This is a genomic window from Sphingobium sp. WR1, from assembly GCF_059693745.1.
On the sequence record NZ_JCATID010000027.1, the window covers coordinates 1 to 56259 of the forward strand.

Here is a 56259-nt window from a genome sequence, read left to right on the forward strand (position 1 = left end):
GTCAAGGCTAAAAACTGACGGATATCCGACAGAAAATGCTTCACAGGACAGTTGACACATGACCTAACCACTCCACCCTGCCGACCAGTTCGAGCGCTTCCACGAACTGTCCTGCGAGCGCGGCTGGGGCGCCGAAGAGATCGGTGCGCGGTTCGGCGTCTCCCCCGATACCGTCAAGCGGCGGTTGAAGCTGGGCGCGGTCAGCCCGAAGCTGATCGACATCTATCGGCAGGACGGGCTCACCCTCGACCAGCTGGGCGCGTTCGCCATCACCGGCGATCATGCCCGGCAGGAGCAGGTGTTCGAGCGGCTGGCGCAGAACAAGGAGCCGTGGTTCATCCGGCGCGAACTGACGGTCGACAAGGTGCCCGCGACCGACCGGCGCGCGGTATTCGTCGGCGCGGATGCCTATCAGGAAGCGGGCGGCGTGATCCTGCGCGACCTGTTCACCCCCGATGGCGGCGGCTATTTTGAGGATGCGGGCTTGCTCGATACGTTGGTGATCGAACGGCTGCGCGAGATTGCCGGCGACGTGCTGACCGAGGGCTGGAAATGGGCCGAGGCGAGCATCGACTTTCCCCACGACCATGGGTTGCGGCGTTATTATCCGCAGTCGGTCGATCTGTCCGACGAGGATGCGGCGCGGCTGGAAGCGGCCTCCACCGAGCATGACGCGCTGATCGAGGGCTATTCGGCCTATGACGAAATGCCCGAGGACGTGGCGGCGAAGGCCGAGGCATTGAGTGACGAGGTGGACGCCATCTCCGCCAAGCGATCGGCGTTCGACCCGGCGGTGATCGCGCGTGGCGGCGCGTTCGTCACGCTGTCCCATGGCGGCGATGTCCAGATTGTGCGTGGCTATGTCCGCGCCGAGGATGAGCCCAAGGTCGAGCCGGAGCCTGACGAGGAAGGCGAAACCGTCGAGCCGCTGGCGGACGGCGAGCAGGACGAGGATGGCGACGGTGAGCCCGAGGATGGGGAGCCCGAAGACGGCGACCCCGGCAAGCCGATTTCGGACGTGCTGGTCCGCGACCTGACCGCGCACCGGACGCTCGGGCTTCGCCTTGCGGTGGACGCTAATACCGGGATGGCCCTTGTCGTGCTGGCCCATGCGATGGCTGCCCAGCTTTTCTATCGGAGCTATGATGCGTCCTGCCTCGAACTCCATGTGAAGAGTCCAGACCTGCGCAACGACGCGGACGGGATCGCCAATACGGCTCCGGCCGAGACGTTCGCCGAGCGCGAGGATGGTTGGGCGCAGCGTCTCCCGTCCGATGTCGCCGACCTCTGGGTGTTCGTCGCGGCGCTCGACACCGACAGCCTGTTGGACCTCTTGGGCCATTGCACCGCGCAGACCGTCAATGCGGTCAAGGTGCCTTGGGAGCGCAAGACCCGGCAGCTTGCGGCGGCCGAGACGCTGGCGAGCGCGATGGACCTCGACATGACGGCGCACTGGACGGCAACGCGACGGACCTATTTCGGGCGCGTCACCAAGGCGCATATGGCGGCGGCGGTTCGCGAGGCGGTCAGCCTCGAGGCGGCCGAGCGGATCACGCCGTTGAAGAAGGTCGATATGGCGGATGCCGCCGAGCAGCTTGTCGCGGGCACCGGCTGGCTTCCCGCCTTGTTGCGCACCCGGACGCCCGAGGCGGACCCGATACAGCAGTCGGAGAAGGAGACGCCGGTCGCGGCCGAGAACGGCGAACCGGCAATAGCCGATCCCATCGAAGTGGTGGTGGGAGCGCAGGCCCCGGAGCCGCAGGCCGATGACGCCGGGATGGAGTATGCGATCGCAGCCGAATAGTCGCCGGGCCGGGGCCGCTGTCGCGGCCCCGGCCTTCTCCCGCCATAAAAAATTGCGCCGCGCGCCTTCGGTCGCGCGGCGCTTTTGCCAGTAAGAAGGGGCTGCTCTGCTGGAGAACGCGGGCGACAAGCGCCAGCGCCCCGAGGGGCGCTGGCGCTTGTACTCAGACCTTGGCGGGCTTCATCCTGTCGATCAACTTCACAGACATGTCGATGCGGTTCAGCAAGCTGCGGAGTGGCGCGCAATCCGGATAGACCGCCTGCAACTTCTGCTTCAGGTCTCCGAGGATTGAGATCAGGCCATCACGCGATGCCGCTCGGTTCCAGAGTGGATTTCCGTCTTCGAGGTCATGATAATAGACGTCGAAGAATTCCGGGCCTTCCATCTGGCCACGCCCAATTTCGTTTCCCATCCAGTCTTCGAGGGTCGAGCGCACAGAATTCATCCGGCGATAAACCGAAAAAGGCCGCTCCTGCGACGAGAGCACGGCCTTGATCATGCGACCCGCCTCAATGTGCCCCTCGATGCCCATCTCACCCTTGGGACGACGTCGGGAAGAGCCCATGTTATAGCTGAAGGGCACCGTGGTCGCGCTATCCGTCGGGTAGATCGTTCCGCGGCAACGGGCGCGCCGGATATCCTGCGGTGTCTTCGCCATCGGGCTAATGAAAGTCTCCCAGGACGAGACAGACTCTCCCGCCCAATTCTCCGCGATAAGAGGTGGTGGCATCGCATTGATAGTCGCTACCAGCGCGTCCAAATCGTACCCGGTAATCCCGTCGGTCGCGACATAGAGATCACAACTATAGGGATAGTACATGCCGGGCCAAGCCGTCTTGGCGAGGCGCCAATCGTGGCGCGTTGCCCACGCCGAACGCCTATCCTCGTCAGGAACTCCGCTATAGGGCTCATCGACAACGATCACCTGTCCCGTTGCCGCATCGACCCAATCGGTCGAGTGGTCCGCATCAGGTAATTTGTTCTCCTGTGACCCATTCGGGTAGCCCTTGCGATAGTCTCGCGACGGACGCAGACCAGTCCGCTCCATGAAGCGCAGCGACCGTTCGGCAGTCGAGAGCCGATTGCGGGCATAGTCCTGCGTTGGGGCAATGGAATCGCAGATGAAGTGATCGTCGGCGACCATCCGGAGGTTGCCAAAGCCACGGACCTCCTTGAGCAAGGACTTGCTGCAGGTCTCAAGGATCGGCCGCGTCAGTTCGATCCGTAGCGTCTCGCGACCGGCCTCATAGCGTTTGTCCTTGTCGCACCAATAGATGGTCAGAAGGACATAAGGCCGTTCAAGGGCTGAGCCGCGAACTGGGAGCATCTTCTGGGCATTGCGGAAGTTCGTGCAGTTTGCGGCACGGGCCGCGATATCGAGCGCATTGGAATGCTTGATACCCTGCTCTTTGCGGAGCTGTGCGGCGAGAGACTTAACACCATCGAGCGTCGTGGGACGCACGTTACCAATCAACATAGCCATTCTCCTGGCCTGGATAAGCAAGCGTCACTCGCCAACCGCCTTTCCAGACCTGAATGTCTGTCGAAAGGGTCGTGATGGTTTCAGGGCAGCGCTGCCAGCAGCTTCGGAACGGCGAGTGCCATGCTCATGCCAAGAGCGCGTTTTACATAGATGAGGGCCTCGGGGCTTTCAATGGCCCCGAATGCGATCCCTGTTGATTGCTTCGATTTCTTGTGACCTGAGCGCTCCTGCTCCCCGTTTGCCCCCGACAGGCAGGGCGAGAGAGTGCCTTTGGTGGGCGCCGCGGGCGCGGCGCGAATGCTTGGGGCGCTGCCCCTGGCGCCCTTCGGATCGTCTTCCGCCCAGCTTCCTTCGCCTGCGGCTCCGTGCAGCCGGTTCCCCGCGAAGCCGCCCCTCCGGTTGCACCCCCGGTCTCGCCGACGGGCAGGGTTTCAGCGCGGCGCTCCCGCTGCGCGGAAACCCAGCACGGAAGGGAAGACATGTACCACCAGCTCGCCACCCGGTTCGGCCGCAATGCCCATCAGATCAGCGGCCGGGAGCCGCTCGATAACGAGGCACTCTATCGCCACGTCCCGTCCATCTTTGCCCGCGAGGCGCATGACAGCCGGTCGGATCGCTATGTCTATGTGCCGACCATCGACATCGTGGAGGGGCTGCGCCGCGAGGGATGGTGCCCGTTTTTCGCGGTCCAGTCGGTCCCGCGTGATGGATCGCGCCACGGCCATGCCAAGCATATGCTGCGGCTGCGCCGGGACGACGGCATCGGCAAGGCAGAGGCGGCCGAGGTTATCATCGTCAACAGCCATGACGGGACGAGCGCCTATCAGATGTTCGCGGGAATGCTGCGGTTCGTCTGCACCAATAGCATGATCGCGGGCGAGCGGTTCGAGGAGGTCCGCGTGCCGCACAAGGGCAACATTCAGGACGACATCATCGAGGGCGTGTTTACCGTGGCCGAGGATTTCCCGCGCCTGATCGACGCATCCGAGCAGATGAAGGCGACCCGTCTATCCGACGCCGAGCAGCGCCTGCTGGGCGAAGTCAGCTTGGTGGCCCGGTACGGCGAGGACGAAAGCCCGCTGCGGCCCGAGCAGATCATCGAGCCGCGCCGCCGCGAGGACATGGACCCGAGCCTGTGGACCACCTTCAACGTCATTCAGGAGAATGTCGTGCGGGGCGGATTGCAGGGTCGTCGCCGCAATGCCGAGGGGCGTATCCGCCGCGCGCAGACCCGCGCCATCAACGGCATCGATCAGAACGTCACGCTCAATCGGGCGCTCTGGACGCTGGCCGAGGGAATGCAGCGCCTCAAGACAGGCTGATCCGCGTGGCCGCAGGGCCGGTTCGCCGGTTCTGCGGCCCCCTCTTGCGAGCCGGTATCTCAGCGGCGGCCGCGCAGCCACGAGGGCCGCGCGGCCGCGAATGTGCGGCTCGCCGGGCTTCCGCCCGGCTCGCGACGGGGAGCGGCCTGTGCTATGGTGATTTCGCAGTCGCGCTGCGGTGGTGGTGGAGAGCGCGTCCCCAAAGGAGGACGCTCGTGCCCATCATTCTCGTGCTTGGCCTGTTCGCGGGCCTTTACCTGCTCTGCCTTCTGTTCCGGCTCGCAGTTCATGCGCTCCCCGTCTACGTCGCCTTGGCCCTTGGCCTCGTCCTGCGCGCGCATGGCAGCGGCATCGCCGTCGCAATCCTGGTTGGTGTCGTGTCGGGGTTCGCGACCCTCGCAATTGGCCGGACGGCATTCGATCATTCGCGCACACCGAGCTTCCGTATCCTGATCGCATCGGCCTTCGCCGTGCCAGCCGGGATCGCCGGCTATCAGGCAACCCACAGCATCGGCGGGCTCGCTCTAGACTCGGGCTTTATGCTCGACAGCCTCAGTCTGGTCGGCGCCTGCATAATCGCGGCGACGGCTTGGGCACAGTTCGGATCAGGAGCCGGGAACGGAGATCGGTTTCAGAGCGGCAGCGCCAATTGATTCCGATCCGGCGGCGGTGGAGATTCGCCGAGTGCATCGAGGATCGAGCTGGCGATCGTGTCGGCGGCGCGTTCACGGGTGCGCTCGTCACGAAGAGTCAGCCCGACCCGAGCCCAGCCAGGTGCAGACAGAATGGCGGCAGCGATCGATTCGTGGGTCATGCGGACATGAGAACAAATATAGAACAATCTGGCAAGGCCGTTAAGGAATCTCGCCCAGGTGCCCGCCGACGTGCAGGTGCTCGATCCCTATAATGCCGGGAGCCTGCCCGATCCCGAACCGCGCCATTGCGGTCTCTCGATAAGTGCATTTGGCAGCAGGCCGCTACGCTCGGCCGTCTTGCTGCAACGGCGTCGGACGAACTTTCTTCCCCCGGCGTGCCGCCGTTCCTCGCCAAACAAGAAAGCCCGCCGCCGCCGTCCGGCGCTGGCGCTAGGGCCTTCGGCTGCAGCGCCGCCCGCCCGCAGCCTTCCCATGCACATCGAGACCGCAACGGCGCGGCTCGAGAGCAGAAAGGACAGCATCATGAGCAAGATCGGCAGCTTCACCAAGGTCGCGGGCGAATATCGCGGCGAGATCATCACTCTCTCAGTCCAGGCCAAGGAGGTTCGCATCGTTCCGACCGACGCCACGAACGACAATGCCCCCAGCCATCGCGTCTTCATTGGTAACGCCGAGGTCGGGGCCGGCTGGTCCAAGCGCACCAGCGACGATCGCGCCTATCTCTCGGTCAAGCTCGACGACCCGAGCTTCGTCGCGCCGATCTTCACCCAGCTCTTCGAAAACGCCGATGGCGGTTTCGATCTGGTCTGGACCCGGCCCTCTCGCCGCAAGGAGGATTGAGCGCCACCCGATCCGCCCGGCATTCTGCCGGGCGGACCTTCCCACTTCCGGGGACCAGCCTCACGGCATGTTGGAATGTTCGGCTCGCCATCGGCGATTCACCCAAGCCCTCCACCTGGAGGGGCGGCGATGTCAGGCAGACGGACAAGCGCGAACCTACCGCGCGATCTGGACTTTGCGGGGTTCGCACAGGAGTTCCTGCGCCGCAACCCGGCTTATCGCAGCGACTATCAGGCGACGTTGCGCGCCGTCTCGGCAAGCGCACGAATCGTCGCGCAGGAGGTGATGGCCCGGCGATGGGGGCTCTGCTTTTCCATGCTCGCCGGACGCCATCCCCACCACTGAGCCTGCGGTCTGGTTGCCGTCGGCGTTCCCGGCAACGGTGATCCTCGACGCCGCGCCGCCGGACTATGAAGGCGTCGCGCCGTTGGCCATCGAGACCTGGCCGATAATCCTCGCCGATCGCACCTTGCCTGACGGCCGGCATGTCGTTCTCGGCGACCGGGATGGCCCGCATCATCTCTGGCTTCGGGCGACATCCAAGGATCAGCCCCTTGCCTATGTCATCGTGCGTGACGCCGCGATCGAGCTGCGCCGGCGCCTGGCCTGGCGGCTCGACCGGCGGCTTGCGGGCGCGCCGCCATCGCGGGTGCATGCCGCGTTCCGGCCGACCCCGTTCCAGCGGCGCCGGCTCAACCTGCTGCTCGATATCCTCGACCTTTCGCTGACGGTCCCCAAGCCGCCGACCTCGCACGAGATTGCCCGGCGGCTGGTCTATCCCGGCATGACCATCGGGCGCGGCATGGACTGGAAATCGTCGACCGAACGCCGCCGCACCCAGCGCCTGATCGGCGAGGCCTTCGCACTGATGCAGGGCGGCTATCGCCGGCTCCTGCTCGGCCAGGCGGGGGCGACAAAAGCGGAGAGGCGAAAATAGCCGCTCCGGGGCGCCGGCCCTGCTTCTCCATGGTCCGCCTTGCCGATCCGCAGCTGCCCATGGCGGCCGGACGATCCAAGGAGACCGACCATGCAGCCTGACCTATCCGCGTCAGCGCCACGCTATCTGCGCACACCCGATGCCGCGACCCATCTCGGCCTGTCCCCACGCACCCTCGAAAAGCATCGCTGCTACGGCACTGGCCCGGTCTACCGCCGGCTCGGCGGGCGCGTCGTCTATGCGATCGACGACCTCGAAGCCTGGGCGAACCTCGGCACGCGACGGTCGACCTCGGACGCCGGCCATGGCACCGTCTATCCCGCCAAGCGCCGCCCGGCCCAGGCGTGACAGCCATGGTGCGCCGTGCATCCCTGCAGGCCGCCGAGCGCGCCCAGCTCGATCTTTTCCGATCGATGCCGGGTGCCATCGCGCCGCGCGATGCGCAGGATCTGATGACCTGGCCGTTCTTCAGCCTCGCCAAATCGAAGCGGGTGACACCGATCGATTTTCGGATGGGCGATACCTGGATCTCGGTCGAGGCGGTCCCCGAGCACGGCATGGCCACGATCTGGGATGCCGACATTCTGATCTGGGCGGCGAGCCAGCTCGTCGAGGCGCGCGACGCCGGGCGGCCGACCTCCCGACTCATGGCGACCACGCCCCACGAAATCTTGCACTATGTCGGTCGCGGCACGGGCGGCGATCATTACGATCGACTGAGGGCCGCGCTGGATCGGCTCCAGTCGACCACCGTCGCGACTTCGATCCGGCAACAGCATCAGCGCCGTCGGCACCGCTTCTCCTGGATCAACGAATGGCAGGAGCGATTGGACGAGACCGGCCGACCGCTCGGTATCGAGCTGGTCCTGCCCGACTGGTTTTATGCCGGCGTGCTCGACCGCGGGCTCGTGCTGACCATCGACCGGGCCTATTTCGATCTGACCGGCGGCCTCGAACGCTGGCTCTACCGTGTCGTGCGCAAGCATGGCGGCCGGCAGGCGGGCGGCTGGAGCTTCGATGTCGCTCATCTCCATCTCAAATCCGGCGCGCTCTCGCCGCTGAAGCGCTTCGCTTTCGAACTGCGCGAGATCGTCCGGCGCCAACCGCTGCCCGGCTACACGCTCGCGATCGAGCAAGCCCTGGGCCGCGAGCGCCTGCTGTTCACGCCGCTGCCCGTCGATCCGATGGATCGGGCGCTGCGGCGTCTCAAGCTCGCCACTGTGGATAAGTGGTGATGGGACTCGGCCTATCAGGAACCGGGGCGTTCGGCCGATCGGGAACCGCAGACTCGGCCGATCGGGAACCGGGAGCCCCCGCAAACCCCCAGAAAACCGCGCGAAATCGACCCCCTTCTAACCGTGCTAATAGAGAAGAATCCTACCGGATTCTTGCTAACGGCCGACACGCCTGTGGACGATGGCCGATTGCCGGCTCGTCGCGCGCCTCCGCTCCGGCCGACGCCGCCCCCTTCCGGAGATCCCGAATGAGCCGATTGCCGTTCACCGCGCGCGAGCCATCGCGCGGCGGGTTGCCGTCACGCGAGACCATGACCGATGTCGAATTGATCTGGATCGAGAAGCGGCTGGAGCACTGGCTGCGCTTCGGCCGCATCGTCGGAGAGCGCATCGTCACTCGCAAGACGCGCGTCCTGTCGTTCCGTCCCAATGCGATCCTGGCATTCGTGCGATGGTCGGCCAACGACTTCGGCACGGTCCATTCGCGCATCGACATTCTGCGCACGGTCAGTACCGGCGAGCCCTATACGACGGTGCCGTTCGTGCGACCCGGCGGCGACATCCTGCTGTCGCTTCGGAGCTGGCCGAAGGTTCAGGCAGTGCTCGAAGCGATCGACGCGGTCGAAGCGGCCGGTGTCGATCCCTGCGACGCCGCACCCGACCATTGGCGTCACGTCCACAATCGGCTGAGCGCGGGTGAACCGACGCGCGCCTACACCGCCGAGCGGCACGCCGCCTGGCTCAAGCGCAAGGCGATCGAAGGATGACCCGGCGCGGCTATCTTGTCGCGACCGCGTCCGCTGCCCTGTTGTCGGCGATCGGTTTCGGTGCAGTGGCGCTGCTCGCTCCCCATCCGCGACTGCTCTGGAACGCAACCGCGAGCGCACCGACCGGCCTCTATCGCGTGACGCCCGATGTTCAGCCGACGAAGCGCGCGCTGGTCGCCGTGATGCCGCCGGCATCGCTCGCCAGCTTCATGGCCTCGCGCCACTATCTGCCGCTTCGCGTGCCGCTGCTGAAGCATGTCGCAGCGACGCCCGGCGCGCGCATCTGTCGGCACGGGAGTCGCGTGACCGTCGACGGGCAACTCGTGGCCATCGCCCGGCAGCGCGATAGCCATGGTCGCGCGTTGCCGGTCTGGCACGGTTGCCAGCGGCTGGGCGCGCATCGGCTGTTCCTGCTCAACGCCACCCCAGACAGCATGGATGGCCGGTATTTCGGGCCGATTCCTGACACCGGCTTGCTCGGTCGCGCGACGCCGATCCTCACCCGCGATGCACCGGACGCGCCGCTTCGCTGGTACGGATTCGGCGCCGCGATGGTGGTCGATCGTCGCGCGCGGAGGATCTGAGCCATGGCCTCGTTCCCGCGTTCCGGCCACTATGTCAGCGCCGCGATAGCGCTGCTGATCCCGCTTGCGTTCGGCCCCGTACCAGCACGGGCGGCAGGTTCGACCACACCGGCAAATGCTGCACCGGCCGCGATCTATGCACCCTACGTTGCGGAGGCGGCACAGCGATTCAATCTGCCGGAGGGATGGATTTGGGCGGTGATGCGGGCGGAGAGCCGTGGCAATCCGCGCGCCGTTTCACCGGCTGGCGCGCTTGGACTGATGCAGATCATGCCCGCAACCTGGGCCGGGCTCACTGCACGCTATGCGCTGGGACGCGACCCATTCGATCCTCGCGCGAACGTCCTCGCTGGTGCCGCTTATCTGCGCGAGATGTTCGATCGCTACGGTGATCTGAGCGCCGCGCTCGCCGCCTATAATGCCGGGCCGGGGCGCATCGACGATTGGCGGGCTGGTGCTCGCCCTTTGCCGAAGGTGACGCTCGCCTATGTCTCCGGCATCACGTCGGAGGTGGGCGCATCGACCGGCTTGGCGTCCGCTACCGCTGCCATCGCGCCGCCGGATTGGCGTCGCGCGGGTTTGTTCATTGAGCGCGAAACCGGGGCGCCGGTCGCCTCGACCGTGGCAGCGACGACGCAGCCGGTCATGCCGATCGCCACGGTTTCCGCGACATCCGGCGCGCCTGCGGAGACCCTGTTCATCCCCCTTGCGCCACGGATCGCACGATGAGCGCCGTTGGGTCGCCTCTGCGCAGGCTGGCGATCGGTGGGGACCGGTCTCGCAGAGATTGGACCGGGGAAAATACGAAGCAGAAGGGATGGCAAGATAAAAGGCGCGTCGGACGACAGCGCTATTGTGGTTGTGGCGCGGGGCTTTGCGTGTCGGACATCGCGACCGCGCGTCCGACGATGAACCGCCGATTTCGCAGTTTTCCAAGCTTTAGGTGTCGGACGCCCGGTCCAGGGGCCGTCCGATGAGCCAGGACGACGAGAATTTCCGGGTTCGGCCTGGACGCACCGGCGATCGGGGCCAAGGCACCAGCCGCAAGGCCAAGAGCCTGGCCGCGCAGGTCCGCCGGGCCTCCGCGCGCGCAGGGCGGACGCGCTCTCTGCCAAGTGCCGGGCGACGATCCGGAAAGGTCGGAGCGCGGGGACGCGGCCGCAACGCGCTGCTCAGGATCAGCCGCCCGGCCAATGCCCGCCGCGTGATCGTCGTGGGGCGCCCGGTACGCCATAGGGGAACGCGATTTCGCGCAGCGCCGCTTGGCCGCCACATCGCCTATCTCCAGCGCGACGGCGTCACCCGTGACGGTCGCGACGCCGGCCTATTCGACGCCCGATCCGATCAGGCCGACGGTAACGCGTTTGCCGAGCGCTGCCACGACGATCGGCACCATTTCCGCTTCATCATCTCCCCCGAAGATGCCGGCGAGATGGCGGACCTGCGAGCCTTCACGCGCGAGCTGATGGACGATGTCGCGCGCGATCTCGAAACCCGTTTGGACTGGGTCGCGGTCGATCATTGGAACACCGACAATCCGCATATCCATGTGTTGGTGCGCGGCCGCACCGATGCCGGCACGGATCTGGTTATCGACGGCCGCTATCTGCAGGATGGCGTGCGCGGCCGGGCCGACGAGCGCGTCACCCTTGAGCTGGGACCGCGCACCGAGCGCGACATCCGCGCCGGTCTCGAACGCGAAGTGGAGGCGGATCGCTGGACCAGCCTCGACCAGCGGCTGAAGGACCGCGCGGACGAACTGACCGGCACCATCGACCTGCGTCCCGGCGATCGGGACGACGACAGCCGCCGCCTGCTGTGCGGCCGGGCCGACAAGCTCGAAAGACTGGGCCTCGCCACGGAAACCGCGCCCGGTCTCTGGACCATCCGCCCCGATGCCGAGCGGACGCTGCGCGACCTCGCCATCCGCGGCGACATCATCCGCACCATGCACCGCGCGATGCAGGCCGAGGGGCTATCCGCCGATCCGGCCGGCTTCGCGCTCCATGATGGTGCGCCGGCCGATCCGATCGTTGGGCGCCTGGTTGACCGCGGCCTCCATGATGAGATGGCGGGCACCGCCTATGCCGTGATCGACGGCGCTGACGGGCGCACCCACCATGTTCGCTTCGACGATCTGGATATGACGGGTGATGCACGGCCGGGCGCCATCGTCGAGTTGCGCTCTTGGGCGGATGCCAAGGGCGAGACGCGGCTGTCGCTTGCCACGCGGTCAGACTTCCCCCTCGATCAGCAGGTTCGGGCAGCCGGCGCAACCTGGCTCGACCGGCAGCTCGTGGCACGGGAACCCGTGGCGACGGGGGCCGGGTTCGGGGCCGAGATCCGCGACGCGATGGCGGCGCGCGGGGAAGAATTGGAGCGTCAGGGCCTCGCGCGCCGACAGGGTGACGGCTTCCGCTTCGACCGCAATCTGATCGAGACACTGCGGACCCGCGAACTGGGAGAGGCTGCAGCCGCGATCACGCAGCGCACCGGTCTCACGCATCGCCCGTCCGCCGAGGGCGATCATGTTGCCGGCCTTTACCGCGAGCGGGTCAATTTAGCGTCGGGCCGCTTCGCGATGATCGACGACGGCATGGGCTTCCAGCTCGTGCCCTGGCGGCCCGCACTCGATCGCCATCTCGACCAGCACATCACCGGCACGGTTGCACCGGGCGGCAGCGTCGATTGGTCGCTCGGCCGCGCGCGAGGGCTCGGCCTGTGAACCTCTCAATATCATCATGGAGTCCGTTGCCATGAACGCCACCAAGATCCTCTGGGGACAGGTCATCACCGTCCTCGCCATCGTCCTCGCTGCAATCTGGGCGGCGACGCAGTGGACCGCGCATGCGCTCGCCTATCAGCCTGAACTCGGCAAGCCGTGGTTCTGGCTGGCGGGCTATCCGGTCTATCCGCCGCCGGCCTTCTTCTGGTGGTACTTCGGGTTCGACGCTTATGCGCCCGACATCTTCCTGACCGGCGCGTACATCGCGGCGTCCGGTGGCATCCTGTCGGTGATCGTGGCGATCAGCATGTCGGTGTGGCGGGCGCGCGAAGCCAAGAAGGCCGAGACGTTCGGCTCGGCACGCTGGGCGAGCGCTCAGGAGATCGAGAAGGCCGGACTGCTTGGTGACGATGGCGTCGTGCTCGGCCGCCACGGCGCGCGCTATATTCGTCATGACGGGCCGGAGCATGTACTGTGTTTCGCGCCGACCCGGTCAGGCAAAGGCGTCGGCCTGGTGGTGCCGACGCTGCTCACTTGGCCCGGCTCGGTGATCGTTCACGACATCAAAGGCGAGAATTGGCAGCTCACCGCCGGCTTCCGGGCGAAGCATGGTCGCGTGCTGCTGTTCGACCCGACTAATCCCCAATCTGCCGCCTACAATCCGCTGCTCGAAGTGCGGAAGGGCGAATGGGAGGTGCGCGACGTGCAGAACGTCGCCGACGTGCTGGTCGACCCGGAAGGCTCACTTGAGAAGCGTAACCACTGGGAGAAAACCAGCCACGCGCTGCTGGTGGGCGCGATCCTCCATGTCCTCTATGCTGAGGCGGACAAGACGCTGGCGGGTGTCGCCGCGTTTCTCTCCGATCCCCGCCGACCGATCGAAACCACGCTGCGCATGATGATGACGACGCCGCATCTGGGTGAGGCCGGCGTGCATCCTGTGGTCGCCTCGGCCGCGCGCGAGCTGCTCAACAAATCGGAGAACGAGCGATCCGGCGTGCTGTCCACCGCCATGTCGTTCCTCGGTCTCTACCGTGATCCGGTTGTCGCGCGGGTGACGCGCGCATGCGACTGGCGGATCGGCGATCTGGTCGATGGGCCGGCGCCGGTATCGCTCTATCTGGTGGTGCCGCCATCGGACATCAGCCGCACGAAGCCGCTCATCCGGTTGCTGCTCAACCAGATCGGGCGGCGGCTGACCGAAGAGCTGAACGCGCAGGCTCGGCCGCATCGGCTGCTGCTCATGCTCGACGAGTTTCCTGCACTGGGAAGGCTCGACTTCTTCGAATCCGCGCTCGCGTTCATGGCGGGCTACGGCATCAAGGGCTTCCTGATCGCGCAGTCGCTCAACCAGATCGAGAAGGCCTATGGCCTCAACAACGCGATCCTCGACAACTGCCATGTGCGCGTCGCCTTCGCGACCAACGACGAGCGCACCGCCAAGCGGATTTCGGACGCGCTCGGCACGGCGACCGAGCTGCGCGCGATGAAGAACTATGCCGGCCATCGACTCTCGCCCTGGCTCGGCCATATGATGGTTTCGCGCAGCGAAGCCGCGCGGCCGCTGCTTACGCCCGGCGAGATCATGCAGCTTTCGCCCGACGACGAAATCGTGATGGTGGCGGCGACTCCGCCGATCCGCGGCAAGAAAGCGCGCTATTATGCTGACGCCCGATTGTCGGCGCGGTTGCTGTCGGCGCCGCAATCTGCGGCGCTCGATCCACGGCATCGTCCGCACGACGATTGGACCGGGAATGCGCCAATCACCGCGTCCGCCACGTCGCCAACGGCCGATGACGCCGCGCCATCGAAGGACGAGGCCGATGCCGCCAACTCCGGGATTAGGCGCGAGCCTGAGTTAGGCGAGCATGAGGAAATCGTATCTTCGCCGCGCCAGATGGTGGCAGAGTTCGAGTTCGACCAGGATGATGCTGAGCGCGACGCGACACAGAGCCGCACCCAGGCCGATCGCCTTATGGCACGCAACGCGCGTACCGCGTCGCTCGACCCCAATGACGGTCTTGATCTGTGACGCCGTCCCGCGAGAAGAGCAGCTTTCGCCTACCGCCCGAGCTGGTGCGGCAGCTCGATGCGGCGGCGCGAAACAATCGTGTGTCGCGCACCGCAGTCGTTGAGGCAGCGCTTGCTTCCTACCTGACTGCAGACAGCGCAGAGCGGCTGGAGGCCGCGATCAGCCGGCGTCTCGACCGTATTACCCGCCAGCTCGATCGGCTGGAATGGCATGTCGATCTGTCGAACGAGACGTTAGCGCTGTTTATCCGCTTCTGGCTGACGACCACGGTCCCACTGCCGGATACGGCTATGAAGGCCGCGCAGGCGATGGGGAAGGAGCGATGGGAACGCTTCGTTGAAAGCCTTGCCCGGCGAATGGAAGCAGGCCCGCGGCTCAAGAACGAGATTTCAGTCGAGATTGAGCGTTCGCCATGAAGGATTCCTCCGATCGAGAATTTTGGAACCTTCATCATTCTCTTCTTCATAGTCATGAGGTTTGCGCGGGCCTACCCGAAGCGCATGTCCCAGCCTTTCATCAAGACTTCGATCGAAACTCGTAACTCGGCAAAGCTGTCACCCCATTTCGCAGCCTCGGCCATTCCGATTTGGAACGTCTGCACGAATAGAGCGAGGATGCGGACGTCCGTCGATGGAGGCAGTTCACCGACCATCACGGCTTGGCTGAACCGCTCCTCAAGTCGATCGATCTTCACGACTTGGCCGAACAAGTCGCAACGGCCGCGGCCGGTCCCCCGGGCACTCCTATCAAGGCGTGACGGGTCAGCATAATGCTCGGCGAATACGGATGCCGACGCGATAAGGAGGTCGTTTACGACGTCGCGCACGTGCCGGCTGTCAGGCAAATCTGCAGGCGAAGGTTTGGAACGCGTAAGGCGTAGCGGCGGCATGAGTTCGGCAACAGGTGTCAAAGCCAGCCTAAGCCGACCGCTGCCTAGCGGAGTTACGTAGGATACTTTCGGCTGCAGCGGCAGCGAGCGCGCTCGGGTCACAGGCATGGAAACTTCCTCCGACTATTTTCGCGTGTCGCCCCGACGCGGCATGCGTTCGAAGTCTTTCGACTCGCTGACGGAAAATATATAACTGATCGATCGCTTATATCAACATGCTGTGATGTTTCGGGGCGATCCGATGGAATCTCGCGTCACTCCATGTTCACGCAATCTTGGCCTGCTTTCCTTGGGTCTTGGCCCGCTCATGGCGCTGCATGGGCCGGAAAGCCCAAACAATCACGCACTTCGGTGCCACAACGTCCAGCAGGAGAATAACAGTATGTCGCAACAATCTTTCGGCTTATGTCGACGTTCCCCGTTCGCGGTATGTCTCACGGCGCTGCTCGGCCTTAGCCTGTCGGCGTGCATGACCGGCGCAGAACGACGGCATGTGAATCTTCAAGTAGATGCGGACACCTGCGCTAGCTTTGGATCTGATCCCGGCTCCCGCGCCTACAGCGACTGCATGCTCGTTCAGCAGCGCCGGCGCGACGCCAAGCAGATGGAGTCGCTTGAACGGACGCGCCTGACCGCGCAGATCGCTCGGGATGCCCAGATCATGGCCGATCGGGCACGCAGGGAGCGCTGTGACCGCAATCCGGATCGGCGCGAGTGCAAGAGGTGAAGACAATGCCTTGGGAATATCTGATAATCGAAACGACGCTCGGTTCCGACGAGCTGGGTGACCTAGGCGCACAAGGTTGGGAGCTGGTCGCAGTCGTCTCCCCTGCGCATTTCGTGCTGCATTACTTCTTCAAGCGCCCGCTCGCGGAGAATTGAGGATACTTAGTGGGGGGCGAAATCGACCCGCACGATTGTGCCGCTCCCGGCTGCGCCGAGGATCGATACTCGCCCTCCATGCCGCTCGACGACCTGTTGCACCAGGCTGAGACCGAGGCCGCTTCCCGTCGAGTGTCGGCGCAGACGATGAAATGGCTCGAACACGCGCTCGCGCTCCTCAGGTGGAATGCCTGGGCCGTCATCCTCAATTTCGAAAGCTGACCCGATGACTCGCACGGTGACATGACGTCCCCCATGCTCGATCGCGTTCTGAATGAGATTGGTCACCACGCGTTCCAGAGCGGACACATCGCCGCGGCACAGCTGCCTGGCCTCGATCTCGACCTCGATGGTGCGATCCGAGGCGATCAGCAGCGGCGCCAAGTCTCCGACCACCCGCCGCACCAGCGCGGCTAGGTCCAATTCCTCGTCCTTCCTGTCGGTATCGAGCCTCTGCAGGTCGAGCAGCTGCTCCGCCAAGGTGGCAAGCCGCTGCACGTCGCTGTCGAGTCTGCGCGTGGCCGATTCCTCCGCTGCCTCCACCTTGGCACGCAGCACGGCGATCGGCGTGCGCAGCTCATGCGCGGCGGAGGCGATGAACCGGCGCTGGCGCTCATAGCCCTCGTCGAGCCGCATCAGCGCGTCGTTCACCGCGCGGACAAGCGGCGCGATCTCTATCGGCACATGCTTCTCGCTTAGCCGCCGACCACGCCGGTCCGTGTCGATCTGCTCCGCCTCGTGCGCGATACGAGAGACGCCGGCAAGCGACCGCCGCACGATCCATGGCGTGATGATGAGCGAAGTGAGCGCCAGTAGGAAAAAGATCGGGAGGATGACAATGTTGGAAGCCATCAGGACGATGAAGCTCAACTCAGTGAGCTTGCCATGTGCGAGGATCGTCAGCGTCCCGACCGGCGCAACCTCCCGCCGGATCACCGCAGCCAGATCATATGGCGCCTGGCGATCCCGCAGCTGCGCATAGGAAAGGTCGTGCAGGCCGCCGACGAGCGATGCGTAGCGCCGGGGCACTTGCCCGAACGCGACGCTTCGGCCGGCATCATCCTCCGCCACGAACCAGAAGTCGTGGCTCTTCGTGCGCAGTTCCGCCAGTTCGGGGGTCATGCGGATGGCGAGGCGTCCGCCATCGTAACGGTATATAGCCCGCGCGATCACCGGCGTGATCTGCTCATCGGCGTAGGGGCCGCCGCTGTCCATGCGGATCGCTACGGCGAGGAGGATCGTGAACGAGATCAGTAACGTCGCGAGGTGAAAAGCCAGCGGGAAGACGATCAACGGCCGCTTGAGCGAGGGATGCTTACTCACGACGCCTCGCGTAGCAGATAGCCGACGCCCCTGATCGCGTGGATCTCTATCCCGGCATCCGCCTCAGCCAGCTTACGACGAAGCCGCGAGACATGGGAATCCAGCGTGTTCGATTGCACCTCGTCATCAAAGCCGTAGACCGCCTGTTCGAGCGCCTCGCGCAGCACCGTCCGTCCGCGGCGCTTCAAAAGTGCGGCCAGCACGCGGAGTTCGCGGCGAGCCAGCTCCAGCCGCTCGCCCCCCACCGCTACTTCCTCGTTCGACAAGTCGAAGACGAGGGCGCCCGCACGGATCGCCTCGCCCGCCAACTCGGCAGGACGCCGCCGGATCGCACGGATGCGGGCCAGCATCTCGTCGAGTGCAAACGGCTTGATAAGATAGTCGTCGGCCCCCTCGTCAAGGCCGGCGACGCGGTCGGACACCTCCCCGCGCGCGCTCAGCACGATGATAGGAAGACCAGGATTGGCTGCCCGCAGCGCCGGGACGAGCGACAGCCCGTCACCGTCTGGCAAGGTGCGGTCCAGCAGAACCAGGTCGAAAGGGGCCAGCATTGCTGCCTCCCGCGCCAACTCCATCCGATCGGCAATATCGACAACGAAGCGCTCCCGCTCCAGCGCGGCGCGCAACGTCTCGGCCAGTTGCGGCTCGTCCTCCACCAACAAGATTCTCACATATTACCTCATGTCGGCAGCCGCACGCAGCCGTCGGCCTGTCGCGACGGGGCCGGGACAGCCGCAAACGCTCGGCATGCCCACGGCCCATTGCGCCAACATTGCGGAGAACCGGTGTTGGCCTCCTTCTGGAATTGTATTGAGGAGGCTAACCTGCCTTCCCTCTTGGAACATCGATACAAAGGCGCCCCGCCGGATAGTCAAAGGTGATGACGCCCTGCTGCCAAAACGGAACACCCAGCGATCCATCGATGATGCCAGCCTCGAAGGCTGCAACGCCGGAGGTGATCGCCACCTCAAGGTCCGGGGTCCGCAGAGCGCCCATCTCCAGCTCCGCCACGTGCGCGATCGTGCCCTGTACCTCGCCGCCTATCCCGTGCCCGACCCGCCGGGGCGTACCCGAGCGGATCAGCGCCTTCCCGGCCTCGCTGCGCAGGAACGGACCGCCGATCATCACCGCATTGTGGCGCGTTCCCAGATCCACCACCAGCTTGAGGAGTATCGGCTCGGCACCGGACGTGGGCCTGAGACGCACCTCCACCACGGGGGTATCATGCATGAGCATCAACGGGATCGGGGCCGCGCACACCGGAGCACTACCGCTAGGTCCAAAGGTGACGCGCTTTCGGCGATAATCGACCGTCACTGCGCCATATTTGAATGCCGGGGCACCGATGATGAGATTGATTGGGAACCCAGCAGACGACGATAGCTGCTCTAGGCTCATCGAGTAACCTCCGAGGTCCTTGAAGCGTAGCGGCCCGACGCTCAGCTTCGGCAGGGTGACCGGGCGTAGCTGTTGCGCCAATTCACCCGCTCCTGCCGCCAGTCCGGCGACTTGCCCCTCATCGGCTGCAATCCTTTGCGCGACGGTCCTATCCAGGATCAGCGCGCCGGCGCCACTATCGAGAAGCGCGCGCTGGCGACTGCCGTTCACGATCGCATCGATAACGACGAGGTTGTCTGACAGCTCGAAAGCCATGCTGACCGGTCTGATCGGCGTTCGCACGGGTCGATCATCGACATTGTCGGGCTCAGCCCGTTGGGGCTCTGCCCACGCTGCCTGTTGTGTCAGCGCGGTCGCGACGAGCAGAGCCCCCATCCAGAATCTTGTCATCGAATATGCGCCGTTCTACGCCCGTCCGCGGGCGAGCTGGCGTTGGACCTCCAGCACGTCGATGGCGTAATTCTGCTCGTAGAATTTGCCGTCGCGGACCTTGTGAAAGGCGAACTCTCCATATTCAACCGTGGCGCCGGTGGGTTCGAGTCCGAGCCATTTCTTGGCCGGCGTGCCAATGTTGTATAGGCGCGCGGCCACGGTATCGCCCTCGATCGCCATATCCACGACCCGCCACTTAAAGTCGGGCACAGCATCGACATGTCCTTTCAACGACGCGATGACGTCGTTGCGGGTGATGGTCTTGCCGTGCTGCGTAAGCTCGGCGTGGACGAACTCGGTCATCCGGTCCATTTGATGCGTATTGAGCGCGGCGATGTAGCGCATGAAGAATGCTGCGAGCTCGTCTCTCGACATGGTGGTGTTTCCCTTGTTCTGAGTGGATCCAGTTGGATTTGCGAAAGCCAAGGCCGGGGCCAAAGAAACTCCGGTGAGGCCCATGGCGGCTCCTAGGAAGTCGCGGCGTTCAATAAGTCTTGCCATGCGTTCTACCTTTCTGTTTCAAGCCGAGCAGTGACTGGCGTCAGTCGCTCACCGCATCCGAGTGGGCGGCGCCGCGTAGATGCCTGGCACTGTTGGCCTATGCTCATGATCGCGCACGACCGGTCGATCGGCACGACAGCGATCATCAGCGGTTCCGGCGCTGCGGGTCGTTCGATTTGAGGAAGGGAAGCATCAAGGCCGTGACCTTCTCAGGCGCCTCTTCCGCGATGTAGTGGCCGCTTTCCGCGATATGGACGAGCTGCGGATTGTTGATCCGCGCGTTCATGAACTCGACGAGAAGCGGATTGCCAAGACCGCCGATGCCCAAGGAGGGTGCGCCGATCTTCGCCGGATAGGTCGCGTTGTCCTTCAGGTCCTGGGGAAATGCCTTGTACCAGCCATTGCCGCCGCGAATGCCGTCGGGCGTGTTATAGGCATTGGCATAGACAGCCCGATCGCGAGCGTTGAGGGCATCCTGCTTGTAGAGCAGGCTCTTCCAGAACCAGTCGAGATAGATATGGGCGCGGCCTTCGAGAAGCTGGTCGGGCAACTGGTCGATCTGGTGAAAGGCAAACCACCAGATGTAGAAGTCATTTGTGAACGGCCCCGCGAGTTTCCTCTCAGGAACAAGCTTCAGATCCGCGACCGATGCCGGCAGCGCCGAAACGTCCAGGTAGACGGTCGAAAGTGTCGCCTCTGGAAATTGAGCGGCATAGGAATAGGCGATATGAGAGCCGATATCGTGCCCGACGATATGGGCTTTTTCATACCCCAAGCTTTTCACGAGCTCGTGGATATCGACCGCCATATTCTTCTTCTCGTAGCCGCTGGCGGGCTTGTCCGAGCTGCCCATGCCGCGCAGGTCGACCGCGATGACGCGATGGTTCTTCGCTAGCGCCGGCATGATCTTGTGAAAGGCCCACCAGGTCTGCGGCCAGCCAGGCATCAGGATGACCGGAGTGCCCTTGCCGCCTTCGACATAGTGCAACCGGGTACCGTTGACTTGGGCGTAGCTGTTCTTGAAGCCGTTCAGCTCCCGCACGAGCGCCTCGTCGGAAACATCGATCGATGCGTAGGGATTGCCCTTGTCGGTGATTTGCGCGGAGGCCGCGCCCGAGAAAACCAAGCCCAGGCCGACGAAAGCGGCAACCATGCCGTTTCGGGTCGCGATGCGAATATTAGCCGGCCATTTCAATGTGTGCTTCATGTCCATTCCCCTTGAATTGTCAGTTCCGGTCCGACGGAGCTGTCGGGCGCCCGCGCGCCACACGAAGGCAACTACGTCGGTGTCATTTAGATAAACGATCGATCATTTATGTCAAGACGGTCTCGATTTTTTTGGCAGTCCCTATGCGGCGTCTGCTGGCGAAGCCCCGCACGCGATCGGCGAGTCGTTCTGGAGTGATCGATACATATATAGGGCGTGCCAGTGGGACAAGTGAATCGGAGGCGCAGCAAAGAACTGAGAGTTATAGCCGTGCGGAAGGACGCACCGCTGGGACTGCAAGACGCGCAGTCGCTCGCAACCCGCGGCGAACACGCAGGCTATTTGAACACTGACGAAACAAATGCCGGTCGTGGCCGACGGGACGAGCCAGGCTCAGCCCAGAGTGCCGCGCGAAGCTCCGGCGCCAGAGGCGAGGCAAGCCAGAAGTGGCGATGCCGGGCAATCCTTGCAGAGCAATTCGTAGGCGCGCTCCGATTAGGAGCCTCAGCCGTCGGGGTAGATCGCCCGCTCGATCTGCGCGGCGAGGCGGTCGAGCAAGCGCTCGCCGTCCTCAGGCGAAAATACATACAAGCGCATCACGCCTTCGAAGATCAGCGCGATACGTTCCATCACATGGGGGGCATCTACGTACTCGGGGATTCGGCCAACTTCCTGCGCGGACCGAATTCCACGAAGGAGTGCTTGAGATAGAGTCGCTTCCGCGCTGAGCAATAACTTTGCGACGTCGCTATTGCGAGATCCCTCGCTCGCAATTTCAGCGCGTAGAACGGCAATCTCGTGACCCTGCTGGGTCGTGAATATATTGGCAAATGCATTCTTGACGTTTATCTGACGGAAGTCCGTGTCTACCAGCTTGTGGACCATGTCTTTGTGACGTAACAAATCCGCTTCGATCAACGCAACGACGAGAGCTTCCTTGCTCGGATAATATTGATAGATGTTGGCGGTGCTGACCCGCGCTGCCGCGCTGATCTGTGCGATCGAAGCTCCATGAAAGCCCTGCTTTACAAAGCAAGCTCTCGCGCCATCCAAAATTTGATGCATCCGCTCATCGCGTGCTTGCGGATTAACGGGTCTTCCGCGGGCAGAAGGAGCGGCTGGCTGATTCATGCCAATATATATAAACGACCGAACATGTATGTCAAACCTCGCTGGATGCGAATAGGCCGCGCACCGCTGGGAGGCTATCTAGAAAGGCGAGTACCAATCGCAGTCTAGCGGGCACGTTCCGATTCTCCAGCCGGAGGACCTGCAACATCACCGGCGGAGCGCGCCAATCCTCTAGTATCTCCGTGACGATGCCCTTCGCTATCGCATCGCCAACCAGCCAGGACGGCACCCAACCGATCCCGAACCCCGATCGGATCACATCCCATGCTGCCCGTCCGTCATCGAAGATATGATGTGGATTTGGCGTATGCAAAACGGCAGCATTTGTCGTCGGATCGGCAAACCTCCAGCTTTCTATCTGACCATTCGCTTGATTCCGGTATCCCACGACCCGGTGCCCGGCGAGATCGCCGGGCCGCTGCGGAACGCCTTTCGTGGCAAGATAAGCCGGGGTGGCGCAAGCGAGCCAGGAGAATGTGGTCAACGGCCGCGCGATATGGCCGGGCAGTCCGTCCAGCGGAGCGGCGGTGATTGCGACATCGATGCCGCGTGCCGCCAAGTCCGTGATGTCGCGCGTGAAGATCAACTCGATGGCAATGTCGGGATGCGCATCGAAGAAGCTTGGCAGGTGCGGAAGGATACAGGCCCCCGCGAATGCAGGCGGCGCGCAAAGCTTCACGCGGCCTGCGGCCCCCTTCACAGCCAGCCCGCTGAGCACGGTCTGGGTATGCTCCAGTTCCGAGAGCAGTTTCAGTCCCGCCCCCAATACCCGGGCGCCTTCCTCGGTCAGTGACAGGGAATGTGTCGTCCGATGCAGGAGGCGGACCCCATATTCGCGCTCAAGCCGCGAGATCGCCTTGGAGAGGGCTGACGTCGTCGTTCCGGATTGCCGGGCCGCTTCAGCGAACGAGCCCGCCTGAACGACGCGAACGAACCAGATCATCCGCGACAAAGTGGATGGAAAAGCCTGTGTGGACATTTGGTCAACACTGAAGTGCTCGTGAGCGGATTTCAACCCAAATAAAAATCACAATATTCGCGCCGAAGGAGAACGATCATGAAATTTCTGGTTTTGCTTACGGCCGCCTCGGGCAAGGATATGTCCGACATCTTGCCGCACATGGTCGCCGAGATCAAAGCGGTCTGGGCGTCCTATTTGAACAACGATCTTAGAGAGTTCTATTTCTCGAACGATCCGCAGATCGTAACTCTGATCTACGAACTACCCGATCTGGCGGCAGTAAACCGGGCGGTTGACGCACTCCCGATGGTCAAGGCGGGGCTGCTCGATCGGCAGATCGTCCACCTCGGTCCATTCCAGCAGATCGGCGTGCTTTTCGCTTCCGAGTGACCAGAGCCATAGAAGTTGCTGTGACGTCACCTTGGCATGCCGCAACACTTGATGCGGCATGCCGCGCAACACCTGCGCCAACCGAGCGTCGATGAGTGGCCAACTCACCAGTTTCAATACTCAAGATTGAGAAGATAGAATGTTCGATTCAGAGGAATTTGGCGACCTTGTTCGCTGTCGGCGGTCTATTCGCAGCTTTTTGTCGATGGAAGTGCCTGACACGATCCTCCGGTCGGTTCTGGACGATGCGAGACACGCGCCGTCGAATTCGAACATCCAGCCTTGGTTCGTGCACATCGTGTCTGGTGTTACGCGCGACAAGCTCAGCAAGGCGATGCTCGCGGCCGACGAAGAGGGACGACATACTCCAGACTATCCCTGGGGCTATGACGAGCTGCAGGGCGTTCATAGCGACCGGCAGAAGGAACAAGGCGCCACCTATTTCCGGGCGCTTGGAGTGGCGCGAGAGGCTATCGACGATCGACGGGAGGTCGTGCGACGCAATCTGGCGTTTTTCGGAGCACCTCATGCCTGCCTGCTTTTCATGCCCTCCTATTACGGCGGAGTGCGAATGGCCGGCGATGTGGGAATGTATGCGCAGACATTCCTATTGTCTTTAGCGGCGCATGGGCTCGCCGGCGTTCCACAAACCTACCTCGGTTTCTTTGCCGACACGGTGCGCGAGATCCTGGATATCGATCCATCGCTAAAGATGCTGTTCGGCATCTCCTTCGGATATCCCGATCTGATCGCTCCAGCTGGCAACTATCGGAGCAGCCGAGTCGCGATAGACGAAACCGTCACCATCCATCGCTGAAGCTATCACGCCAGCGTGCGGGCAGCACCTTTCGCGAGCGCACGATCCGGCCTCGAAACTCATTTCTAAAGCGATCGATATAGAATGCCTTGACGCTTCCTGTCTCTCACCCTAGCTAATTCTCTATCGTTCACTATAGAAAGAATGTTCATGAAAGAGTTGGTTGGAAAGCGTGCCCTCGTAACCGGTGCCTCGCGAGGCATTGGCGCTGCCATCGCGTTGGCTCTCGCCGAAAAAGGTGCCGACGTCGCGATCACCTATGCAGGATCGGCTGACAGCGCCGCGGCCGTCGTCAAGGCAATCGAGGAAAAGGGGCAAAAGGGCTTCGCCATCCAGGCAGACAGCGCCGATCCCGCAGCCGTCAAGCGTTCGGTCGACCAAGCCGCAGAGGCCTTGGGCGGACTAGACATTCTCGTGAACAATGCCGGGATCATAATCTACAACCTGATTGCCGATATTGCCGTCGACGAGATCGACGCGATGTTCAGCGTCAACGTGCGGTCGCCGATCCTCGCTGCCCAGGCTGCCATCCCCCATTTGCGAGCCGGCGGACGCATCGTCTCGATCGGATCGGCCGGCGTCGATCGCATCGTCGGCGAGCCCGGTTCGGTCTATTACATGACGAAAGCGGCTCTTCAGGCATTCACCCGCGGGCTGGCGCGCGAACTCGGGCCGCGCGACATCACCGTCAATCTTGTCCAGCCGGGATCGACCAACACCGACATGAACCCCGCCGACGGCGAATCCTCCGATTGGCAGCGCTCGCTGATGCCACTGGGCCGCTATGGTGAGGGCGCGGACGTAGCCGCCGCGGTCAGCTTCTATGCCAGCCCCGCGGCGAAGCACATCACCGGAACGATCCTCAACGTCGATGGTGGTTTGAACACCTGATCGCTGGCTTCCGCCTGCACTGAAGTCTTCGGCGGATCGGCGACTGCCGATCCGCCGAAGGGTTGAGGTGCTTGGCCGATGCTATTGCCGTCCCGGTCGTCCTGCCAGGCTTCTCGTTTGCGACGCCCCTCTCTCCCGTAGCGCAGCCGCATCTTTTTTCAGGCCCCCCTTGATCCGCTCATCCCAGCACTATATTAGACCGGTCGTCTAGTTGATAGGAAGCGAGAATGCCTACCGTGCCGAAATCTGAGAGGGCCAGCGATGTAAGGTCTTACATCCTCGATACGGCTCAGCGGCTTATTGCAGCGAAGGGATTCTCCGGCGTAGGGCTGAACGAAATCCTGCTCGGCGCCGATGTTCCGAAAGGTTCATTCTATCACTATTTCGCTTCGAAAGAAGCGTTTGGCCGAGATCTTCTGGAACATTATTTCAGTAAATATCTTGCCGAAATCGACACGCTATTTGCCGACGAGCACTTACCGGCGCGCGAGCGATTGGCCGCTTACTGGAGCTTCTGGAGAGATAATCAGGAATCTGAAGATCCGGAGGGCAAGTGTCTTGCGGTCAAACTCGGTGCCGAGGTTTCTGACATTTCTGAGGATATGCGCCTCGCACTGAAAAACGGAACCTCCGCGATCATAAGCCGATTGTCGCGGGTGGTGAAGGAGGGGCTGGCGGACGGCTCGATCGAAAGTGCACGGAACCCCGATGATCTCGCCGAAACGCTCTATCAGCTTTGGCTGGGCGCGAGCATCATGATGAAGATTGTGCGCAATGCGGCTCCCTTCGACGCCGCTGTGGCCGCAACCGATCAGATCCTGTCCGGAAAATAGCAGGGAGACCAGGATAGGCCGCATTCCTTTCCACCAGCAGCGAGTGGGTTTAAGTCAATCGTATACGACCGGTCTAATATTACCGTCCAGTATGATCTGCACGTCCCACTAAGCGCGCATCTAGCGGAGGCGTTGACAATGTCATTTATATAAGTGATTAGTCCGTCATATAAATAGCGGAACGAGTTTCGTGCCGGGTCCATCTTAGCCCTCTTGCACGGGAGGTCCGACGACGCGGCAACGCGATTTGTTGAAAGGAGAGACGTGACAAAGACACCGGACGTCGCCGATCGAATGTATTTCATCGAGGGACGGGGCGCTCAACCCAAGCGCAGAAAATAGCGTCATCCGACATGCGTGCCGTCACCGCGCCAACGGCGACGGCACACCGAGCAAGGCCGCATGTCGCGGCCTCGAACCAACGGGTCGGCGGAAAAACCTTTCCGAACTTCCGCTGCCCGCGACACCACCAGGAGTAGTATCATGAATTTGATTACCACCATCGAGAAGCCGGCGGCAAATGCCGACTTCTTCACCGGTACGTTCCATCTTACGATCGGCGGCAAGCTGGTCGAGGCGGAGGACACGTTCGATGTCATCAACCCGGCGACCGGCAAGGTTCTGGCCAAGGCGCCGAACGCCACCCCTGAGCAGCTCGATGAGGCCATCGCCGCAGCCAACGCTGCCTTCAAGGGGTGGTCGGCGCTCAGTTATGATGAGCGCCAAGTCTATATGGAGCGTTTTGCAGATGCGCTGGAGGAGCGTCGCGACGATCTGGTTCTCCTGCTGACGCTGGAGCAGGGCAAGCCGCTCAAGACAATGGCAGCCCGCGAGGTCGATCAGGCGATCTCCTATATCCGCCAGATCGCCAAGCGTCGCATTCCAGTCGAGATCGTCGAGGAGAACGACACGCACATCGTCGAGCTGCATCATGTTCCGCTCGGCGTCGTCGGCGGTATCACGCCCTGGAACTTCCCGGTGCTGCTGTCGCTGTGGAAGGTCGCGCCCGCGCTGATCACCGGCAACACCTTCGTGCTGAAGCCGACGGAGTTCACCCCGCTCACCGCGCTCCGCTACGGCGAAATCGCGCAAAGCGTTCTTCCGGCCGGCGTGTTGTCGGTCGTATCGGGCGACAAGGCACTCGGACCGGTACTCACGGCCCATCCGGACATCGCGAAGATCAGCTTCACCGGATCGACCGAGACCGGCAAGCATGTCCTCCGCGCTGCAGCGGGCACGGTCAAGCGCGTGACGCTCGAACTGGGCGGCAACGACGCAGCCATTGTGCTACCCGATGCCGATTATAAGGCGATCATCCCGCAGCTCTTCTGGGGAGCGTTCGGCCATCAGGGGCAATGGTGCGTCGGCATCAAGCGCCTCTATGTCCCGCACTCGTTCCATGCAGACTTCGTGACGGCATTCGTCGACTATGCGAAGACGGTAAAGGTCGGCGACGGTCTCGATCCCGAGGTCGGTGTCGGCCCTGTCCAGAACAAGATGCAGTTCGAGAAGCTCAAGGGCTTCCTTGCCGACATCAAGGCGAATGGTCACAACATCGTCCTTGGCGGCGAGATCGACGAGAACCAGTCGGGCTATTTCTTCCCTATCACGGTCGTCGACAACCCTCCCGAGGACAGTAAGATTGTGCAGGAAGAGCAGTTTGGCCCGATCGTCCCGATCATCGCCTATGACGATGTCGACGATGCAGTGAACCGCGCGAACGCCTCGATCTACGGGCTTGGCGGATCGGTCTGGGGGCGCGACACCAAGGCCGCGGTCGCCGTCGCCAACCGGATCGAAGCCGGCATGGTGTGGGTCAACGAGATCCATACCCAAGGCGTCGACATCCCCTTCGGCGGGGTCAAGCAATCGGGAATGGGGACCGAGCAGGGCCATGAAGGCCGCCTGCTCTTCACCAATGCGAAGACGGTGCTGATCCACAAATAGGGACTGGTTCCCGGCGGGGCGGCTCCGCTTGGGAGCCGCCCCGTCCGGACATGCAATCCGCAGTCAGGAACAACCGCTTCCGGTCGATTCGCGGCCGGGGCCAGGGGCGCCGCGTGCCGTGCGTCCGGAGAAATGAAATGATCAACCAAGCGTATTTCGACCCGGTGCAGCTCGGTCGCCATAGGTTGCCGAACCGCATCGTGCTGCCGCCGCTCACCCGCCAGCGCGCCGCCCAACCGGGCAATATCGCGACGGACCTCATGGCCGAATACTACCGCCAGCGCGCGAGCGCCGGATTCATGGTGACGGAGGGCACCCAGATCGAGCCGCGGGGCCAGGGCTATGCCTGGACGCCGGGCATCTACACCGCCGATCAGATCGCAGGCTGGCGCAAGGTCACCGGTGCGGTCCATGCCGAGGGCGGCATCATCTTCGCGCAGCTCTGGCACGTCGGCCGCGTTTCGCACAATGCCCTGCAGCCGAATGGCGACGCACCGGTTGCGCCTTCCGCGATCCCGCCGCAGAAAGTGAAGGCGTTCATCGAGACCGCGCCCGGAGCGGGCGAGTTGGTCCTGCCGCCTACGCCGCGCGCGCTGACCGTGCCCGAGATCAAGGATCTGGTGGACCTTTACGCGCAGGCGGCTCGCAATGCGATCGAAGCCGGCTTCGACGGTGTCGAACTGCACTGCGCCAATGGCTATCTGGTCAACCAGTTCATCTCGGCCCACGCCAATAGACGCACCGACGCATATGGCGGCTCTCTGCAGAACCGCCTTCGCTTCCTTCGCGAAATCGTCGCCGCGGTAGCCGAGGCGATCGGAGCCGATCGCATGGGCGTCCGCTTCACGCCGCTGTTCGAAAGCACCGACCAGGACCGCGTCTATATCGGGCTTGTGGAGGACGATCCGCACGGCACCTATGTGGAAGCGATTAAGGCGCTGGAAGAAGCCGGCGTCGCCTATCTGTCGATCGCCGAGGCGGATTGGGACAACGCGCCGGACCTACCGCCGGGTTTTCGCCTGGCGGTGCGAGAGGCCTTCTCCGGTCGCATCATCTATGCCGGCAAATACACCGTCGAACGCGGCGCGCGCCTGCTCGAGACCGGGCTCGCGGACATGATCGCTTTCGGCCGCAGCTTCATCGCCAACCCGGACCTGCCGGCGCGCATCGCCAATGGCTGGCCGCTGAATCCGCTCGACCCCGCGACGCTTTATGGCGGCTCGGAGAAGGGCTTCACCGACTATCCGGCCTACGAGGTCCGGATGCTGGAGACGGCCGCCGAATGACGCGGCGCAACCGTTAGCGGCGCCCCCCCGGGGGCTGCCGCCGGACCGGAAGGGATCCGCCCCCGATTCCTTCCGGTCCCAGCATACGACGCGCGGTCGCGCCCGGTGTGCTCAGCGCAATTGACCAAATGGAGTTGAACATGAACGAAGAAATCGAAGGCAAGGTCGTCCTGATCACTGGCGGCAGCACCGGCCTGGGTGCCGAGACTGCGCGGCTGCTTGCCGCTCGCGGCGCCAGGGTCGCAGTCGCCGCCCGCCGCGAGGATCTGCTGGATGCGGTCGTGGCCGAAATCGAGGCGTCAGGCGGAACGGCGAGGCCCTATGTGCTGGACGTGACCGACAAGACGCAGGTCGAAGCCGTGGTCGCGGCCGTCGTGGCAGACTTCGGCCGGCTGGACGTGCTGGTCAACAACGCCGGCGTGATGCCGATCCGTCCCATGTCGGAGGCGAACACCGACGAATGGGACCGGATGATCGACGTGAACCTGAAGGGTGTCCTCTACGGTATCGCCGCCGTGCTTCCGCGGTTTCTGGCACAGGAAAGCGGCCACATCATCAACCTGAGTTCGGTCGCCGGCATCAAGGTCTTCGCACCTGGTGGCACCGTCTATTCAGGCACCAAGTTCGCGGTCAGCGCGATCTCGGAAGGTTTGCGTCAGGAGGTTGGCGAAAAGGTGCGCGTGACCTCGATCGAGCCGGGCGCCGTCGACAGCGATCTCAAGCTGGGCACGTCCGGCGCCGCCAAAGACACGGTTCTCGACTTCTACAGGCAGGCGATCCCGGCATCGTCGGTCGCACGCGCGATCGCCTTCGCGATCGAGCAGCCGGCCGACGTCGATATCAATGCCATCGTACTGCGACCGACCAGCCAGCAGTTCTGAGCCCGAACCGGCACGGCGTCACGCCCGGATAAAGCGATTGGATAGTCAGATGTTGGACACATGCACACGCCAGCAACCGGCCCCGCCAGATACCTACGTTGAGTGGGCGCCAAGGGGAGCCCCGGCGAGGCGCTCGCAGATACCGCTTGGCATCGCGATCGCCTGCCTGGTCCTGGTCGCCTTGGGGCTTCGGCCAGGGATCGTTTCGATAGGCCCGGTTCTGCCTGATGTGATCCGCGAATTCGGCCTGTCCTATATGCAGGCATCGCTGCTGGCCGCGATCCCGACCCTTCTGATGGGACTGCTCGCGCTGGCGACACCTTGGCTCGCGCAACGCTTCGGGCGCGACCGAGTGATCATCGCGGCGCTTCTCGTGCTCGCCCTAGCGACGTCCGGCCGCGCCTTTGCGCTATCCACGGCAGCGCTCTTCGTCGCGACGGCCGGGATCGGTGCCGGGATCGCAATAGCGGGCGCGCTTGTTCCCGCATTCGTGAAAGCGAGCTTCCCGGGCCGGGCCGCCACGCTGATGGGAGTCTATGCGTTGGCGCTGTCGGCGGGCAGCACCTTTGCAGCAGGCGCGACCGGCGTTCTCGCGCATCTCTTCGGAAACTGGCGGGCTCCGGCCGGCCTGTGGGCCTTGCCGGCGCTCGTCGGTATCGTCGCGTGGCTCTATGTCGAGAAACGCGGGCGTGCTGCGTCCAACAAGAGTGAGGCGCCGCCGCAGCACCGACTGCCGGTCCGCAACCTCACTGCCTGGCTCATCGCCGCCTTCTTCGCGTTCAACAACCTGCTGTTCTACAGCTACGTCTCTTGGATCGCGCCGGTTTACATTGAGCTGGGGCATTCCCCGACATCCGGCGGGCTCATCCTGGCCTGCTTCACGTTCGCTTTCATGGCGGCGACCCCTCTGTTCGGCGCGATCAGCCGTAACGAAGATCGTCGGCTGTGGCTCGCGCTGGGCGCAGGCATCAGCTTCGTCGGCGTCGCATGGGTGGCGATCGCACCGGTCTTTCTGCCCTTTGTCGCCGTCTCGCTGATAGGATTCGGCGCGGGCGGGGCTTTCGCGCTGGCGATGACGCTCCCGCTCGACAACGCCCGGACGGATGGCGAGGCAACCGCCTGGAACGCTTTCGTGATGCTGGTGAGCTATCTCGTCGGCGCGACAGGACCGGTACTGGTCGGCTTTCTCCGAGACGCGAGCGGCAGCTTCCAAGCGCCCTTATGGGGGCTCGTCGCGGTCAGCGCGGCGATGCTGGCCACGACGCCCTTTCTTCAGCCCCATCATCATCGCCTGGCCGTCACCAACGTACCGGGGCACGGCGGCAGAACCCGAGAAGGAGAGCGGAAATGAAAGTCTTTATCATCGGCATTGCTGTCGGGGCGCTCAAAGCGACTTTACCGCCCATCACGCCGAAACGGAGGTGAGGACGATGACCTCTGCAAATCATCCGCGCCGCACATTTCTCGCAATGCTTTCGGCAGGACCGATCCTGTCCGTCCTTCCGCAAAGTTCGCTGGCTCAATCGGCGGCATTTGCCGCTAAATCGAAGGAGAATGTCATGCCGACGATCCATTATCGTAAGAAGAAGGTTGGTGATGTGGAAGTCTTCTATCGCGAAGCAGGGCCGGCTGATGCGCCGGTGATCCTGCTGCTCCACGGCTTTCCGTCCGCCAGCCACATGTTTCGCAACCTGATTCCGCAGCTGGCCGATCGCTACCGGGTGATTGCGCCCGATTTGCCTGGGTTCGGGCAGACCAAGGCGCCCCCGCGCGGCAAGTTCACATACAGCTTCGACGCGCTGGCCGACGTCGTCGACGGGTTCGTCGATGCCATCGGGCTTAGCCGGTACGCGCTCTACATCTTCGATTACGGCGCGCCGACCGGGCTGAGGTTGGCCATGAAGCATCCCGAGCGGGTCACGGCGATCATCTCGCAGAACGGCAATGCTTATGTCGAGGGATTCAGCGATCAATGGGGTCCCTGGGAAGAATACTGGCGTGAGCCCAGCGAAGCCAACCGGGAAGCGTGCCGGCCCTCACTGGCCCCGGACACGATCCGGAACTGGCAATATGGCACCGGTTCCGACCCGAACCTATTGCCGCCCGACGGCTACGAACTCGACATCGCCTATATGGCGCGGCCGGGCGCGGAGGAGATCCAACTCGATCTGATCCTCGATTACCGTACCAACGTGGCGCTGTATCCGGCCTTCCACGCCTATTTCCGCAAGCATCGTCCGCCGCTACTCGCCGTATGGGGACGGCATGATCCCGCATTCATCCCGGCCGGTGCCGATGCCTATCGGCAAGACCTTCCGGACGCGGAGATCTACTTGCTCGACGCGGGTCATTTCGCGCTGGAGACACATCATCGTGAGATTGCGGCGCACATGTGCGATTTCCTTGGCCGCAAGCTGCGCTGATCTTGGCCGCTCTCAGGGCTTTCACCCTGAGAGCGGCCCCAGTGAGGTTGGCTTGGCATAGGTAGCGCCCAGATATTTTCGTCAGCAGGCGACACCACTGACCGCGGACTTTTTGTCGGGTTGTTAAAGCGCTTGCGAGCATATATGTATTGATCGATGCAGAAATATATCGCCCCGGAGCCTTGTAAGAACGAGAAGACTTCACGCCCTCGCGGGCGTCCTCGCGAGTTCGATCGCGAAGCCGCTCTAGCGCAGGCCACTCGCCTGTTCTGGACCAAAGGCTATGAGGGGACATCGATCATCGATCTTACCAAAGCGATGGGGATCGGCGCGCCGAGCCTGTACGCAGCATTTGGATCGAAGGAAGCGTTGTATGCGGAGGCGCTGCGGCACTACGGCGAAACCTACCAACCGCTGTTCTGGCGCGGTTTCCAAGGCGCCCCCACCGCACGTGAAGCAGTTAATGCCCTGCTGCTCGATACCGCTGCTGCGTTAAGCGGAGGCCGAGACGGCACTTCTGCCGGTTGCATGGTGGCGCTCTCGTCCGTCGGCGCTGAGGGCTGCGAGCAGCTCAACGAGCTTTTGCGATCGGAACGTGCGGTCGGACTAGAGCGCCTGAAGGCTCGCTTTGAGCAGGCGGTCATCGCCGACGAGATTTCTGGGTCGGTCGATCTCCATGTGCTCGCTCGCTTCGTGCAGTCGGTGCAGAGTGGCATGTCCATCCTGGCGCGGGATGGCGCCAGGCGTGCCGAGCTGGAGGATATCGCTGGCGTCGCCATGGCAGGTTGGGACGCTCGTGTCAGGGGGCACGCCTCTTGATGATCTGCGAACGCGTGCTCGTCCGTGAAAGCTACGCGGCACGGCCGCTTTCTCTCTTCAGTTGCAGCCCGGATTTTCGACCGGCGGGCAGCTAAAGTCGTCAAGCGCTGACGGGTTCGCGTTGTCCCCCGACGATCGAGCTGACTGAGCGGCGGCCGTCATCATCCATCTACAGGAGGTCTGCCATGAACACGCTGTACGATCATCCGTCGTGATCCGGATGTCGGGCGTCGCAATCGATCGTTTTGGGTCGCCCATCTCTTCATGACCGTTACACCACGACAATGTGAGGCAGATGGGAACTGCGCACGGCGACGTAAGGGACGACCCGCCCGGCTGCAGGCTGGGACTGTTCAGGCGGGCGATAGTGAACGTATGTCTTGTGTATTACTCGACGATTTGGCTGCGGAAATCTACGCCACTACTACCGATATCCAGCTTCACGCTGCAATGAGGCGGGTTCGAGAGCAGCTCCGCTTCGATCATTTCGCGATAGCTTATGAGCATCATTCTCGCGACGCGGCGCGCGCGAGCTTTTTAATCCACGATTATCCCGACCCTTGGGCGCAGACATATATCGGCTTCGATCTCGCAGGAAACGATCCGGTCCGACGCGCGTGCGAGCGAACTATGACCGGCTTCGCTTGGCGCGATCTCGGCCGATTGGTGCCGCTCACCAATGGTGATCACCGGATGCTTATGGTCAGCGGTGCCAACGGAATCGCCGATGGATACACGGTGCCCCGGCATCTGCCCGGCCTTGCGAGTGGCTCTTGCACCTTCGCAATGCGTCCCGACAAGGCTCTTCCCGGCGACATGTTGGGCGCTGCCGAGATTCTCGGCGCCTACGCGCTGGCCGCCGCGCGACGCATCGCCGATACCGTGCCGGACATACCGAAACCGGTGCTGACCGAGCGCCAGCGCGAATGCGTCTTATGGTCGGCCCGCGGCAAGACCGCGGCGGAAACGGCCGCTATCCTCGGCATCACCGAGGACACCGTCGTCCAGCATCTCAAAATCGCTCGAGAGCGGTACGATGTCCATTCAGGTTACGCGCTCGTCCTCTGTTCGCTCTTCGACGGGCTGATCAGCTTCGCCGACATCCGACGCTGGTGGTATTTCAAATAGCGTCGCCGGGGGTGGCCGTGGCCACCCCCATTTCTTGGTATATCGGCGCGCGCCCAACATGACTGATTAGGCGGCACTTCCGGACTCGAAGGAGCCGCCCTCCATGACCGATACCTTAGAGCGAGCGCCGGTGGCGCCTGCTGCCGGCGCCATGCGCGCGATGTTCGCCGCCCGCAAACAGGTCTTCATCGACCTGCTCAAATGGAATCTGCCGGTTCTTGCCGGGGAATATGAGATCGACCAGTTCGACGATCCCGACGCACGCTATCTGATCTTGATGAACGATGGCCGTCATCGGGCCTCGACGCGATTGCTCCGCACGGACCGGCCGCATCTCCTGGGCGACCTTTATCCCTATCTATGCAGCGGGCCGGTGCCCAGAGGTGCGACCACCCTAGAAATCACGCGCTTCTGCCTCGATCGCTACCAGACTTCGGCCGATCGCCGTGCGGCTCGTAATCAGCTCGTCTCGGCGTTGGCGGATATAGCGATCCGGGACGGCATCAGCGACTATACGGGTGTCGCCGAACTGGCCTGGTTCGAGCAGATCAGATCGTTCGGCTGGCACTGTGAAGCGCTTGGCTCTCCTCTCTCCCTCGGTCGCGACACGCTGATCGCGCTGCACATCCGCATCGACGACCGGACGATCGCCGGATTGCGACAGACGGGGGTGTACGCCCCGCTTACGATGCACTTGGTCGAGGACGATGTTGTCACCTGCGCCAAGGCTATCCCGCCCGAGCAGCCGGCACCGCAGCCAGCTTGTGCATGATGGTAACGCTCCGGCGTTGATTCAGCTCTCCCTCTCCATCAAGACAACGATATCGAAGGATGCTTCATGAAACGCGGGGTCGTGTTTGCCGCTATCGTCGGATCATTGTTGGCTGGATGTGGCACGCAGGCGCCGCGGGCGACGGCCTATTTCGCCGCGCATCTCGACGAGGCTCGTGCGCTGGTCGATGCCTGCCGCGCTGGAACCAAGCGTGGCGCGGAATGCACCAACGCGGATGCTGCCGTTCAGGAGGCCGACGGGCGCGAGCGCTTTAAGTATTTCCGGCGCGATTGACCGAAAAGACGATCATGCGTCCCTGAACGTCGGGGATGCCGGTGCGCGCTGATCTCGATCATCTGCCTCCCCAGAAGCGGCGCGAGCTGGAGCGGATCGTCGAGATTGTCTTCGAAGAGTTCGAAGACGCGCTGGCCCTCGCCAAGCAGGGCTGGAAGAAGCGCGGCCGGATCGAGAAGATCATCCTCTATGGCAGCTATGCGCGCGGCGGTTGGGTCGACGAGCCGCACACCGCCAAGGGCTACCAATCCGATTTCGACCTGCTGATCGTCGTCAACGATAAGCGGCTGACCGACCGCGTCGATTATTGGCTGAAGCTGGAAGAGCGCCTGCATCGCGAGCTGGCGATCACCAAGGCGCTCAAGACTCCGGTCAACTTCATCGTCCACACCCTTCAGGAGGTGAACGACGGGCTGGCGCATGGCCGCTACTTTTTCATGGACATTCGGCGCGACGGCATCGCGCTCTATCAAGTCGCCGACGACGAATTGCATGAGCCGAAACCGAAGACGGCGGACCAAGCCCTAACGGCAGCCCTGGAATATCGGGAAGAATGGCTCGCGAGCGGTCAGCAATTCCTGGAAACCGCAAAGTTCGCGATCCAGCGGGGGTGGACCAAGAAGGGCGCCTTCCTGCTCCACCAGTCGGCCGAGGCCTATTATCACTGCGTGCTGCTGGTCGTGACCTTCTATACGCCGCACGTCCACAATCTCGGTTTCCTGCGCACCCAGGCCGAGCGCCTCGACCGGCGCCTCATCGATGCCTGGCCGCGTGAAGATCGAGCCGATCGCGCTGCCTTCGAGAAGCTCAAGGAAGCCTATGTGAAGGCGCGCTACTCCAAGCACTATCGGATCAGCGGCGAGGAACTGGCGTGGATCGTCGATCGCGTCGAAGCTCTGCGCGGCGTCGTCGAGGTGATTTGCGCCGAACGAATCGCGGCGATCGAAAACGACGTCGACGTTTCGCGCTCGCAGTGACCGAGCGTTGGGAAACGCACGCTGGGAGCGCGCACTGACGCCTTTAGCTGGGGAGGCCTGGACATACGCGCCAGAGCCCGGTCACGCGCCCTTCTTGCGACTGACGCATAATAGATTTTCTGTGAATCGCCGTGCGTTACAAGCGAAATTATATCCAGTCCGAAGCGATGCGGTGATCGCGGCGTCATCGACAACAATGTCCTAGATGGTGCCTCGGCTGCGCAGCCGGGCGAACGCGCGATCCGTACCCATGAACCGCTCCAGCATCGGACCGATCAATCGTTCGGGCGCCAACGGTTGGCCGATACCGGTCTCCTTGGCGTGCGCCTCGGCATAGCGCTGAAGGTCGCGGAACGTCGTGGCCGGCAGGTCCACCGTCACCTTGACCGGCTTGTCGTCCTCGATCCGGCCGAGCCTCAGCTTGGTCATGGCATTTCTCCTTCCGGCTCGACGATGAGATCGCGCGTTACGATCACGCGCAGCGGAAAGCCGGGCCGAATGTTCAGCGTAGGCGGTATGTTTGCCTCGCGCTGGACGAGCTGACGACCGGTCTGGTTCACCATATCCTGAGTGCCGTAGCGCAGCGCCCGCGTCAGCGCGTCGTCGCCATCGGTCGCGAACTCGGTGCCGACGCCGAGCAGCGTCGATACCAGCGCCGCTTTGAGCATGTTGCCCCAATGGTAGTCGGTCCGGTCCTGCAGGCCGGCATAGCCGGCCGCATCGGCGCCGGGCTGGCGATCGAGGAGGATCGATCGGCCGCCGGGCAAGATCAGCCGGTCCCAGGCCAGGAGCACCCTATTCTGCCCGGCCGACACGTCGCTGCTATATTCGCCGATCAGCCGCGCGCCCTGCGGGATGAGCAGGATCTTGCCTGTCGGGCTGTCATAGACGTTCTGCGTGACCTGGGCGGTGATCTGGCCGGGCAAATCGGAGCGGATGCCGGTGATCAGCGCCGCCGGGATGATGCTCCCCGCTTGAAGGACGTTCGCCGACGGCGGGGCCGTGACCCGCTCGCTGCTTACCGTGGTGCGGTTTGCTCCGATTTGAAGGAAAGTCCGATTCGCGGCTTGGCCGGTCGGTGTGGGCGTTGCTGCATCCGCGGGGTTTGCGCTGGTCTGGCCAGTCACCGGCTGACCCGGCAACCCGATCGCGGCGGCGCTCGCCGTTTCGGCCTTTGCGCTGCCGAGGAACAAGGTGCTGGTGCGTGCAGAATCGCGCTCCTGCTCGACCCGCTGCCGCGCCTGCTCTGCGCGCTGGGCGGCCGGATCAGGTGGGCTGCCGGCGCCCGACCCGATCGGCGGGGTGGGCACGGATTGCCCATTGTTTTGGGCACTCAGGATCGGACGGCCGAGATCGCCCGGCAGCGGCGGACCGAGCTTCGGCACCTTGGAATAGTCCGAAGGCGCGGAAACCACGACGTCCGCCTTGCTGTTGTGTTGGTCGCTATACAGGTTCTGCGGCGGACCGGCCGGGCCGCGCGGTTGCAGCGCATAGATCAGCGAGCCACCGATTCCGAGGCCGGCGGCTAGCCCGACAATCGCGAGGGTTTTGCGCGACAGTCGCGTGACCCGCGGTGGGGAACCCCGCAACCGGAAGGCTGCCGGGTCGCTCGCGGGCGCCACCGGTGCCCCAACCGATTCCTGTACCGCCTCGTGTGGCTCCTCGCTCATGACCGCCCCCGGCGGCCACGGCCGGTATCGTCGCGCGTGATACGGACCGCCTGCGGTTTCTTCTTGGCCCCAAGCCGCAGCTCGGCCGCGCCGAACAGGCGGTCGACCACTAGATAGCGGCCCTGCACGCGGTAGTTCACCAGTTCGGCGGCACCATCGGTGCCAAGCACGAACAGCGGCGGCATCTCGGTCGTGCCGATCCCTTCCGGAAACTCGACATAGGTCTGCTGGCCATCGTCGAACGCGCGGACCGGCCGCCACGGAGGCATATCGCCGTCGATCCGGTAGCGGAAGTTGAGCGCGGCCGGATCGATGCCGGCGGCGATCGGCGCGGCTTTCTCGCGCTCTGCCTTCGTAGCCCGGAGCGCCACCAGCATGTCCTGCGGATAGGTCCACGACACCGCCGCCATATAGGTGGCCGGCATCGCCCGCAGTTCGAGGTGATAGGTGCGCCGGTCGGTGTTGATAATCAGGTTCGTGACCAGATCGGCGCGGGTTGGCTTCACGAGGATATGGACCCGCTTCGCCGCCGCAGCGCCGCTTACCGTGTCGCCGATGATCCAGCGGACGGTATCGCCGGCTGCCACCGGGCCGGGACCGACCAACTCCTCGCCTTCCTGAAGCGCGATGTCGGTGATCTGCCCCGGTGCCGCATAGACCTGATAGAGCGCGCCGTCGCTGTAGGGATATTGCTGGATGGCGTTGAGCCAGGCACCGCGATCAGGCTCGATCCGTGCGGCGGCATTGGCCCGGCTGATCCGGTCGGCCGGCAAACCTTGCGACTGCGACGGCTGGATCGGCTTCAACTGTCCGGGAAGCGGGAGGGGCGTCGGGATCGCGACGATCACCGGCGGGCGGTCGGCCGGTCCCGCTGGCGGCGGAGCTTGCTGTGCCCAAGCGGGCGGCGCGCCCAGCAGCGCCGTCGCGATCAGGCAGGAGTGAAGCGGCCGGCGCGCGGCCTTCATGCGCTCGCTCATTGGCTGATTTCCTTCGACCAGTTGAGGGCGTCGACGAAGACGCCGAGTGGATTCTTGCGCAGGCCGTCGGGCGTGCGCGGCGTATGGATCGCGATGGTCAGGATCGCCGACCAGCGTGTGGTGTCGGCGAGCGAACCGTCCTGACAGCGACGCTCGGTCCAGGCCACCCGGAAGCTATCGGGCGAGGCCCGGATGACGCTCGAGACGTCGACCGCGACCTGCGCCTTGCCGACCACAGCGAACGGGTCGTTGCTGCGGGCATAGTCGTTGAGCGCCAGCGCGCCCTTGTCGGTGGTGAAATCATAAGCGCGGAGCCAGTCCTGTCGCAGCACGATCGGATCGGCCGGGATCGAGCGGACATGCTCGATGAAGCGTGCGAGGTGGAACGCGATCTGCGGATCGGCCGGGCGATAGCTTGCATCCGCCGGGGCTACCGCCTGCGCCTCGCCCAGCTTGTCGACCTGCACCACCCAAGGCACGATCGTACCGCGCGCCGACTGCCAGACGAGCCCGCCGGCCAGTCCCCCGGACAGGGCTAGGCAACCGAAGAAGGCGAGCCGCCAATTCCTGGCCTGGACGCGCGCCGATCCGATCCGGTCGTCCCAGACCTGCTGCGCGCGCTGATAGGGCGTCACCGGCTCGGGCGATTGCCCGTAGCGGATCGAGGGGCGTCGAAACATCGATCAGTCCTTCTGCGTGATGTCGGGTCCGGAGCCGCCGCCATGGCTGTCCCCGGATTTGAGGGTGTGGGAGGCGAGCGTGACGCCATGCGTAACGGTCTGGCGCCGCTTCATTGCCGCGGCCCATGCCGGTTGGCCGCCGCTTGGTTCACCGGGCGCAGTGGCTGGCGTGCTGCCGCCACCCGCACGCCCGGCCGCGAAATTCCCACGCAGGCTTTCCGTCGCCCGGCGCAGCGGCGACATGGCGGCATTGCCGGCGCTGCGGCCGACATTGGCGAGACCGCCAGCCACGGCAGCGCCGCCGCTCTTGCCGGCCGCACCGGCCTTGTAGGCCGCCGAGGCCGCACCGGCGCCCCTTGCGCCTGATGCTGCGGCGGTGCCGAGCGCACCGGCAGCAGCTCCGCCGGCGAGACCGCCCAACGCGGCGCCGCCTGCGATCGTCGCGCCGGCTGCGAGTGCCGTGCCCGCCGCCGCGCCAGCGCCGAGCTGAGGGCCTCCGCTCACGATGCCATTGGCGATGCCGGGACCGAAGATGCCGAGACCGAACAGGGTCAGCGCGGCGAGCGCGATCGACATGACCTCCTGAACCGTCGGCTCGGGACCGACCGCGCCGGTGGTGAAATGGCTGAAGAGCGTCGTGCCGATGCCGGTGATGACCGCCAGCGTCATCAGCTTGATGCCCGACGAGATGATGTGCCCCAGCACACGTTCGGCCATGAAGGCGGTGCGCCCGAAAAAGGCGAAGGGCAGCAGGATGAAGCCGGCGAGCGTCACCAGCTTGAACTCGATGATCGTGACGAACACCTGGATCGCGAGCACGAAGAAGGCGAGCACGACGATCACCCAGGCAATCAGCAGCACCGCGATCTCGACGAAGTTGGTGAAAAAGCCGACCGGGCCGAGCAGGTCGGCGGTCGCATCGAGGAGAGGCTTGCCAGCGTCGAGGCCGGTCGCCGCGACCGTGCCCGGCTTCAGGAAGTCGCCGATCGCGAGTCCGCTGCCCGACGCTTTCAGGCCGATGCCGGCGAAGCTCTGAAACAGGATATTGGCGAGGTTCGAGAAGTTGCCGATGATGTAGGCGAACACGCCGATATAGAGCGTCTTCTTGACCAGGCGCTCGAGGACGTCCTCGTCTGCGCCCCAGGCCCAGAATAGCGCCGCGATGGTGACGTCGATCGCGATCAGCGTGGAGGACAGGAAGCCGACCTCACCGCCGAGCAGACCGAACCCGCTGTCGATATAGCTGGTGAAGACCGACAGGAAATTGTCGATCACCCCGGTATCGGTCATGGCCTGCTATCCTTGCCCAAGAAATGCTGACGCCGGGCCTCCCAGGCCGCATCGCAGCCGCTGTCCGGCATTGTGATCGTCCGGCAGCGCGGCGGGATCGCCGTGAACGCATCCGGTGCCGTGGCCGAGGTGCCAACGGCCTCCGGAGCTGAGGCTGGCGGATGCAGCGCCGAACCAATCGCGAGCGCCAGCATCACTCCCCCGATCAGCCCGCCGACCGCGATCTTGGCCATCGGCTGCATGTCAGTCGCCGCGGAACCGGCGGAAGCGTTCGCGGCTCTCGGCTTCGGTCGCGGCGTCGCGGGCCGCATTGAGCGCTTGAGCACGGCCCTGCGCGGCGACGGCTGCGGTCAGGTCGGCGAGCTGCTGCGATTGCAGCGCGAGGAGCTGATTGCCGGCCTGGGTCGCCTGGAGCGCGCCGCTGGCCGACTGGCTCGACGATACCAGCGTGTCGATCGAGGACTTGGCGCCGTCGATGTTGCCGACCACGCCCGCCTGCACCTGTAGCGCATCCTGCAATGCGCCGACGCTGTCTTTCCAGCGGTCGTTGGCGTTGGCCACCATCTGTGCCTGGGAGACGCCCAAATTGGTGCCGCTATAGCGGGTCGTGAACGCCGTTTGGATGTCGCGCACATCATAAGCGATCCGCTGCGCTTCGGTGAGAAGCTGGCGGGTGCGCTGCACCTGGCTTTGCAACGTCGACAGGGTCGAGATCGGCAGGCTTGCCAGATTCTTCGCCTGATTGATCAGCGACAATGCCTGGTTCTGGATCTGCTGGATCTGGTTGTTGACCTGCTGCAGGCTGCGCGCTGCCGTCAGCACGTTCTGCGCATAATTGCTGGGATCATAGACAATCCCGCCAAACTGCGCGTGGGCCGGAGCGCTCACCGCGACGCCGGACACAGCCGACAGGACCAGCGCTGCAACATGCAGGCGCCGCATGGGAAACCGCTTCATGGTACGTCCTCCTTCGGGATGAAGTCGTGGGTGGTGGTCACCTCGGGTTCGGCGACAAGGTCGGCTGCCCAGGCGAGACCGCGATGTCGGAGCCAGGCGCGGGCGAAGCCGGCGCGGCCATGCTCCGCGACCAGTTCGGCGATGTGGCGCTGGTCGGTTTTCGAAGAGGCCGCCGCGAAGGCGAGCGCGACATCGCCCAAGCCAAGGTCGAACAACCGGTTGCCGCGCCGTGACTGGCAGTAGTAATCGCGCTTCGGCGTCGCCCGAGCGAGGATCTCGATCTGGCGCGCGTTCAGCCCGAACCGCTCATAGATGCGCGTGATCTGCGGTTCGCCCGCCCGCTCGTTGGGCAGGAAGATGCGTGTCGGGCAACTCTCGATGATGGCCGGCGCGATCGTGCTGGTCTCGATGTCAGCGAGGCTCTGCGTCGCGAAGATCACGCTCGCATTCTTCTTGCGCAGCGTCTTCAGCCATTCGCGGAGCTGCGCCGCGAAGGCCGGGCTGTCGAGGACGAGCCAGCCTTCGTCGATGATGATCATCGTCGGCCGCCCGTCGAGCCGTCCTTCGATCCGGTGGAAGAGATAGGCGAGCACCGCCGGGGCCGATGCTGCACCGACCAAACCTTCGGTCTCGAACGCTTGGATCGAGGCCTGGCCGAGAAACTCGGTCTCGGCATCGAGCAGCCGGCCCCACGGACCGCCCACGCAATAGGGCGCCAGCGCCTGCTTCAGCTCATGGGCCTGAAGCAGCACCGCGAGCCCGGTCAAGGTCCGCTCCGCGATGGGCGCCGTGGCGAGCGAGGTCAGCGCGGACCACAGATGCTCCTTGGCCTGTGGATCGATCGTCACGCTCTCGCTGGCGAGGATCGCGGCCAGCCAGTCGGCCGCCCAGGCTCGCTCGGCGGTCTCATCGATCCGGGCGAGCGGCTGGAGCGTCACGCTGCCGCCAATCTCGGCGTCGTCGAGCGACTGGCCGAGATCCTGCCAGTCGCCGCCCATCGCCAGTGTTGCGGCCCGGATCGAGCCGCCGAAGTCGAAGGCGAAGATCTGGTTGTCGAAATATCGCCGGAACTGGAGCGCCATCATGGCGAGCAGCACCGATTTGCCGGCGCCGGTCGGGCCGACGACGAGCGTATGCCCGACATCGCCGACGTGAAGGGATAACCGGAACGGGGTGGAGCCTTCGGTCCTTGCGAACAGCAAGGGGGGCTGACCGAAATGCTCGTCCCGTTCCGGCCCCGCCCATACCGCTGACAGGGGGATCAGGTGGGCGAGATTGAGCGTGGAAATCGGCGGCTGGCGGACGTTCGCATAGACTTGGCCGGGCAAGCTCCCGAGCCAGGCTTCGACCGCATTCAGGCCTTCGATCATGCAGGTGAAATCGCGACCCTGGATCACCTTCTCGACGATCCGCAGCTTCTCTGCCGCCATAACGGGATCGCGATCCCAGACCGTCACGGTCGCGGTCACATAGGCGATGCCGGCATGGTCGGCGCCCAGCTCCTGCAGCGCGAGGTCGGCATCCGTCGCCTTGTTCGCCGCGTCGCTGTCGGTGAGGACCGACTGTTCGTTGGTCATCACCTCCTTGAGGATCGCGGCGATCGACTTGCGCTTGGCGAACCACTGCCGGCGGATGCGTGTGAGCAGCTTGGTCGCGTCGGTCTTGTCGAGCATGATCGCGCGCGTCGACCAACGATAAGGGAAGGCCTGCCGGTTCAGCTCGTCGAGCAGCCCCGGAAAGGTCTCGGTCGGAAAGCCGGTGATGGTGAGCGTGCGCAGATGATGTGCGCCCAGCTTCGGTTCGAGCCCGCCGGTCAGCGGCTCGTCGGCGAGCAGCGCATCGAGATAGACAGGCGTCTCGGGCACGCGAACCCGCTGGCGCTTGGTCGACACGGTGCTGTGCAGGAAGGTCAGGGTCTCGCCGTCGTCGAGCCAATCGGCCTCGGGCATGAACCCTTCGACCAGATGGAACAGGCGATCACTGCGGTCGACGAACCCTTTCAGCAAAGCGTGGGGATCGACGCCATTGGAGGAGCGTCCCTCGTAGATCCAGTTTTCGGCGCGGGCGGCGTCCTCGGCCGGCGGCATCCAGACTAGTGTGAGATAGTAGCGGCTCTCGAAATGGGCGCCTTCCTCGCGGAATTGCTCGCGCCGTTCGAGGTCGACCAGTTCGGACGCGGCATCGGTGAAGACCGATTCCGGATAGTCGACCGCCGGCAGTCGTTGCGCTTCGACGAAGATTGCCCAGCCGCTGCCGAGCCGGCGCAGCGCATTGTTGAGCCGCGCGGTCACGGCGACCAGTTCGGCCGGCGTCGCGCTGTCGAGATCGGGGCCACGAAAGCGCAGCGTGCGCTGGAAGCTGCCGTCCTTGTTGAGGACAACGCCCGGCGCCACCAGCGCCACCCAGGGCAGGAAGTCCGGCAGGCACGCTGCCTTCGAGCGATATTCGCGCAAGCTCATCATGGCCGCATCCAGGTCGGGTAGCGAAGGTGGCGCCGGGCCACGTCGACGAAGCGGGGGTCGCGGCGAGCCGCCCAGACGCCGAGCGCGTGCCCGATCACCCAGAGGGCAAGCCCTGCGATCCAGAGGCGCAGCCCCAGCCCGAGGGCGCCGGCCAGCGTGCCGTTGAGGATCGCCACGGCCCGCGGCGCACCTCCCAGCAGAATCGGTTCGCTGAGCGACCGATGGACCGGCGCGTAATAGCCCGGCACGAGGTCGGCGCCGCCTTCCATCAGATCAGCGCTCCGCCGCCGAACGAGAAGAACGACAAGAAGAAGGACGATGCGGCGAACGCGATCGAGAGGCCGAACACGATCTGGATCAGCCGGCGGAAGCCGCCCGACGTCTCACCGAACGCGAGGCTAAGACCCGTGACGATGATGATGATCACCGCAACGATCTTCGCCACGGGACCCTCGATCGATTCGAGAATCGAATTGAGCGGCGTTTCCCAGGGCATCGACGAGCCCGAGGCATAGGCCGGGCTGGCGAGCAGCGGCAGGCACAGCACCAGGCCGATGCCGGTGAAAGTGGCGCGCGAAAGGCGACGCCGAACCATGTTCGTCATTGCAGGTCTCCATCGTGGGGGGCTGGCAGGAGGGTAAGCCGATAGTCGCCGGTCCCAGGATCGAGACCGTCGACGCGGGCCAGCTCGGCAAGACGCCGACCCGCGCCGTCTCGGACCAGGACGGCGACGAGATTGATGGTCTCGGCGATCAGCGCGCGCGGGACTGTCACAACCGCTTCCTGGATGAGCTGCTCCATTCGCCGCAGCGCGCCGATGGCGCTGCCGGCGTGGATCGTCCCGACGCCGCCCGGATGGCCGGTGCCCCAGGCTTTCAGCAGGTCGAGAGCCTCAGCGCCGCGCACCTCGCCGATCGGGATGCGATCAGGGCGCAGGCGCAAACTGGAGCGGACGAGATCGGAGAGCGAGGCGACGCCATCCTTGGTCCGCATCGCCACGAGGTTGGGCGCGGCGCATTGCAGTTCGCGCGTGTCCTCGATCAGCACCACACGGTCGGTGGTCTTGGCGACCTCGGCGAGCAGCGCGTTGGTCAGCGTCGTCTTGCCCGTACCGGTGCCGCCTGCGACGAGGATGTTCGAGCGCTCGGCGACGCCCCTGCGCAATACAGCGGCCTGTAGGCGCGACATGATGCCGGATCGCGCATAGTCGTCGAGCGTGAACACGGCGACCGCCGGCTTGCGGATCGCGAAGGCCGGCGCGGTGACGACTGGTGGCAGCAGCCCTTCAAAGCGTTCGCCGGTCTCCGGCAGCTCTGCCGAGACGCGCGGGGCGCGGGCGTGGACCTCGGCGCCGACATGGTGCGCGACGAGACGAATGATCCGCTCGCCGTCGGCCGGGCTCAGCCGCTCGCCGCTATCCGAGATGCCGTCGCCGAGCCGATCGACCCACAACCGCCCGTCGGGGTTCAGCATGACTTCGATGACAGCGGGTTCGGCTAGCCAGCCAGCGATGGATGTGCCCATCGCGGTGCGCAGCATCCGCGCGCCCCGAACAATGGCTTCCGATCGAACTGCCTCCGCACCCATCGCGATCCCCGTTCCGGCCTCGAACGGGAACGTCCGTGGCGACGGGGATGATTAAGAGACGCAGGAAAAGGTGAATTTCAACAATGATTTAGGGGCGTAGCGTGCTGGCGAAGAGATACAGGCGATGGCGTAGATAACGTGGCTCAATAGTCCATGTTGGTATGACGCTCCCACTCGCGGCCAAGCCGATCGACGAGAGCGTCTACCGCATCCGCGCCGCCAGCTATGGCTTCGGCGTAGAGCGCGATCGAGCCCTCATCGAATTGAGGGTCGATGCCCCATCGAACGAACTCATTAGGAAGCTCAAGCGCTCCCTCTGCGAGCACAGCGTCAACTTCATCGAACAGGGCACAAGTTTGGGCATGCGTCACGTCAGCGATTGGAAAGAAGCTCATGTGGAGCCTCCCGCGATATTTCGAGAGGTTCGCCGGAATCGCGCCAATCCGCGGCATGTGGAAATAGAAGGCGCCGCCGTCGTTCTCAACTCCGCCATGCGCCAGCGGATTGCGGATCGTAGCTTTCACATCCCGCAGTCGACCTAGCAAATGTCCACGCTTTGGGTCCGCGTCGAAATCCGCAACCTCGCGTAAACGTTCGTCCCAGGTAAGTCCGAGGAATCCCTCGAATCCGCCCGCCTTCAGCGGTCGCCCGCTGAAGGCTCGCAGGAGGAGGATGCGATGTTCTAGACGACTGAAGTACGCATCTACCATCGCGCCGGAAGCAAAATAGCCTTCCCGCTCCCGCTTGAGGCCCTGATTCATGCGTGCGGTCAGATCCGCAAAGACCTTAGGGCCATTCCCGGTGTCCGATGGAGCCTCAAGCGGCGCGGGCGCCTGTGCGCTTGGCGCAAAAGCCTGGTCGGCAAGCTCGCGAAAATAGCCATACCGATTGTCGAACTCCGACATCTTGTTGGCGAGGGTGAGGTTTCCACCAGCGATCTGCGTTTTGGCGAATTCAGCAAGCAAGGGTTCTAACAGCTTAAGCGAACTCGAAAGCTGCCTCTCGACTCTCTTCAGCAGAGCCGGGGGCACACCCTTACGATGATCGATCGCGAAACCGAATTTGCGAAGCTCGAAGACGAAGGGTTCACCACCGACGGTAGCGTATACGGACCACCGCACCTTCTCGCCTACGCCGCTCCACCGGAAATGCATGATATCGCGCAGGGCGAACAAGACCAGTTCGGGCACTGGGAAGAGCTTTGGATCGGCTCGTCCACCGACCAGTGTCCATGGATCGCAGCCCTCGGGGAGGCCACTTTCGAAACCCGCCAGCGCCTTTGCCATCTTTACCCGAAGGCGGGCTAACGGACTGTCTTCGTCGGGTATCGTCATAGGTCGTTCATAGCGACCTCCGACGATGAAAACACGGCCGCTGGCGCATCAGCACAGGGCCAGACGCTTTCTGATCGGCCTACGCCGCCCTAGCCGATCGCAGCCCGCAACTTCTGCTTGGCTGCTTCCGTGGTGCTTCCGTGAGTTTTTAGCTGTAGGTTTGGTCCCCCGAGGGGGTAGCTAACTCATTGATTTTGCAGGCGGTGCTGGTGCTGCCGGTGAGGATTGAACTCACGACCTCAGCCTTACCAAGGATGCGCTCTACCACTGAGCTACGGCAGCACTCTGTTTCTTCCCGTCAGCGCTGTCCGCGCTTCGGAGGTCGCGCCTATGGCCGCCTGCGCTGCCCATGTCAAGGCGACTTGCGGCGGAAGACGCATTTTGCTTATGCGCGTCATCATGGCTGAGACGAACGACGAGAAAAAGGCGCGACTGGCACAGGCGTTGCGGGACAATCTGCGGCGACGGAAGGCGCAGAGCCGGGAGGGAGCAGCGCCGCCCCCTCCCGCTGACGCGCAAAAAGACTGACCTTCTAGAGCGGCGCGCAGGCGGTCTTGAGCCAGGCGAGCGCATCGCCTTCCAGTTGCGGGCCGACCAGATCCAGCACCGCCGCATGATAGGCGTCGAGCCAGGCCTGCTCCTCCCGGCTCAGCAGATCGGTGGCGACAAGGTTCCGATCGATCGGCGCGAAGGTCAGCGTCTCGAAGCCCAGCATCGGCTTTTCCCCGCCGGGGATCGCGCGCTCCTCGACCAGCACCAGATTTTCGATGCGGATGCCATATTCGCCGGTCTTGTAATAGCCCGGCTCGTTCGAGAGGATCATGCCCGCCACCAGCGGTTCGTCGCCGCCGCCGAAGGTCGCGATGCGCTGCGGCCCTTCATGCACCGACAGGAAGCTGCCGACGCCATGGCCGGTGCCATGGGCATAATCCAGCCCCTCCGCCCAGAGATATTGGCGGGCGAGCGCATCGAGCTGGCCGCCGCGCGTGCCCTTCGGGAAGACGGCGCGGGCGAGCGCGATATGGCCCTTCAGGACCAGTGTGAAGCGGCGGCGCATTTCGTCGGTCGGCGTGCCGATCGCCACGGTGCGGGTGACGTCGGTGGTGCCGTCGCGATACTGGCCGCCCGAATCGACGAGATAGAGGCTGTTCAGTTCGATCGGACGATTGGTCTTTTCCTCGACCCGGTAATGGACGACGGCGCCGTTCGGTCCCGCGCCGCTGATCGTGTCGAAGGACAGGTCTTCGAGCAGGCCTGTGTCATTGCGGAACGCCTCCAGCCGGTCGGAAGCGGACAGTTCGGTGAGGCCGCCCCTGGGCGCCTCGACCGCGACCCAGTGGAGGAAGCGGCTCAAGGCCGCGCCGTCGCGGGCCTGCGCCGCCTTGTGGCCGGCAATCTCGGTTTCGTTCTTGATCGCCTTGGGCAGGACGGCCGGATCGCGCAGCGGCAGCACGGTCGCGCCGCCTTCGTCGAGGCTGTTGAAGATCGCTGCGACCGCGCGCTCGGGGTCGGCGACGACGGTTTTCCCGGCGAAATCCGCGAGCGCGGCGGAGAAGGCCTCCCGGTCATGCACGCGCACGCCATTGCCCAGATGCTGGGCGACGGCCTCGTCCACCTTCTCCGGCGCGACATAGAGGTCGGCGGTCGCGTCGGCATGGACGATGGCATAGGCGAGCGCGACCGGCGTGCGGTCCACATCCTTGCCGCGGATGTTGAAGGTCCAGGCGATCGAATCGAGCGCGGAAAGAACGACCGCGTCGGCCTTCTTCTCCGTCAGCCAGTCGGCCATGGCGGCGCGCTTTTCGGCGGCCGACTGGCCCGCATAATTGTCGCCATGCACGACCAGCCTGGCGTCGCTGCGGGCGGGGCGGTCGGGCCAGACGGCGTCGACGGGATTGGTGTCGACCGCGACCAGTTCCGCGCCCTTCTGGCTAAGGGCCTCGGTCGCCTGTTTCACCCAGGCGCGGGTGTGGAGCCAGGGGTCGTAGCCGATGCGCGCGCCCTGCCCGGCATGATCCTTCAGCCAGGCGGCGATCGAGGTCTGCGGCACGCTTTCATATTGCCAGTGCGTCCCGTCCACCTGCTCGCGCACCTGGAGCGTATAGCGGCCGTCGACGAAGATCGCGGCTTCCTCCGGCAATACCACCGCGCTGCCCGCCGACCCCTGGAATCCGGTCAGCCAGGCGAGCCGCTGGGCATAGGCGCCGACATATTCGCTCATATGCTCGTCGGTCAGGGGGACCACGAAACCGTCGAGCTTCTGGCGCACCAGTTGCGCGCGCAGGGCCTTCAGGCGATCTTCATAACTGGACATCAACACTTCCTTGGATCATTCCGGCCTCTTGCACCGGCGACAATGCCGACAACATAGAGGGGCAGGCGCGCTTATTCCAGCGCCGCCCCCGTCTGGACCATGGATAGTTAATGACCGATCAAAGCAAGCCCCCCGTCGCCGAACGCCGCCCGCACAGCATTTCGCATCATGGCGTTACGGTGGACGATCCTTACGCATGGCTGCGCGATCCGGGCTATCCCGATGTGAAGGACAAGGATGTGCTGGCCTATCTGGAAGCCGAGAATGGCTGGTTCGAGGGCGCGATGGCGCCGCACAAGCCCCTGCTCGACACGCTGTTCCAGGAAATGAAGGGGCGCATCAAGGAAGACGACCAGTCGGTCCCGCAGAAGGATGGCGACTATGTCTATTGGCGCGCGTTCGAGACCGGCGCGCAATATCGCAAATGGTATCGCAAGCCGGTCGCGGGCGGCGAGGATCAGCTGATCCTGGACGAACCCGCGCTGGCGGAGGGGCATGACTATTTCCGGCTGGGCGCCATGTCGGTCAGCCCCGATGGCCGCTACCTGGCCTATGCGATCGACACCAATGGGTCGGAACGGTTCGAGGCGCGGATCAAGGATCTGTTCAGCGGCGAAATCCTGCCCGAAGTGATCCCCGACACGCTGTCGTCGCTGGTCTGGACGTCGGACAGCAAGGGGCTGCTCTATGGCCTCGCCAACGAAAATTGGCGGACAGACAACGCACGGCTGCACTGGCTGGGGCAGAGCGTGGAGAGCGATGTCGAGCTGTTCCATGAAGATGATGAGGGGTTCCGCGTCTCGGTGGGCCTCACCTCTTCGGAAAAATGGATCGTCATCGCGACCGGCGACCATGTCACCAGCGAAGCCTGGCTGGTGCCGGCCGACAATCCGACCGCGACGCCGTTGCTGGTGGCAGCGCGCAAGGCCGGGCGCGAATATGATGTCGATGAGCATGAAGGCACGCTCTACATCCGCACCAACGACACCCATCCCAATTTCCGGCTGGTGAAGGCGGCGCTGGACGCGCCCGACCAGTGGGAGGAAGTGATCGGCGCGGATGCGCATTTCTACCTGACCGATTTTACCTTGTTCAAGACCTTCTATGTCACCGAAGGGCGGCAGGACGGCCTCGACCAGATCGAGTTGCGCGATTACGCGAGGCATGGGGCAAAGCGCATCCCCTTCCCAGAAGCCAGCTATTCGGCGTCGCTGGACGACAATCCCGAATATGACGTGACGAAGCTGCGTATCGGCTATGAATCGATGGTCACGCCGGACACCATCTATGACTATCATCTGGAAACGGGTGCGCTGGAGGTGCTGAAGGTCCAGGAGATTCCTTCGGGCTATGACGCGACGCGCTATGCGGCCGAGCGGCTGATGATCGCGGCGCGCGACGGGACGCAGATTCCGGTGTCGATCGTCTACCCGAAGGATTTCCCGCGCGACGGCAGCGCGCCGCTGCACCTCTATGGCTATGGCGCCTATGGGCTGGCGATGGAGCCGGGTTTTTCGACCAGCCGCCTGTCGCTGCTGGATCGCGGTTTCGCCTTCGCCATCGCCCATATTCGCGGCGGCGACGACCTCGGCCAGCAATGGTATCTGGACGGCAAGCTGGACAAGCGGATCAACACGTTCAACGACTTCGTCGATGTGGCGAAGGGGCTGATCGCGCGCGGCTATACGAGCAAGGGGCGGATCAGCATTTCGGGCGGATCGGCCGGCGGCGAACTAATGGGCGCGGTCATCAACTCCGATCCCGACCTGTGGGGCGCGGTGGTGGCGCATGTGCCCTTCGTCGACGTGCTCAACACGATGTTGGACGAGACTTTGCCGCTGACGCCGGGCGAATGGCCCGAATGGGGCAATCCGATCGAGGATGAAGCGGCGTTCCGCACGATCCAGAGCTATGATCCCTATACCCATGTCCGCGCGCAGGATTATCCGCCGCTGATGGTGACGGCGGGGCTGAACGATCCGCGCGTCACCTATTGGGAACCGGCCAAATGGGTGGCGAAGCTGCGCGCGACCAAGACCGACAGCAATATCCTGCTGCTCAAGACCAATATGGGCGCGGGCCATGGCGGCAAGTCGGGGCGGTTCGAAAGCCTGCACGAGACGGCGGAGGAATTCGCCTTCATATTGTGGCAACTGGGTGTGGAGGGCTGATGGCATCGAGTTTCACCAAGCAGATCACGGCCCTTCCCGAGCATATCGACGAACTGGGCCATGTGAACAATGCGGTCTGGGTCCAGTGGATGGAGCAGGTGTCGGTCGAACATTGGCGGCAGGACGCCGATCCCGCCCATGTCGAGGCCTATATCTGGGTCGTGACCCGGCATGAGGTCGATTATCGCGGCAATGTGTCCGAGGGCGACGTGGTAACGGCGCGCACCTGGATACCGGAGGCGCCGCGCGGGGCGCGGTTCGACCGGCTGATCGAGTTCACCGGCCCGGACGGCAAGGTGAAGGTCGCGGCCAAATCGACCTGGGCGATCATCGACAAGGCGTCTGGCCGGATATTGCGCGTGCCGGCGGAGGTGGCGGCGAACTTCGTGTGAGACCCACCTCCGTTCGCTTCGAGCGAAGTCGAGAAGCAGCCGGGGCTGTGATCGCGTTTCTCGACTACGCTCGAAACGAACGGGGATAATTAGAGTATGATGACTTCACATTGATCCACCCGTCATTGCGAGGAAATGTCATCCTGCTCTAAATATGGCTCAGGCCGCCCGCGCCTTGAGCAACTTGTCGATCGTCAGCGGATAGTCGCGCAGCCGGATGCCGGTGGCGTTGTAGATCGCATTGGCCACCGCCGCGCCCGCGCCGCAAATGCCCAGTTCGCCCACGCCCTTGGCCTTCATCGGTGAGCTTTTGTCGTCCAGTTCCTCGATGAACAGCACGTCCTGTTCGGGGATGTCGGCATGGACCGGAACCAGATACTCCGCCATGTCGTGATTCACGAAGAAGCCGAAGCGGGTGTCGACATCCAGCGCCTCCATCAGCGCCGCCCCCGCGCCCATGGTCATGGCGCCGATCACCTGGCTGCGCGCCGATTTGGGGTTGAGGATGCGGCCGGCGGCGAAGGCCCCGCCCATGCGACGGATGCGTACCTCTGCCGTGTCGATATCGACCCCGACCTCGCAGAAATGCGCGCCGAAGGTCGCCTGGGCATAGCGTTTGTCGAGATCGCCATAATCCATGGCGTCCTCGGCCCAGAGGCCGTCGCGACCCGCCAGCGCGGCGAGCGTCTGCGACTTGTTGGCCAGCTTGACGAGGCCATCCTCGAACAGCGCCTGATCGGCGGGATAGCCCGCTTTTTCCGCCAGCTTCGCGCGCAGCGCCATGGCAGCGGCATAGACCCCTGCCGTCGCGCTGTTCGCGCCCCATTGCCCGCCCGAGCCGGCGGATTCGGGAAAGCGGCTGTCGCCCAAGCGCACCGTGACATGATCGAGCGGCACGCCCAGCATTTCCGCCGCCGTCTGCCCTATAATGGTGTAGCTGCCGGTGCCGATATCGGTCATGTCGGTTTCGACGATGACCTTCCCCTGGGCATCGACGCCGACACGCGCGCCCGATTTGGTGACGAGATTATTGCGGAAGGCGGCCGCCACGCCCATGCCAACCAGCCAGCGACCGTCACGCATCTGCCCCGGCTTGGGGTTGCGCCTGGCCCAGCCGAAACGGTCCGCGCCCGCGCGCAGGCATTCCACCAGCTTGCGGCTGGAAAAGGGGCGCTGCGGCCCGACTTCGGGATCATATTGGACATCGTTGCGGATGCGCAGTTCGACCGGATCGACGCCCGCCGCTTCGGCCAGTTCGTCCATCGCCACTTCCAGCGCCAGCAGGCCGACCGCCTCGCCCGGCGCGCGCATGGCGTTGCCTTCGGGCAGGTTGAGCGTGACGAGCCGGTGCGCGGTCATGCGGTTGGGACCGCGATAGAGGAGGCGCGTCTGTTGCGCCGCCGTTTCCGCGCCGCCGCCCGGCAGGTCGCCCGACCAGACCTCATGCGCGATGGCGTCGATCACGCCATCCTTGTCCGCGCCCAGGCGGATGCGCTGGATCGTCGCGGGGCGATGGGTGGTGTTGTTGGGAATCTGGGGCCGGGCGATGGCGACCTTGACCGGCCGCCCCACCTGCTTCGCCCCCAACGCCGCGAGCACGGCGTCGGCGCGCAGGAACAGCTTCGCGCCGAAACCGCCGCCGATATAGGGCGACACCAGCCGAACATTCTCCTTGGGAATGCCGAGCGTCTTCGCCACCTCGCCCACGCCCCAGGCGATCATCTGGTTGGCGGTCCAGAGCGTCAGCTTGTCGCCGCTCCACGCTGCGGTGGTGGCGTGCGGCTCCATCATCGCATGGCTGTGGTCGGGGGTGGTGTAGCTCTGCTCGACCTTCACCGCCGCCTTGGCGAAGGCCGTGTCGAAATCCCCCGCCTTCGTGTCAGCCGGCCCGCCAAAGCCCGCTGGCGGAACCACGCCGTTCTGCCGCTCGGCCGCAAGGTCGAATTTGCCGTCCTCCGGCGCATAGTCGATCCGCACCAGCTTCGCGGCGTCGCGCGCATTTTCCAGCGTGTCGGCAATGACCAGCGCGACCGCCTGCTCATAATGATCGACCTGCGGCCCGCCCAGCAACGGCGCGGTGTTGAAGCTGCCCTTGCCGAGCTTGCCGGCATTGGCGTGCGTGACGACGCCCAGCACGCCGGGCGCCGCTTCGGCGACGCGCAGGTCCATGGCGGCGATCCGCCCCTTGGCGATGGCGGACCCGACGATCCAGCCATAGGCGGCATTGGGGGCGGCGTCGTGCCGTTCATAGGCATAGGGCGCGCTGCCCGTCACCTTGGCCGCGCCGTCGATCCGGTCGTGGGGAATGCCGATCACCCGGCCCGTGTCGATCGGATTGGCGCCCGCAGGCGTATCGAACCTCATGCCCGTGCCTCCTGCTGCCGGTAGACGGATGTCAGCGTCTGTTCGACCAGCAACTTCTTGAAATCATTGTGATGCGTGGTGCGGGCGCCCGCCAGCGCGGCGTCCGCCACCGCCTTCGCACCCTGCTTCGCCGCCGCGTCGGCCGCTGCGACGCGCCAGGGCTTGGCGCCGATCCCGCCGAAGGCGAAGCGCGCGGTCCCATCCCTGCCGAATATCGCCGCCACCGACACCAGGGCGAAAGCGTAGGAGGCGCGATCGCGCACCTTGCGATAGACATGGGCGCCGCCGATCGGCTTTGGCAAAGTGACCGAGGTGATGATCTCGCCGGGCTTCAGCACCGTTTCCCGGTCCGGCGTGTCGCCGGGCAGCAGATGGAAGTCGGCGATCGGGACCGATCGCGTCACGCCGTCCGCCCCGACCATGTCGACCTGCGCATCGAGCAGCCGCATCGCCACCGCCATGTCGCTGGGATGCTGGGCGATGCAGGCGTCGCTGACGCCCAATATGGCGAGGCTCCGGCTCATCCCCTGCATCGCGCCGCAGCCGCTGCCGGGCTTGCGCTTGTTGCAGGGCATCCGCGTGTCGTAGAAATAGGGGCAGCGGGTGCGTTGCAGCAAATTGCCGCCCGTGGTCGCCTTATTGCGGAGCTGGCCCGATGCGCCGGCGAGCAACGCGCGGCTGAGGACCGCATAGTCGCGGCGGACAATCTGATCGGCCGCGAGGTCCGTGTTGCGCACCAGCGCGCCGATGCGCAGCCCGCCATCTTCCGTCTTCTCGATCCGGTCTAGGCCCAGATGATTGACGTCGATCAGATGCGCCGGCGTTTCGATCTGGAGCTTCATCAGGTCGAGCAGGTTGGTGCCGCCGGCGATGAAGCGCGCGCCCTGGATCGAGGCCGCCGCCTTGGCCGCCGCTTCGGCGCTTGCCGCGCGCTCATAGGTGAAGGCTTTCATGCCTGCTTCTCCCCGGCCACTTCGCGCATGGCGGCGATGATGTTGGGATAGGCGGCGCAGCGGCAGATATTGCCGCTCATCCGCTCACGCAATTCGACGTCGCTGAGCGTCACCTTGTCGAGATCCTCGGTCACATGGCTGGGAACGCCCGCCTCGATCTCGTCCAGCACCGCCACCGCCGAGCAGATCTGGCCCGGCGTGCAATAGCCGCACTGATAGCCGTCATGGACGATGAAGGCGCGTTGCATCGGGTGAAGCGCCTCCGCCGTGCCCAGCCCCTCGATCGTCGTCACCTTCTCTCCATCATGCATGACGGCGAGTGTCAGGCAGCTGTTGATCCGCCGCCCCTCCACGATCACGGTGCAGGCGCCGCACTGTCCATGGTCGCAGCCCTTCTTGGTGCCGGTGAGGTGCAGATGCTCGCGCAGTGCATCGAGCAGGCTGGTGCGCGGGTCGAGTTGCAGATGCGCCTCGCGACCGTTGACGGTGAGTTCGACGGGACTCATGCGGGTTCCTTTGCTGCTCCGGGCCGGCGCGGCGA

Annotated in this window: 58 protein-coding genes and 1 tRNA gene (1 of these 59 only partly in view); 32 read left to right on the forward strand and 27 right to left on the reverse strand. The window is 64.2% G+C overall.

Translation table 11 applies throughout. The features are described 5' to 3' along the window. Window positions 1-184: 184 nt before the first annotated feature. Complete coding sequence (locus AC58EF_RS23385; protein WP_497278868.1) at window positions 185-1804, forward strand: chromosome partitioning protein ParB; 1620 nt, start codon at window positions 185-187, stop codon at window positions 1802-1804. A 163-nt stretch (window positions 1805-1967) separates the two neighbouring features. On the opposite strand, the gene AC58EF_RS23390 is transcribed toward AC58EF_RS23385, so the two are convergent. After that, window positions 1968-3281, reverse strand: coding sequence for a DUF5623 domain-containing protein (locus AC58EF_RS23390; protein WP_497278870.1), 1314 nt, complete (start codon window positions 3279-3281; stop codon window positions 1968-1970). A 485-nt stretch (window positions 3282-3766) separates the two neighbouring features. On the opposite strand from AC58EF_RS23390, the gene AC58EF_RS23395 reads away from it, so the two are divergent. Next, window positions 3767-4609: a DUF932 domain-containing protein gene (locus AC58EF_RS23395; RefSeq protein ID WP_497278871.1), complete on the forward strand. Its 843-nt coding sequence runs from the start codon at window positions 3767-3769 to the stop codon at window positions 4607-4609. Between the two features lie 215 nt (window positions 4610-4824). Next, window positions 4825-5262: a hypothetical protein gene (locus AC58EF_RS23400; protein ID WP_497278872.1), complete on the forward strand. Its 438-nt coding sequence runs from the start codon at window positions 4825-4827 to the stop codon at window positions 5260-5262. Here AC58EF_RS23400 and AC58EF_RS23405 read toward each other — a convergent pair. Continuing rightward, a complete protein-coding gene (locus tag AC58EF_RS23405) occupies window positions 5241-5423 on the reverse strand; it encodes a DUF6771 family protein (RefSeq protein ID WP_497278874.1) in 183 nt (60 codons plus the stop codon). The genes AC58EF_RS23400 and AC58EF_RS23405 overlap by 22 nt on opposite strands. Before the next feature lie 364 nt (window positions 5424-5787). On the opposite strand from AC58EF_RS23405, the gene AC58EF_RS23410 reads away from it, so the two are divergent. The 11 genes from AC58EF_RS23410 to AC58EF_RS23460 all read left to right on the forward strand — a co-directional run bounded on the left by AC58EF_RS23410 (window position 5788) and on the right by AC58EF_RS23460 (window position 14801). Continuing rightward, window positions 5788-6105 carry a DUF736 domain-containing protein gene (locus tag AC58EF_RS23410; protein ID WP_497278875.1) on the forward strand — a complete coding sequence of 106 codons (318 nt, stop codon included), beginning with the start codon at window positions 5788-5790 and terminating at the stop codon, window positions 6103-6105. Window positions 6106-6234: 129 nt separating this feature from the next. Further along, complete coding sequence (locus AC58EF_RS23415) at window positions 6235-6450, forward strand: transcriptional regulator domain-containing protein (protein ID WP_497278876.1); 216 nt, start codon at window positions 6235-6237, stop codon at window positions 6448-6450. Between the two features lie 37 nt (window positions 6451-6487). Beyond that, complete coding sequence (locus AC58EF_RS23420) at window positions 6488-7042, forward strand: DNA -binding domain-containing protein (RefSeq protein WP_497278877.1); 555 nt, start codon at window positions 6488-6490, stop codon at window positions 7040-7042. 90 nt (window positions 7043-7132) lie between these two features. Beyond that, a complete protein-coding gene (locus tag AC58EF_RS23425) occupies window positions 7133-7390 on the forward strand; it encodes a helix-turn-helix transcriptional regulator (RefSeq protein ID WP_497278879.1) in 258 nt (85 codons plus the stop codon). A 5-nt stretch (window positions 7391-7395) separates the two neighbouring features. Beyond that, entirely contained in the window at window positions 7396-8277 is an 882-nt protein-coding gene (locus tag AC58EF_RS23430) for a replication initiator protein A (RefSeq protein WP_497278880.1), read from the forward strand. Window positions 8278-8588: 311 nt separating this feature from the next. Further along, complete coding sequence (locus tag AC58EF_RS23435; RefSeq protein WP_497278938.1) at window positions 8589-9044, forward strand: DUF2840 domain-containing protein; 456 nt, start codon at window positions 8589-8591, stop codon at window positions 9042-9044. Next, window positions 9041-9628, forward strand: a complete 588-nt coding sequence (locus AC58EF_RS23440) for a S26 family signal peptidase (RefSeq protein ID WP_497278881.1) — start codon at window positions 9041-9043, stop codon at window positions 9626-9628. Before AC58EF_RS23435 ends, AC58EF_RS23440 begins: the two co-directional genes overlap by 4 nt. A 3-nt stretch (window positions 9629-9631) precedes the next feature. Continuing rightward, a complete protein-coding gene (locus AC58EF_RS23445; protein WP_497278882.1) occupies window positions 9632-10357 on the forward strand; it encodes a lytic transglycosylase domain-containing protein in 726 nt (241 codons plus the stop codon). A 244-nt stretch (window positions 10358-10601) separates the two neighbouring features. Further along, entirely contained in the window at window positions 10602-12353 is a 1752-nt protein-coding gene (locus AC58EF_RS23450) for a relaxase/mobilization nuclease domain-containing protein (protein WP_497278883.1), read from the forward strand. A 31-nt stretch (window positions 12354-12384) separates the two neighbouring features. After that, window positions 12385-14385, forward strand: a complete 2001-nt coding sequence (locus AC58EF_RS23455; RefSeq protein ID WP_497278884.1) for a conjugal transfer protein TraG — start codon at window positions 12385-12387, stop codon at window positions 14383-14385. After that, a complete protein-coding gene (locus tag AC58EF_RS23460) occupies window positions 14382-14801 on the forward strand; it encodes a ribbon-helix-helix protein, CopG family (protein ID WP_497278885.1) in 420 nt (139 codons plus the stop codon). Before AC58EF_RS23455 ends, AC58EF_RS23460 begins: the two co-directional genes overlap by 4 nt. A 71-nt stretch (window positions 14802-14872) precedes the next feature. On the opposite strand, the gene AC58EF_RS23465 is transcribed toward AC58EF_RS23460, so the two are convergent. Continuing rightward, window positions 14873-15382, reverse strand: a complete 510-nt coding sequence (locus AC58EF_RS23465) for a hypothetical protein (protein WP_497278886.1) — start codon at window positions 15380-15382, stop codon at window positions 14873-14875. A gap of 274 nt (window positions 15383-15656) precedes the next feature. Between AC58EF_RS23465 and AC58EF_RS23470 the strand changes: the two genes are divergently transcribed. Further along, on the forward strand, window positions 15657-16001 hold the full coding sequence (locus tag AC58EF_RS23470; protein WP_497278887.1) for a hypothetical protein: 345 nt from the start codon (window positions 15657-15659) through the stop codon (window positions 15999-16001). 5 nt (window positions 16002-16006) lie between these two features. Next, window positions 16007-16156, forward strand: coding sequence for a hypothetical protein (locus AC58EF_RS23475; RefSeq protein WP_497278888.1), 150 nt, complete (start codon window positions 16007-16009; stop codon window positions 16154-16156). A 6-nt stretch (window positions 16157-16162) separates the two neighbouring features. Here AC58EF_RS23475 and AC58EF_RS23480 read toward each other — a convergent pair whose 3' ends face one another. From AC58EF_RS23480 to AC58EF_RS23510, 7 genes are all read right to left on the reverse strand, one after another. Next, a complete protein-coding gene (locus AC58EF_RS23480) occupies window positions 16163-17479 on the reverse strand; it encodes a sensor histidine kinase (protein ID WP_497278889.1) in 1317 nt (438 codons plus the stop codon). Next, the gene (locus tag AC58EF_RS23485; protein WP_497278890.1) at window positions 17476-18150 is read right to left on the reverse strand and encodes a response regulator transcription factor; all 675 of its coding nucleotides are present in this window, start codon (window positions 18148-18150) and stop codon (window positions 17476-17478) included. The genes AC58EF_RS23480 and AC58EF_RS23485 overlap by 4 nt, the downstream gene beginning before the upstream one ends. Before the next feature lie 148 nt (window positions 18151-18298). After that, the gene (locus tag AC58EF_RS23490) at window positions 18299-19132 is read right to left on the reverse strand and encodes a retropepsin-like aspartic protease (RefSeq protein ID WP_497278891.1); all 834 of its coding nucleotides are present in this window, start codon (window positions 19130-19132) and stop codon (window positions 18299-18301) included. Between the two features lie 150 nt (window positions 19133-19282). Then, complete coding sequence (locus AC58EF_RS23495) at window positions 19283-19810, reverse strand: ester cyclase (protein WP_497278893.1); 528 nt, start codon at window positions 19808-19810, stop codon at window positions 19283-19285. 145 nt (window positions 19811-19955) lie between these two features. Next, window positions 19956-21017 carry an alpha/beta fold hydrolase gene (locus AC58EF_RS23500; protein WP_497278894.1) on the reverse strand — a complete coding sequence of 354 codons (1062 nt, stop codon included), beginning with the start codon at window positions 21015-21017 and terminating at the stop codon, window positions 19956-19958. Between the two features lie 504 nt (window positions 21018-21521). Next, window positions 21522-22148, reverse strand: a complete 627-nt coding sequence (locus AC58EF_RS23505; RefSeq protein ID WP_497278896.1) for a TetR/AcrR family transcriptional regulator — start codon at window positions 22146-22148, stop codon at window positions 21522-21524. A gap of 31 nt (window positions 22149-22179) precedes the next feature. Further along, window positions 22180-23091 carry a LysR family transcriptional regulator gene (locus tag AC58EF_RS23510; protein WP_497278897.1) on the reverse strand — a complete coding sequence of 304 codons (912 nt, stop codon included), beginning with the start codon at window positions 23089-23091 and terminating at the stop codon, window positions 22180-22182. A 114-nt stretch (window positions 23092-23205) separates the two neighbouring features. On the opposite strand from AC58EF_RS23510, the gene AC58EF_RS23515 reads away from it, so the two are divergent. The 14 genes from AC58EF_RS23515 (at window position 23206) to AC58EF_RS23580 (ending at window position 36567) form a co-directional block, all read left to right on the forward strand. Continuing rightward, window positions 23206-23499 (forward strand): hypothetical protein, encoded by a 294-nt coding sequence (locus AC58EF_RS23515; RefSeq protein ID WP_497278898.1) that lies wholly within the window; start codon window positions 23206-23208, stop codon window positions 23497-23499. A gap of 139 nt (window positions 23500-23638) precedes the next feature. After that, the gene (locus AC58EF_RS23520) at window positions 23639-24316 is read left to right on the forward strand and encodes a nitroreductase (protein WP_497278899.1); all 678 of its coding nucleotides are present in this window, start codon (window positions 23639-23641) and stop codon (window positions 24314-24316) included. Between the two features lie 150 nt (window positions 24317-24466). Then, complete coding sequence (locus AC58EF_RS23525; protein ID WP_497278900.1) at window positions 24467-25207, forward strand: SDR family NAD(P)-dependent oxidoreductase; 741 nt, start codon at window positions 24467-24469, stop codon at window positions 25205-25207. 227 nt (window positions 25208-25434) lie between these two features. Next, window positions 25435-26040, forward strand: coding sequence for a TetR/AcrR family transcriptional regulator (locus AC58EF_RS23530; protein WP_497278901.1), 606 nt, complete (start codon window positions 25435-25437; stop codon window positions 26038-26040). Window positions 26041-26523: 483 nt separating this feature from the next. Further along, a complete protein-coding gene (locus AC58EF_RS23535) occupies window positions 26524-27987 on the forward strand; it encodes an aldehyde dehydrogenase family protein (RefSeq protein ID WP_497278902.1) in 1464 nt (487 codons plus the stop codon). A 137-nt stretch (window positions 27988-28124) separates the two neighbouring features. Beyond that, entirely contained in the window at window positions 28125-29273 is a 1149-nt protein-coding gene (locus AC58EF_RS23540; protein ID WP_497278903.1) for an alkene reductase, read from the forward strand. Between the two features lie 140 nt (window positions 29274-29413). Beyond that, complete coding sequence (locus tag AC58EF_RS23545; RefSeq protein ID WP_497278904.1) at window positions 29414-30154, forward strand: SDR family oxidoreductase; 741 nt, start codon at window positions 29414-29416, stop codon at window positions 30152-30154. 49 nt (window positions 30155-30203) lie between these two features. Next, window positions 30204-31505: an MFS transporter gene (locus AC58EF_RS23550; protein WP_497278906.1), complete on the forward strand. Its 1302-nt coding sequence runs from the start codon at window positions 30204-30206 to the stop codon at window positions 31503-31505. A gap of 79 nt (window positions 31506-31584) precedes the next feature. Further along, complete coding sequence (locus tag AC58EF_RS23555) at window positions 31585-32577, forward strand: alpha/beta fold hydrolase (protein WP_497278908.1); 993 nt, start codon at window positions 31585-31587, stop codon at window positions 32575-32577. 156 nt (window positions 32578-32733) lie between these two features. Continuing rightward, the gene (locus tag AC58EF_RS23560; RefSeq protein ID WP_497278909.1) at window positions 32734-33396 is read left to right on the forward strand and encodes a TetR/AcrR family transcriptional regulator; all 663 of its coding nucleotides are present in this window, start codon (window positions 32734-32736) and stop codon (window positions 33394-33396) included. 399 nt (window positions 33397-33795) lie between these two features. After that, complete coding sequence (locus AC58EF_RS23565; RefSeq protein ID WP_497278911.1) at window positions 33796-34524, forward strand: helix-turn-helix transcriptional regulator; 729 nt, start codon at window positions 33796-33798, stop codon at window positions 34522-34524. 103 nt (window positions 34525-34627) lie between these two features. After that, on the forward strand, window positions 34628-35296 hold the full coding sequence (locus AC58EF_RS23570; protein WP_497278912.1) for an acyl-homoserine-lactone synthase: 669 nt from the start codon (window positions 34628-34630) through the stop codon (window positions 35294-35296). Between the two features lie 66 nt (window positions 35297-35362). Beyond that, window positions 35363-35590 carry an EexN family lipoprotein gene (locus AC58EF_RS23575; RefSeq protein ID WP_497278913.1) on the forward strand — a complete coding sequence of 76 codons (228 nt, stop codon included), beginning with the start codon at window positions 35363-35365 and terminating at the stop codon, window positions 35588-35590. Between the two features lie 41 nt (window positions 35591-35631). Then, entirely contained in the window at window positions 35632-36567 is a 936-nt protein-coding gene (locus AC58EF_RS23580; RefSeq protein WP_497278914.1) for a HEPN domain-containing protein, read from the forward strand. A gap of 201 nt (window positions 36568-36768) precedes the next feature. Here the strand turns inward: AC58EF_RS23580 and AC58EF_RS23585 are convergent, their stop codons facing one another. From AC58EF_RS23585 to AC58EF_RS23650, 14 genes are all read right to left on the reverse strand, one after another. Then, window positions 36769-36996 (reverse strand): DUF2274 domain-containing protein, encoded by a 228-nt coding sequence (locus AC58EF_RS23585; RefSeq protein ID WP_497278915.1) that lies wholly within the window; start codon window positions 36994-36996, stop codon window positions 36769-36771. Beyond that, on the reverse strand, window positions 36993-38237 hold the full coding sequence (locus AC58EF_RS23590) for a TraB/TrbI/VirB10 family type IV secretion system protein (protein ID WP_497278916.1): 1245 nt from the start codon (window positions 38235-38237) through the stop codon (window positions 36993-36995). The genes AC58EF_RS23585 and AC58EF_RS23590 overlap by 4 nt, the downstream gene beginning before the upstream one ends. After that, window positions 38234-39214 (reverse strand): P-type conjugative transfer protein TrbG, encoded by a 981-nt coding sequence (trbG, locus tag AC58EF_RS23595; RefSeq protein WP_497278917.1) that lies wholly within the window; start codon window positions 39212-39214, stop codon window positions 38234-38236. Before trbG ends, AC58EF_RS23590 begins: the two co-directional genes overlap by 4 nt. Then, complete coding sequence (trbF, locus tag AC58EF_RS23600; protein ID WP_497278918.1) at window positions 39211-39894, reverse strand: conjugal transfer protein TrbF; 684 nt, start codon at window positions 39892-39894, stop codon at window positions 39211-39213. Before trbF ends, trbG begins: the two co-directional genes overlap by 4 nt. Before the next feature lie 3 nt (window positions 39895-39897). Further along, window positions 39898-41184 carry a P-type conjugative transfer protein TrbL gene (trbL, locus tag AC58EF_RS23605; protein ID WP_497278919.1) on the reverse strand — a complete coding sequence of 429 codons (1287 nt, stop codon included), beginning with the start codon at window positions 41182-41184 and terminating at the stop codon, window positions 39898-39900. After that, on the reverse strand, window positions 41181-41417 hold the full coding sequence (trbK-alt, locus tag AC58EF_RS23610) for a putative entry exclusion protein TrbK-alt (protein WP_497278921.1): 237 nt from the start codon (window positions 41415-41417) through the stop codon (window positions 41181-41183). The genes trbL and trbK-alt overlap by 4 nt, the downstream gene beginning before the upstream one ends. A 10-nt stretch (window positions 41418-41427) precedes the next feature. Next, window positions 41428-42141, reverse strand: coding sequence for a P-type conjugative transfer protein TrbJ (trbJ, locus tag AC58EF_RS23615; RefSeq protein ID WP_497278922.1), 714 nt, complete (start codon window positions 42139-42141; stop codon window positions 41428-41430). Beyond that, complete coding sequence (gene trbE / locus AC58EF_RS23620) at window positions 42138-44603, reverse strand: conjugal transfer protein TrbE (RefSeq protein ID WP_497278923.1); 2466 nt, start codon at window positions 44601-44603, stop codon at window positions 42138-42140. The genes trbJ and trbE overlap by 4 nt, the downstream gene beginning before the upstream one ends. Beyond that, the gene (locus tag AC58EF_RS23625) at window positions 44600-44872 is read right to left on the reverse strand and encodes a VirB3 family type IV secretion system protein (RefSeq protein WP_497278924.1); all 273 of its coding nucleotides are present in this window, start codon (window positions 44870-44872) and stop codon (window positions 44600-44602) included. Before AC58EF_RS23625 ends, trbE begins: the two co-directional genes overlap by 4 nt. Then, window positions 44872-45198 (reverse strand): TrbC/VirB2 family type IV secretion system protein, encoded by a 327-nt coding sequence (locus AC58EF_RS23630; RefSeq protein ID WP_497278939.1) that lies wholly within the window; start codon window positions 45196-45198, stop codon window positions 44872-44874. The genes AC58EF_RS23625 and AC58EF_RS23630 overlap by 1 nt, the downstream gene beginning before the upstream one ends. A gap of 5 nt (window positions 45199-45203) precedes the next feature. Beyond that, entirely contained in the window at window positions 45204-46190 is a 987-nt protein-coding gene (trbB, locus tag AC58EF_RS23635) for a P-type conjugative transfer ATPase TrbB (RefSeq protein ID WP_497278925.1), read from the reverse strand. 143 nt (window positions 46191-46333) lie between these two features. After that, complete coding sequence (locus AC58EF_RS23640; protein ID WP_497278927.1) at window positions 46334-47524, reverse strand: hypothetical protein; 1191 nt, start codon at window positions 47522-47524, stop codon at window positions 46334-46336. A gap of 207 nt (window positions 47525-47731) precedes the next feature. Then, window positions 47732-47806: transfer RNA gene (locus AC58EF_RS23645), tRNA-Thr, on the reverse strand. Window positions 47807-48056: 250 nt separating this feature from the next. Next, window positions 48057-49838 carry an aminopeptidase P family protein gene (locus AC58EF_RS23650; RefSeq protein ID WP_497278928.1) on the reverse strand — a complete coding sequence of 594 codons (1782 nt, stop codon included), beginning with the start codon at window positions 49836-49838 and terminating at the stop codon, window positions 48057-48059. A gap of 110 nt (window positions 49839-49948) precedes the next feature. On the opposite strand from AC58EF_RS23650, the gene AC58EF_RS23655 reads away from it, so the two are divergent. Together AC58EF_RS23655 and AC58EF_RS23660 are read left to right on the forward strand one after the other, a co-directional pair. Continuing rightward, a complete protein-coding gene (locus AC58EF_RS23655; protein WP_497278929.1) occupies window positions 49949-52009 on the forward strand; it encodes a S9 family peptidase in 2061 nt (686 codons plus the stop codon). Continuing rightward, window positions 52009-52401: an acyl-CoA thioesterase gene (locus AC58EF_RS23660; protein WP_497278931.1), complete on the forward strand. Its 393-nt coding sequence runs from the start codon at window positions 52009-52011 to the stop codon at window positions 52399-52401. Before AC58EF_RS23655 ends, AC58EF_RS23660 begins: the two co-directional genes overlap by 1 nt. 159 nt (window positions 52402-52560) lie before the next feature. On the opposite strand, the gene paoC is transcribed toward AC58EF_RS23660, so the two are convergent. The 3 genes in view from paoC to paoA are tightly spaced (each overlapping or abutting the next) and all read right to left on the reverse strand, a layout consistent with a single transcriptional unit that may run on beyond the window. Next, window positions 52561-54765 carry an aldehyde oxidoreductase molybdenum-binding subunit PaoC gene (gene paoC, locus AC58EF_RS23665; protein WP_497278932.1) on the reverse strand — a complete coding sequence of 735 codons (2205 nt, stop codon included), beginning with the start codon at window positions 54763-54765 and terminating at the stop codon, window positions 52561-52563. Further along, window positions 54762-55718, reverse strand: coding sequence for an FAD binding domain-containing protein (locus AC58EF_RS23670; protein ID WP_497278934.1), 957 nt, complete (start codon window positions 55716-55718; stop codon window positions 54762-54764). The genes paoC and AC58EF_RS23670 overlap by 4 nt, the downstream gene beginning before the upstream one ends. Then, window positions 55715-56259 carry the 3' portion of an aldehyde dehydrogenase iron-sulfur subunit PaoA gene (paoA, locus tag AC58EF_RS23675; protein WP_497278935.1) on the reverse strand. 91 nt of this gene lie beyond the right edge of the window, so only the last 545 of its 636 coding nucleotides appear in the window; its start codon lies beyond the right edge, outside the window — the gene reads right to left on this strand; the stop codon is at window positions 55715-55717. The genes AC58EF_RS23670 and paoA overlap by 4 nt, the downstream gene beginning before the upstream one ends.

Coding starts and splice junctions, on each gene's coding strand:
- AC58EF_RS23390 (WP_497278870.1), bottom strand. CDS start 3,281: ATGTTGATTGGTAACGTGCGTCCCACGACGCTCGATGGTGTTAAGTCT.
- AC58EF_RS23395 (WP_497278871.1), top strand. CDS start 3,767: ATGTACCACCAGCTCGCCACCCGGTTCGGCCGCAATGCCCATCAGATC.
- AC58EF_RS23405 (WP_497278874.1), bottom strand. CDS start 5,423: ATGACCCACGAATCGATCGCTGCCGCCATTCTGTCTGCACCTGGCTGG.
- AC58EF_RS23410 (WP_497278875.1), top strand. CDS start 5,788: ATGAGCAAGATCGGCAGCTTCACCAAGGTCGCGGGCGAATATCGCGGC.
- AC58EF_RS23415 (WP_497278876.1), top strand. CDS start 6,235: ATGTCAGGCAGACGGACAAGCGCGAACCTACCGCGCGATCTGGACTTT.
- AC58EF_RS23425 (WP_497278879.1), top strand. CDS start 7,133: ATGCAGCCTGACCTATCCGCGTCAGCGCCACGCTATCTGCGCACACCC.
- AC58EF_RS23430 (WP_497278880.1), top strand. CDS start 7,396: ATGGTGCGCCGTGCATCCCTGCAGGCCGCCGAGCGCGCCCAGCTCGAT.
- AC58EF_RS23435 (WP_497278938.1), top strand. CDS start 8,589: ATGACCGATGTCGAATTGATCTGGATCGAGAAGCGGCTGGAGCACTGG.
- AC58EF_RS23440 (WP_497278881.1), top strand. CDS start 9,041: ATGACCCGGCGCGGCTATCTTGTCGCGACCGCGTCCGCTGCCCTGTTG.
- AC58EF_RS23445 (WP_497278882.1), top strand. CDS start 9,632: ATGGCCTCGTTCCCGCGTTCCGGCCACTATGTCAGCGCCGCGATAGCG.
- AC58EF_RS23450 (WP_497278883.1), top strand. CDS start 10,602: ATGAGCCAGGACGACGAGAATTTCCGGGTTCGGCCTGGACGCACCGGC.
- AC58EF_RS23455 (WP_497278884.1), top strand. CDS start 12,385: ATGAACGCCACCAAGATCCTCTGGGGACAGGTCATCACCGTCCTCGCC.
- AC58EF_RS23465 (WP_497278886.1), bottom strand. CDS start 15,382: ATGCCTGTGACCCGAGCGCGCTCGCTGCCGCTGCAGCCGAAAGTATCC.
- AC58EF_RS23470 (WP_497278887.1), top strand. CDS start 15,657: ATGTCGCAACAATCTTTCGGCTTATGTCGACGTTCCCCGTTCGCGGTA.
- AC58EF_RS23475 (WP_497278888.1), top strand. CDS start 16,007: ATGCCTTGGGAATATCTGATAATCGAAACGACGCTCGGTTCCGACGAG.
- AC58EF_RS23490 (WP_497278891.1), bottom strand. CDS start 19,132: ATGGCTTTCGAGCTGTCAGACAACCTCGTCGTTATCGATGCGATCGTG.
- AC58EF_RS23495 (WP_497278893.1), bottom strand. CDS start 19,810: ATGGCAAGACTTATTGAACGCCGCGACTTCCTAGGAGCCGCCATGGGC.
- AC58EF_RS23500 (WP_497278894.1), bottom strand. CDS start 21,017: ATGAAGCACACATTGAAATGGCCGGCTAATATTCGCATCGCGACCCGA.
- AC58EF_RS23505 (WP_497278896.1), bottom strand. CDS start 22,148: ATGAATCAGCCAGCCGCTCCTTCTGCCCGCGGAAGACCCGTTAATCCG.
- AC58EF_RS23510 (WP_497278897.1), bottom strand. CDS start 23,091: ATGATCTGGTTCGTTCGCGTCGTTCAGGCGGGCTCGTTCGCTGAAGCG.
- AC58EF_RS23515 (WP_497278898.1), top strand. CDS start 23,206: ATGAAATTTCTGGTTTTGCTTACGGCCGCCTCGGGCAAGGATATGTCC.
- AC58EF_RS23520 (WP_497278899.1), top strand. CDS start 23,639: ATGTTCGATTCAGAGGAATTTGGCGACCTTGTTCGCTGTCGGCGGTCT.
- AC58EF_RS23525 (WP_497278900.1), top strand. CDS start 24,467: ATGAAAGAGTTGGTTGGAAAGCGTGCCCTCGTAACCGGTGCCTCGCGA.
- AC58EF_RS23530 (WP_497278901.1), top strand. CDS start 25,435: ATGCCTACCGTGCCGAAATCTGAGAGGGCCAGCGATGTAAGGTCTTAC.
- AC58EF_RS23535 (WP_497278902.1), top strand. CDS start 26,524: ATGAATTTGATTACCACCATCGAGAAGCCGGCGGCAAATGCCGACTTC.
- AC58EF_RS23540 (WP_497278903.1), top strand. CDS start 28,125: ATGATCAACCAAGCGTATTTCGACCCGGTGCAGCTCGGTCGCCATAGG.
- AC58EF_RS23545 (WP_497278904.1), top strand. CDS start 29,414: ATGAACGAAGAAATCGAAGGCAAGGTCGTCCTGATCACTGGCGGCAGC.
- AC58EF_RS23550 (WP_497278906.1), top strand. CDS start 30,204: ATGTTGGACACATGCACACGCCAGCAACCGGCCCCGCCAGATACCTAC.
- AC58EF_RS23555 (WP_497278908.1), top strand. CDS start 31,585: ATGACCTCTGCAAATCATCCGCGCCGCACATTTCTCGCAATGCTTTCG.
- AC58EF_RS23560 (WP_497278909.1), top strand. CDS start 32,734: ATGCAGAAATATATCGCCCCGGAGCCTTGTAAGAACGAGAAGACTTCA.
- AC58EF_RS23570 (WP_497278912.1), top strand. CDS start 34,628: ATGACCGATACCTTAGAGCGAGCGCCGGTGGCGCCTGCTGCCGGCGCC.
- AC58EF_RS23575 (WP_497278913.1), top strand. CDS start 35,363: ATGAAACGCGGGGTCGTGTTTGCCGCTATCGTCGGATCATTGTTGGCT.
- AC58EF_RS23585 (WP_497278915.1), bottom strand. CDS start 36,996: ATGACCAAGCTGAGGCTCGGCCGGATCGAGGACGACAAGCCGGTCAAG.
- AC58EF_RS23590 (WP_497278916.1), bottom strand. CDS start 38,237: ATGAGCGAGGAGCCACACGAGGCGGTACAGGAATCGGTTGGGGCACCG.
- trbG (WP_497278917.1), bottom strand. CDS start 39,214: ATGAGCGAGCGCATGAAGGCCGCGCGCCGGCCGCTTCACTCCTGCCTG.
- trbF (WP_497278918.1), bottom strand. CDS start 39,894: ATGTTTCGACGCCCCTCGATCCGCTACGGGCAATCGCCCGAGCCGGTG.
- trbL (WP_497278919.1), bottom strand. CDS start 41,184: ATGACCGATACCGGGGTGATCGACAATTTCCTGTCGGTCTTCACCAGC.
- trbK-alt (WP_497278921.1), bottom strand. CDS start 41,417: ATGGCCAAGATCGCGGTCGGCGGGCTGATCGGGGGAGTGATGCTGGCG.
- trbJ (WP_497278922.1), bottom strand. CDS start 42,141: ATGAAGCGGTTTCCCATGCGGCGCCTGCATGTTGCAGCGCTGGTCCTG.
- trbE (WP_497278923.1), bottom strand. CDS start 44,603: ATGATGAGCTTGCGCGAATATCGCTCGAAGGCAGCGTGCCTGCCGGAC.
- AC58EF_RS23625 (WP_497278924.1), bottom strand. CDS start 44,872: ATGGAAGGCGGCGCCGACCTCGTGCCGGGCTATTACGCGCCGGTCCAT.
- AC58EF_RS23630 (WP_497278939.1), bottom strand. CDS start 45,198: ATGGTTCGGCGTCGCCTTTCGCGCGCCACTTTCACCGGCATCGGCCTG.
- trbB (WP_497278925.1), bottom strand. CDS start 46,190: ATGGGTGCGGAGGCAGTTCGATCGGAAGCCATTGTTCGGGGCGCGCGG.
- AC58EF_RS23640 (WP_497278927.1), bottom strand. CDS start 47,524: ATGACGATACCCGACGAAGACAGTCCGTTAGCCCGCCTTCGGGTAAAG.
- AC58EF_RS23650 (WP_497278928.1), bottom strand. CDS start 49,838: ATGTCCAGTTATGAAGATCGCCTGAAGGCCCTGCGCGCGCAACTGGTG.
- AC58EF_RS23655 (WP_497278929.1), top strand. CDS start 49,949: ATGACCGATCAAAGCAAGCCCCCCGTCGCCGAACGCCGCCCGCACAGC.
- AC58EF_RS23660 (WP_497278931.1), top strand. CDS start 52,009: ATGGCATCGAGTTTCACCAAGCAGATCACGGCCCTTCCCGAGCATATC.
- paoC (WP_497278932.1), bottom strand. CDS start 54,765: ATGAGGTTCGATACGCCTGCGGGCGCCAATCCGATCGACACGGGCCGG.
- AC58EF_RS23670 (WP_497278934.1), bottom strand. CDS start 55,718: ATGAAAGCCTTCACCTATGAGCGCGCGGCAAGCGCCGAAGCGGCGGCC.